The 57671-nt window shown below is 57.3% G+C and carries 52 protein-coding genes (2 of these 52 running past the window's edge); 14 read left to right on the top strand and 38 right to left on the bottom strand.

Going from position 1 to position 57671, the window contains the following annotated elements:
• From NQZ67_RS09860 to NQZ67_RS09815, 10 genes are all read right to left on the bottom strand, one after another.
• Positions 1-2306, bottom strand: partial view of an FdhF/YdeP family oxidoreductase gene (locus tag NQZ67_RS09860; RefSeq protein WP_257445017.1) — the 5' portion only. It extends 115 nt beyond the left edge of the window; only the first 2306 of its 2421 coding nucleotides appear in the window; its start codon is at positions 2304-2306; its stop codon lies beyond the left edge, outside the window.
• A 211-nt stretch (positions 2307-2517) separates the two neighbouring features.
• Positions 2518-3015, bottom strand: coding sequence for a translation initiation factor IF-3 (gene infC, locus NQZ67_RS09855; RefSeq protein WP_257445016.1), 498 nt, complete (start codon positions 3013-3015; stop codon positions 2518-2520).
• Positions 3016-3126: 111 nt separating this feature from the next.
• The gene (locus tag NQZ67_RS09850; protein WP_257445015.1) at positions 3127-6273 is read right to left on the bottom strand and encodes an NHL domain-containing protein; all 3147 of its coding nucleotides are present in this window, start codon (positions 6271-6273) and stop codon (positions 3127-3129) included.
• Between the two features lie 117 nt (positions 6274-6390).
• A complete protein-coding gene (locus NQZ67_RS09845; RefSeq protein WP_257445014.1) occupies positions 6391-7053 on the bottom strand; it encodes an HAD family hydrolase in 663 nt (220 codons plus the stop codon).
• Between the two features lie 177 nt (positions 7054-7230).
• A complete protein-coding gene (locus NQZ67_RS09840; RefSeq protein ID WP_257445013.1) occupies positions 7231-8433 on the bottom strand; it encodes an MFS transporter in 1203 nt (400 codons plus the stop codon).
• Between the two features lie 70 nt (positions 8434-8503).
• Complete coding sequence (locus NQZ67_RS09835; RefSeq protein WP_257445012.1) at positions 8504-8785, bottom strand: ArsR/SmtB family transcription factor; 282 nt, start codon at positions 8783-8785, stop codon at positions 8504-8506.
• A 141-nt stretch (positions 8786-8926) separates the two neighbouring features.
• A complete protein-coding gene (locus NQZ67_RS09830) occupies positions 8927-10396 on the bottom strand; it encodes an MDR family MFS transporter (RefSeq protein ID WP_371825285.1) in 1470 nt (489 codons plus the stop codon).
• A 100-nt stretch (positions 10397-10496) separates the two neighbouring features.
• Positions 10497-11168, bottom strand: a complete 672-nt coding sequence (locus NQZ67_RS09825; RefSeq protein WP_257445010.1) for a hypothetical protein — start codon at positions 11166-11168, stop codon at positions 10497-10499.
• Complete coding sequence (locus NQZ67_RS09820) at positions 11158-11886, bottom strand: hypothetical protein (RefSeq protein WP_257445009.1); 729 nt, start codon at positions 11884-11886, stop codon at positions 11158-11160. Before NQZ67_RS09820 ends, NQZ67_RS09825 begins: the two co-directional genes overlap by 11 nt.
• A 15-nt stretch (positions 11887-11901) precedes the next feature.
• The gene (locus NQZ67_RS09815; RefSeq protein WP_257445008.1) at positions 11902-12525 is read right to left on the bottom strand and encodes a YhbD family protein; all 624 of its coding nucleotides are present in this window, start codon (positions 12523-12525) and stop codon (positions 11902-11904) included.
• Between the two features lie 238 nt (positions 12526-12763).
• Here NQZ67_RS09815 and NQZ67_RS09810 point away from each other — a divergent pair, with 238 nt between their 5' ends.
• Entirely contained in the window at positions 12764-13021 is a 258-nt protein-coding gene (locus NQZ67_RS09810) for a hypothetical protein (protein WP_257445007.1), read from the top strand.
• Positions 13022-13094: 73 nt separating this feature from the next.
• Here the strand turns inward: NQZ67_RS09810 and NQZ67_RS09805 are convergent, their stop codons facing one another.
• The 6 genes from NQZ67_RS09805 to NQZ67_RS09780 form a co-directional block, all read right to left on the bottom strand.
• Positions 13095-14168, bottom strand: coding sequence for an ABC transporter substrate-binding protein (locus NQZ67_RS09805; RefSeq protein WP_257445006.1), 1074 nt, complete (start codon positions 14166-14168; stop codon positions 13095-13097).
• Positions 14165-14971, bottom strand: a complete 807-nt coding sequence (locus NQZ67_RS09800) for an ABC transporter permease (RefSeq protein WP_257445005.1) — start codon at positions 14969-14971, stop codon at positions 14165-14167. The genes NQZ67_RS09805 and NQZ67_RS09800 overlap by 4 nt, the downstream gene beginning before the upstream one ends.
• Entirely contained in the window at positions 14958-15776 is an 819-nt protein-coding gene (locus NQZ67_RS09795; protein WP_257445004.1) for an ABC transporter permease, read from the bottom strand. Before NQZ67_RS09795 ends, NQZ67_RS09800 begins: the two co-directional genes overlap by 14 nt.
• Positions 15766-16887, bottom strand: a complete 1122-nt coding sequence (locus NQZ67_RS09790) for an ABC transporter ATP-binding protein (protein WP_257445003.1) — start codon at positions 16885-16887, stop codon at positions 15766-15768. Before NQZ67_RS09790 ends, NQZ67_RS09795 begins: the two co-directional genes overlap by 11 nt.
• A 141-nt stretch (positions 16888-17028) precedes the next feature.
• Entirely contained in the window at positions 17029-19050 is a 2022-nt protein-coding gene (locus NQZ67_RS09785) for a YhgE/Pip domain-containing protein (protein ID WP_257445002.1), read from the bottom strand.
• A gap of 87 nt (positions 19051-19137) precedes the next feature.
• A complete protein-coding gene (locus NQZ67_RS09780) occupies positions 19138-19713 on the bottom strand; it encodes a TetR/AcrR family transcriptional regulator (protein ID WP_257445001.1) in 576 nt (191 codons plus the stop codon).
• Between the two features lie 190 nt (positions 19714-19903).
• On the opposite strand from NQZ67_RS09780, the gene ytxJ reads away from it, so the two are divergent.
• Together ytxJ and NQZ67_RS09770 are read left to right on the top strand one after the other, a co-directional pair.
• Entirely contained in the window at positions 19904-20242 is a 339-nt protein-coding gene (gene ytxJ / locus NQZ67_RS09775; protein ID WP_257445000.1) for a bacillithiol system redox-active protein YtxJ, read from the top strand.
• 633 nt (positions 20243-20875) lie between these two features.
• Positions 20876-22123 (top strand): S-layer homology domain-containing protein, encoded by a 1248-nt coding sequence (locus NQZ67_RS09770; protein ID WP_257444999.1) that lies wholly within the window; start codon positions 20876-20878, stop codon positions 22121-22123.
• Between the two features lie 77 nt (positions 22124-22200).
• Here the strand turns inward: NQZ67_RS09770 and NQZ67_RS09765 are convergent, their stop codons facing one another.
• Complete coding sequence (locus NQZ67_RS09765; protein WP_257444998.1) at positions 22201-23010, bottom strand: YheC/YheD family protein; 810 nt, start codon at positions 23008-23010, stop codon at positions 22201-22203.
• A gap of 225 nt (positions 23011-23235) precedes the next feature.
• Here NQZ67_RS09765 and NQZ67_RS09760 point away from each other — a divergent pair, with 225 nt between their 5' ends.
• The 5 genes from NQZ67_RS09760 to NQZ67_RS09740 all read left to right on the top strand — a co-directional run bounded on the left by NQZ67_RS09760 (position 23236) and on the right by NQZ67_RS09740 (position 27894).
• The gene (locus NQZ67_RS09760; RefSeq protein WP_257444996.1) at positions 23236-24474 is read left to right on the top strand and encodes a phenylacetate--CoA ligase family protein; all 1239 of its coding nucleotides are present in this window, start codon (positions 23236-23238) and stop codon (positions 24472-24474) included.
• 24 nt (positions 24475-24498) lie between these two features.
• On the top strand, positions 24499-25485 hold the full coding sequence (gene sbnA, locus NQZ67_RS09755) for a 2,3-diaminopropionate biosynthesis protein SbnA (RefSeq protein ID WP_257444995.1): 987 nt from the start codon (positions 24499-24501) through the stop codon (positions 25483-25485).
• Positions 25473-26459, top strand: coding sequence for a 2,3-diaminopropionate biosynthesis protein SbnB (locus NQZ67_RS09750; RefSeq protein ID WP_257444994.1), 987 nt, complete (start codon positions 25473-25475; stop codon positions 26457-26459). The genes sbnA and NQZ67_RS09750 overlap by 13 nt, the downstream gene beginning before the upstream one ends.
• Before the next feature lie 118 nt (positions 26460-26577).
• Positions 26578-27036 carry a MarR family winged helix-turn-helix transcriptional regulator gene (locus NQZ67_RS09745; protein ID WP_257444993.1) on the top strand — a complete coding sequence of 153 codons (459 nt, stop codon included), beginning with the start codon at positions 26578-26580 and terminating at the stop codon, positions 27034-27036.
• A gap of 129 nt (positions 27037-27165) precedes the next feature.
• Positions 27166-27894, top strand: a complete 729-nt coding sequence (locus NQZ67_RS09740) for a peptidylprolyl isomerase (protein WP_257444991.1) — start codon at positions 27166-27168, stop codon at positions 27892-27894.
• Positions 27895-28585: 691 nt separating this feature from the next.
• Here NQZ67_RS09740 and tgl read toward each other — a convergent pair.
• Positions 28586-29353 (bottom strand): spore coat transglutaminase TGL, encoded by a 768-nt coding sequence (gene tgl / locus NQZ67_RS09735; RefSeq protein ID WP_257444989.1) that lies wholly within the window; start codon positions 29351-29353, stop codon positions 28586-28588.
• Between the two features lie 88 nt (positions 29354-29441).
• The gene (locus tag NQZ67_RS09730) at positions 29442-30230 is read right to left on the bottom strand and encodes a Cof-type HAD-IIB family hydrolase (protein ID WP_257444987.1); all 789 of its coding nucleotides are present in this window, start codon (positions 30228-30230) and stop codon (positions 29442-29444) included.
• Positions 30231-30495: 265 nt separating this feature from the next.
• Here NQZ67_RS09730 and NQZ67_RS09725 point away from each other — a divergent pair, with 265 nt between their 5' ends.
• Positions 30496-31314 (top strand): hypothetical protein, encoded by an 819-nt coding sequence (locus NQZ67_RS09725; RefSeq protein WP_257444986.1) that lies wholly within the window; start codon positions 30496-30498, stop codon positions 31312-31314.
• A 59-nt stretch (positions 31315-31373) separates the two neighbouring features.
• Here the strand turns inward: NQZ67_RS09725 and NQZ67_RS09720 are convergent, their stop codons facing one another.
• On the bottom strand, positions 31374-31769 hold the full coding sequence (locus NQZ67_RS09720) for a hypothetical protein (protein ID WP_257444985.1): 396 nt from the start codon (positions 31767-31769) through the stop codon (positions 31374-31376).
• 104 nt (positions 31770-31873) lie between these two features.
• On the bottom strand, positions 31874-32149 hold the full coding sequence (locus tag NQZ67_RS09715) for a hypothetical protein (RefSeq protein WP_257444984.1): 276 nt from the start codon (positions 32147-32149) through the stop codon (positions 31874-31876).
• 329 nt (positions 32150-32478) lie between these two features.
• Between NQZ67_RS09715 and NQZ67_RS09710 the strand changes: the two genes are divergently transcribed.
• The gene (locus NQZ67_RS09710; protein ID WP_257444983.1) at positions 32479-34086 is read left to right on the top strand and encodes a bifunctional metallophosphatase/5'-nucleotidase; all 1608 of its coding nucleotides are present in this window, start codon (positions 32479-32481) and stop codon (positions 34084-34086) included.
• A gap of 457 nt (positions 34087-34543) precedes the next feature.
• Entirely contained in the window at positions 34544-35830 is a 1287-nt protein-coding gene (gene hflX, locus NQZ67_RS09705; protein WP_257444982.1) for a GTPase HflX, read from the top strand.
• A gap of 60 nt (positions 35831-35890) precedes the next feature.
• On the opposite strand, the gene NQZ67_RS09700 is transcribed toward hflX, so the two are convergent.
• The 12 genes from NQZ67_RS09700 to NQZ67_RS09645 all read right to left on the bottom strand — a co-directional run bounded on the left by NQZ67_RS09700 (position 35891) and on the right by NQZ67_RS09645 (position 51128).
• A complete protein-coding gene (locus NQZ67_RS09700) occupies positions 35891-36958 on the bottom strand; it encodes an RDD family protein (RefSeq protein WP_257444981.1) in 1068 nt (355 codons plus the stop codon).
• A gap of 3 nt (positions 36959-36961) precedes the next feature.
• The gene (locus NQZ67_RS09695; RefSeq protein WP_257444980.1) at positions 36962-37954 is read right to left on the bottom strand and encodes an ABC transporter permease; all 993 of its coding nucleotides are present in this window, start codon (positions 37952-37954) and stop codon (positions 36962-36964) included.
• On the bottom strand, positions 37951-39441 hold the full coding sequence (locus tag NQZ67_RS09690) for a sugar ABC transporter ATP-binding protein (RefSeq protein WP_257445090.1): 1491 nt from the start codon (positions 39439-39441) through the stop codon (positions 37951-37953). The genes NQZ67_RS09695 and NQZ67_RS09690 overlap by 4 nt, the downstream gene beginning before the upstream one ends.
• 150 nt (positions 39442-39591) lie before the next feature.
• A complete protein-coding gene (locus NQZ67_RS09685) occupies positions 39592-40722 on the bottom strand; it encodes a sugar ABC transporter substrate-binding protein (protein WP_257444979.1) in 1131 nt (376 codons plus the stop codon).
• A gap of 91 nt (positions 40723-40813) precedes the next feature.
• Positions 40814-42076, bottom strand: a complete 1263-nt coding sequence (locus NQZ67_RS09680) for an ATP-binding protein (protein ID WP_257444978.1) — start codon at positions 42074-42076, stop codon at positions 40814-40816.
• Between the two features lie 122 nt (positions 42077-42198).
• A complete protein-coding gene (locus tag NQZ67_RS09675) occupies positions 42199-43776 on the bottom strand; it encodes a sensor domain-containing diguanylate cyclase (protein ID WP_257444977.1) in 1578 nt (525 codons plus the stop codon).
• 196 nt (positions 43777-43972) lie between these two features.
• On the bottom strand, positions 43973-44971 hold the full coding sequence (locus NQZ67_RS09670) for a Rieske 2Fe-2S domain-containing protein (protein WP_257444976.1): 999 nt from the start codon (positions 44969-44971) through the stop codon (positions 43973-43975).
• 53 nt (positions 44972-45024) lie between these two features.
• On the bottom strand, positions 45025-46035 hold the full coding sequence (locus NQZ67_RS09665; protein WP_257444975.1) for a BMP family protein: 1011 nt from the start codon (positions 46033-46035) through the stop codon (positions 45025-45027).
• A gap of 24 nt (positions 46036-46059) precedes the next feature.
• On the bottom strand, positions 46060-47595 hold the full coding sequence (locus NQZ67_RS09660; protein ID WP_257444974.1) for an ABC transporter ATP-binding protein: 1536 nt from the start codon (positions 47593-47595) through the stop codon (positions 46060-46062).
• A 15-nt stretch (positions 47596-47610) separates the two neighbouring features.
• A complete protein-coding gene (locus NQZ67_RS09655) occupies positions 47611-48549 on the bottom strand; it encodes an ABC transporter permease (RefSeq protein ID WP_257444972.1) in 939 nt (312 codons plus the stop codon).
• Positions 48546-49715, bottom strand: a complete 1170-nt coding sequence (locus tag NQZ67_RS09650) for an ABC transporter permease (RefSeq protein WP_257444971.1) — start codon at positions 49713-49715, stop codon at positions 48546-48548. The genes NQZ67_RS09655 and NQZ67_RS09650 overlap by 4 nt, the downstream gene beginning before the upstream one ends.
• A 27-nt stretch (positions 49716-49742) precedes the next feature.
• The gene (locus tag NQZ67_RS09645) at positions 49743-51128 is read right to left on the bottom strand and encodes an amidohydrolase family protein (protein WP_257444969.1); all 1386 of its coding nucleotides are present in this window, start codon (positions 51126-51128) and stop codon (positions 49743-49745) included.
• A 300-nt stretch (positions 51129-51428) separates the two neighbouring features.
• On the opposite strand from NQZ67_RS09645, the gene NQZ67_RS09640 reads away from it, so the two are divergent.
• Complete coding sequence (locus tag NQZ67_RS09640) at positions 51429-51887, top strand: Lrp/AsnC family transcriptional regulator (protein WP_257444968.1); 459 nt, start codon at positions 51429-51431, stop codon at positions 51885-51887.
• Positions 51888-52032: 145 nt separating this feature from the next.
• Here NQZ67_RS09640 and NQZ67_RS09635 read toward each other — a convergent pair whose 3' ends face one another.
• Complete coding sequence (locus NQZ67_RS09635) at positions 52033-52947, bottom strand: aldo/keto reductase (protein ID WP_257444967.1); 915 nt, start codon at positions 52945-52947, stop codon at positions 52033-52035.
• Between the two features lie 44 nt (positions 52948-52991).
• Positions 52992-53849 (bottom strand): AraC family transcriptional regulator, encoded by an 858-nt coding sequence (locus NQZ67_RS09630; RefSeq protein ID WP_257444966.1) that lies wholly within the window; start codon positions 53847-53849, stop codon positions 52992-52994.
• Positions 53850-53974: 125 nt separating this feature from the next.
• Here NQZ67_RS09630 and NQZ67_RS09625 point away from each other — a divergent pair, with 125 nt between their 5' ends.
• Positions 53975-55318, top strand: a complete 1344-nt coding sequence (locus NQZ67_RS09625) for an alpha-L-fucosidase (protein WP_257444965.1) — start codon at positions 53975-53977, stop codon at positions 55316-55318.
• 302 nt (positions 55319-55620) lie between these two features.
• Positions 55621-56031, top strand: coding sequence for a CHRD domain-containing protein (locus tag NQZ67_RS09620; protein ID WP_371825282.1), 411 nt, complete (start codon positions 55621-55623; stop codon positions 56029-56031).
• Positions 56032-56322: 291 nt separating this feature from the next.
• On the opposite strand, the gene NQZ67_RS09615 is transcribed toward NQZ67_RS09620, so the two are convergent.
• From NQZ67_RS09615 to NQZ67_RS09605, 3 genes are all read right to left on the bottom strand, one after another.
• Positions 56323-57012 carry an AIM24 family protein gene (locus tag NQZ67_RS09615; RefSeq protein ID WP_257444964.1) on the bottom strand — a complete coding sequence of 230 codons (690 nt, stop codon included), beginning with the start codon at positions 57010-57012 and terminating at the stop codon, positions 56323-56325.
• Positions 57009-57473 carry a hypothetical protein gene (locus NQZ67_RS09610; protein WP_257444963.1) on the bottom strand — a complete coding sequence of 155 codons (465 nt, stop codon included), beginning with the start codon at positions 57471-57473 and terminating at the stop codon, positions 57009-57011. The genes NQZ67_RS09615 and NQZ67_RS09610 overlap by 4 nt, the downstream gene beginning before the upstream one ends.
• Before the next feature lie 120 nt (positions 57474-57593).
• Positions 57594-57671: the end of a glycerol-3-phosphate dehydrogenase/oxidase gene (locus NQZ67_RS09605; protein ID WP_257444962.1), read on the bottom strand. 1611 nt of this gene lie beyond the right edge of the window; the window shows 78 of its 1689 coding nt (coding positions 1612-1689); the start codon falls outside the window, past its right edge; its stop codon occupies positions 57594-57596.

Raw genomic sequence — 57671 nt, 5'->3', positions numbered from 1 at the left:
TATTCGGGAATCCCCGCGCTCGGCTCATAGACGCCCCGCTCGAACAGCACGTTGCCCTCGGGCCAGAACAGCTCGACGTTGCCTTGCGCCACGGGCGCCAGCTTCGCCCGGCCGTGGAACACGCCGTTGCGATTCCGAACGACAACGGCATCGCCGTCGCGAAGCCCCAGGCGTCCCGCATCCTCTTCACTCAGCAGCACGTCGAAGCGGTCCGCCCCGTTAAAGCTGTCTCGCTCGCCATATATCATGGAGTTGAACTGCTTGCCTCGGCGAGTGGTCGCGTACATCCGCCCTTCCGTCCTCCGAACGTCAGGCAGCGGAATCGGCAGCAGCCGTCCCTTTCCATCCGGCGTTGGACACTCTCCATCCTCGCACAGCCAAGCCCCTCCCCATTGGAACACGTCGCCCCGCTTGCCGAGCCGCTGGATGCCCTCATAATAAGGAGCGGCGGCCGCGATTTCCTGACGTATGGCATCAGCGCTGCCGAAGCGCGTCGTTACGGCTTTTAAACCGAACTTCCCATCATCGGACCGTTCGACGCGCTCGCCGTTTCTCCCGGGCCCTCCGGTGATCCGCTCCGCCAGCTCGCCGAAAATATCCCACTCCGGGCGCGCCTCCCCGACTCGGGGACCCGCAATCTCGGGCGAATAATACACCATCCGCTCCGTCGAGGTCGACGTCCCCCCGCCCGGCTGCTCGTACCGCGTCATCGCGGGCAATACAATGACCTCCTCCGCGGCGTCGGCTAGCATCGAAGAGTTCAGTATAATATCCTGATGCACGCGAAGCTCTACCGCCTCCAGGCATCTCCTCACATGCTCGGGATCCGGCATCGTCTCGAGGAAATTGCCGCCCGACGTGTAGAACAGCCGGAGCTTGCGCTCCTGGCCATCCGGCAGCAGCGCGTTCTGCAGGGAGACGCCCACGATATCGCCCTGCCATTCCGGCAGCCGGAAGCCCCATAGCTTCTCGATCCTCGCGCGATCGGCCACGCTTGCGAACTCCCCGCCCGGCAGGCTGAACGGGTCGGCTCCCATCTCGCCCGAGCCTTGCACGCCGCTATGGCCGCGGATCGGCATGAGCCCGCAGTGCTCCCGCCCAAGGAAGCCTCGCAGCAACGCTAGATTCGCCACCTGCGAAATATTGTCCGTCCCGAACCGATGCTGCGTGAGCCCCATGCTCCAGACGAAAACGCCGGAACGGGCGGCGGCGAGCAGCCTCGCCAGCTCCTCCATGCGCGCTTGGCTAATCCCCGAGGAACGCTCCAGCTCCGCCCACTCCAGCCGCTCGACATGCTCGCGAAGCTCTTCGAACCCGGTCGTATGCGCGGAGACGAACGCATGGTCAATAGCCGAGCCGGCGCGTTCCCTCTCCATCCCGAACCAGCACTTCATGATGCCGTGCATAAACGCGATGTCGCCGCCGATGTTAACCGGATGGAAATCGTCCGCGAGCTTCGTTCCGAATAAAGCGGACTCCGGAATCGAAGGAATCCAGTAGCCGTCCATCGCCGGCTCGCGGTAAGGGTTGATGACGATGATCCGCGTACCCTTGCGCTTCGCCGCGTACATGTATTTGGTCGAGACCGGCTGGTTGTTCGCGGCCACGCTCCCCCAGAACACCAGCACGTCGGTGCCGATCCAGTCCTTGTAGCTGCAGGTGGAGGCGCCCACGCCGATCGATCGCTTCAGCGCCGTCTTGGAAGGCGAGTGGCAGATGCGCGACGCGTTGTCGATATTGTTCGTCCCGATCTGCCGGGCCGCCTTGGCCGCGGCATAATACGTTTCGTTCGTGATCCCCCTGCCCGTCAAATAAAACGCGATGCCCTTCGGGTCGACCGCCGAGGCCTTGGCGGCGATACGCGTCATCGCGTCATCCCAGTTCAATCTTGAGAACCTTGTCTCGCCCTTCCTGCGAATCATTGGATACGGAATCCGCCCCAGCTCCCGAAGCTCGGCGCTGCTCAGCAGGCGCAGCTCCTTCAAATCAGCGAACAATACGTCGTCGGGAATAGCGGACATCGTGTTAAGCCGAAGCACGTTCAGTCGCGTCGTGCAAAGATGCGGGCCTTCGAGCGTCTGATCGCGCAAGCCGGAGACGCCGAGGGCGCAGCCGTCGCACACGCCTTGAGTCAAAATGCGATAAGCGTAAGGCAGGTTGTTCCGGTTGTCCCATACCGTTTTGAAGGTGTCTCTTATATGATGCGGCTTCACCAGCCCAAGCCCGAACGGGCGCTTGCTTACCCATAGGTCGGGCTCCCATCGTTTCGGCAGCTTCAATCTTCCGGTATGCTCGCTCTTCCCCATGCCCTTCCCCTCCATCCTTCGCTCCTATGCCAAAAAGACCGCCAAAGCGATGATCCTTCAGTAGTCTGCACTCCAAAGCCCATGCCCGCGGTCCGTTCATTTCCAGTTGTATCCTGCGCTCAGTTTATCAAGAAACCGATTTCATTACAATCGCCTTTGCGCCAAAAAAAATAGGATGCAAGGCTCGACGCCCACGCACCCTGTGTTGATTTTATAGCGGAAGCAGCTCGACGGCCGCTTGCTTGCCGCTCAGCTGAATGCCCGTCTTCTTCTTCCCGCTTCCCTTCAGATCGCCGGTCAGCCGCTCCAGAAGCGCCTTCGCGGCTTGCCCTTCCTTGCCGGAAATTTTCACGACGAGGAGGACGCCGTTGCCCCCTGCCAGAAGCTTCTCCGCCTGCCGGCACTTGGTGTCGTAATCATGCTCCTCGATCGTTGCGGTCAGCCGGATCTCTTTCACCTTAACCTGCCCGCTCGACTGCCTGTCCGCCTTGCCGGCCTGATCCTTCTCCCGCTTCGCCGCGCCTCTCGCGACAAGCCGGCATGGCGGCGGGCTGCTCATGAGCGAGTCGCACACGAGGTCCGCCTTCAGCTCCTTCGCCGTCGCGAGTGCTTTCTCCCGGGACACGACGCCTATGCGCTCTCCGTCCAGCCCCGTCAGCAGCACCTCGGACGCCTTGATCGCTTCGTTCATGATGAGTTTGGATGCCATTGATGGATTCTCCTTAAAAGGGCTGTCTCCTCCCCCGATCAGGAGGAGAGAACAGCTCTATCTTCAATTATTTACGCAAATCTCCCGATTGGCCTTCAAGCATCTCAACGTTTAGCTTGTAAGAATAACAGGCGCGACCGTAATCGTCCGAGTTCCTTGTCCCAAGGATACCAGACCGCCTTGCGTCACCTTCAGAAGCTCGAAGGTCATTTCATATTCTCCAGCTTCCGGGAAAATGATATAGAACGCAGCCGGGTTTGAATCCTTTTCCGTAAGCTCGGATAGCCTATAGTTTCCTTCGCTTGCGGCTAAAATATATTTGTCATCCGTCGGCGCGAGATCCTCTTCACCCTCACGGAACACCCTAACTTCTTCAGCCGTAGCCCCGTTCCTTTTAATCGTTACTCCAACCTTCACTTCCGTGTCCAAGCTGATGCCGGTAGTTTCAAAGCCATAAGAAACGAAGTGATTGCTGCCTGCATCGGCATCCGCCCTAAAGTCGTCGCTGTACTCAACGGCAACCGTCGGGCTTGGAGCCGGCGGAGGCGTGTAGCTGCTGACAGGCGGGTTATTCTTCGCTTCTTCCGCGGCTAGCTTCTGTTTGCGCTCGGCCTCGCGCTTTTTCATTTCTTGCTTCGCCTGCTCAGACTGGCTCAAGAAACGCTCTCTTTGCATGGCGGTTAATTGAGCCAATAGCTTTTCTAATGCCTGCTTGTTCTTCTCATCCAGAAGCCGCTGATTCGTCTTGTTTAACTCCTCCATACTCGATCGGATCTGCTCGATTAAGCTGACGTTATTTTGCTCAAGCTTTTCATTCTTCTCTTTCTCTTTGTTTTTCCGTTCTTCCGCCAACTGACGCTGCTTCTCTTCCAGCGCCTTTTTCTTCTGCTGCCCGGCGGGATCTACTCCGACGGTTGGATCTAGGGGCGGCACCTCTCGGCTCAGGTCATACTTTCGATCCGTGCCCGTGATGCTTTGATTCACTTCATTGATGAATTTTAACGCCTCTTCCTTCGTCAGCAGGCCTTGACTAACCGCATCCTTTAATAGACCTGGAAGCGAGTTAAGCACGTTTTGCTTATACTTCTCTAATTCGGCTTGCGTTTTGACATCGAGCATACCCTCGAGTATCAGCTGACCGCCGGCTAATTGCTCCTGCAGCTTACCCGCCTGCTCTTCATTTTCTTTGTCGATCTGCTGTTTGTTTATCAATATTTTTTTGATCACTTCCGGGTCGGCCTGCAGAATCAATTCGTTAAGGTCGACGTAATCGACCAACGGGTCGCCCGGCTCGCCGCTAGAATCAAGACTGATTTGCTGGGCCGGATAAACCGTATGAACATCGTTGTTGGTTTGGCCCTTCGGCTTTACGGTCACGACCCCCGAGAATACGGACTGGTTAAATATGCCCGTTATTGGATTGATGGACTGTACGAAATGCGTGCCTCGTACGGAGTTGATCGTCTCGCCGGCCTTCACCTCGAATCGATCCTTCGAATCGCTCAAGTTCGTCACGTCGTAGAACGCGTTACCGGTTATAAGCTCCAGCTTCGTCACCCTGGCGTCATCCGATTCGTGCAAATTCATGACATCCATAACCGAATGCTCGCCGATGGTGATAAAGTCCCCCGTATCCTCCGCATGCAGGACGGCACTGGAGAAATCCCCCGTCTCGATGCGGTCCCCCGGTCCAAGCTTCATGCCGGCGTAAGCATCCAGCTTCAAGAAGCCGCCTTGCGTAACCGTGACTACTCCTGTCAGCGAATCAATGGTAAGCGTCCTCTCGGCAGCAGGAGCTGCTGACACCATTTCCGCATTTGGGCCGCCAGCTTCGCGCACGACGATCAGCTTATCAGCCTCCAGCCATCGCACGTTCTGTCCCTCCGCTTCAGCTATGGACCGCAGCGGCACCCGGCCTGCCCCATCGGACTCTCCAGCCGAGATCTCATTGCCCAGCAGCTTGCCAAGCTCATCTGCTGAAATCCATGTTGTTCCTTTCTCGATGCGCAAGCCCGCTTCTTCCGCTCCAATCAGCTTGCCGTTCCAGTCGAGTTGAACAGCCGAGTCGGCACGGAAGCCTACAGGAAGACGATAGCTCTCCCATTCACGCAGAGAGTCGTTGCCTGCATCCGCGATCAGCAGCCCGCCCGAAGCAAGCTCCGTTACATCGGCTGGCGCTTGGAAGAACGCCTCGCTCTCGATGCCGTCTTGATTGCCGCCGCCCCCGTTCGATGCCCCGGCAAGCGTCGACACCTCTCCGTCTTTCAGCAGGCGAATCGCATTGTTGCCCGTATCGGCGATCACGAGTCCAAGCTCATCCGACCATTCCAGTCCGCGCGGAGAGTTGAATGCTGCCTCGTCAGCCTTGCCGTCCGTATAACCCGGCTTAGCATACAGCGCCTCCTCTAAATCCGCTTCCTCCGGAGTCAATCCAGCTGCGGTGGTTACTTGTTTCTTCTCAAAATCGATATAACGAATGGCGTTATTGCCCGAGTCGCTGACATAGAGATTTCCCTTATCATCAATCGCCAGCCCGGACGGCTCGTTAAATTCCGCTTCGCCGAAGCCGCCGTTCGCATAACCGCCCGCCATGACCGAAACCCCGTCCTGCCATAGCGCCGCTCTCTCCGGAACGGAGCCGATGGTCGTCACCTTGCCCGTCACGCCAATCCGCCGAATGACATGATTGAGCGTATCCGCTACATACAGAATCCCGCTCCTCGTAACGGCAACGTCCGTCGGGTAATAGAATCTCGCTTCTTCCGCGGAGCCGTCGGCATAGCCAAGCTCCGGCGAACCGGCAACGGTGGTCACCTTTCCGTCTGCGCCGATGCGGCGTATCGCATGATTCCCCGCATCGGCCACATAGACATTGCCCGCGCGGTCGACCGCAAGCCCTGCCGGGTCATGGAAAAAAGCCGTTCCTCCATCGCCGTCCCGCCAGGCGCCTTGCGGCAGGCCGTTCTCGGACTTCTCGAAGTCCAACGACGCGCCTGCCAAAATCGTCGTTTCCCCGTTGCGGATTCGCTTAATCACATGGTTGTCCGTATCCGATACGATAAGCGTTCCGTCGCTTAATGCGACCGCGCCCTGAGGAGACCTCAGTCCCTCTTCCGATCCCGCGAACGTCCTCACTTCGCCCATGAGGCGCTCCTTCGTCTTGGCCGGAGCTTGCGCAGACGAAGCCCCCGCGCTTAGCCCTCCGCAAGCCACAACGCCAATTAAAGCAAGCATGCCGATTTTTTTAAAAGGAAACAACCGAACCTCCCCTTCCCTCCTAAACTATGAGGACATTTTACCATAATCATGCATTAGTAATAGGCTAAGAAGCAAAAAAAGCCTAGGAACCGGCCGGGATTCCTAAGGCTTGTAACACTATAATCTCCTCGCAATCAAATCTTCGAAATCGATATGAGAGAGCGATTCGGCGTGGATATAACCCGCCTCCGGATCGAACGGCAGCAGGCGCGTCAGCTCGTTCGGCACGACGATGCAGCCCATGCCGGCCGCCGCCGCCGCTCTCGCGCCGTTCGGCGAATCCTCAATGGCGACCGCTTCCTCCGGCTTGACTCCGAGCGCGTCCAGCGCCTGCAGGTAAAGCTCCGGGTCGGGCTTCACGTTCTTGACATCGTCCGACGTCTTGATCGTCTCGAAATAGTGTCCGATCCCGAGCAGCTCCAGATGCGTGTGGATCCAATTCCGATCGGAGCTGGAGGCGAGGCCGATCCGAAGTCCCGCCGACCGGGCGCTATCTAAATAATGAATAATGCCTTCCCGGACGGCCTGCTTGCTCAGCAGCTCCATATGGTCTCGGTGAATGCGGGCCTTGAACGCTTCCTTGTCGATCGGAAGCCCCTTCTCCGTGATTAAGTAATCGTAAGGGTTAAAGGTACCGTTATGCGTCCCCACGCACTCCGCATACAGCTCAAGCGGAAGCTCCACGCCGTGCTCCCTGTACGCGTCCCGGAATACGTAATACCATGGCGTCTCCGTGTCGAGAATGGTCCCGTCGAAGTCAAAAATAATGGCCTTGATCACTGATCATCGCTCCTTTCGTTTCGCACTCCCGTTAGTTATGTTGACAAAACCGTAGCACGTTGGAAAAGGAGTCGTCAAGCTGGAGCTAGTTTCTTTCCGATGCATATGTAATCGCAAGCTGATGAACAAAGAAACCCGGCCTCCCCATTGAGGCCGGTTCCTTACACGGTTATGGAGTCAAGACGCGCTGCCCGCTCCCGGAGCAGCCGCCGGCTGGACTAACGCAGCCGTCTTTTTGCCCGTCAGGCGGAACGAAGCGACCGCCGTTAGCGCCGCAAGGGCAACGCCGACAGCTCCCAGCCAGCTGACCGAGGAAAGCGACGCGCTCTCCACGATGACGCCGCCGACGCCGGCTCCCGCCGCCATGCCGATCTGCAGCACGGACGAGTTAAGGCTGAGCATAATGCCCGACGCTCCCGGCGTCAGCGTCATGAGGTAATATTGCTGCGTCGGCCCGGAGGACCAAGCGGCGAACGCCCATAGCATCAGGATCGGGAGCACGAGAATGGCAGACTGCGCGAACAGCGTAAGCAGCAGCAGGGCGATGCCATGCAGCGCCATTCCGCCAAGCAGCGTCCGCTTAACGCCCCACTTGTCGGTTCCGAAGCCTCCAAGCTTGGAGCCGATCAAGCTGGCGATGCCGAAGGCGAACAGTCCCCCGCTGACCCATTGCTCGCTAAGTCCGGATATGGTAAGGAGGAACGGCGAGATATACGTATACGCGACCGAATAGCCCGCAATCCATAGAAACGTAACGGCCAGGCTGACGGCGATTCGAGGCTGTCTGAGCAGCGCCAGCTGCTCGCGAATCGGGACGGGCGGCTCGCCCTCGCTGCCCGGAATGAGCCGGTAGATCGCCGCCATGCCGATCAAGCCGAGAATACCGATCCCGGCGAAGTTCATCGTCCAATCGAACGCGGACGCCACCACCCGGCCGATCGGGACGCCTACGATCAGCGCGAAGCTGAAGCCCATGACCAGCGTCGCGATGGCGCTCGCCTGCTTGCCCGGCGCAGCCAGCTTCGCGGCGACCGTAAGCGACACCACGATGAAGACGCCCGTGCCAAGCGCCATGACGATCCGGGCTCCGAGGAGCGACAAGAAGTCCGATGCCAGAACGGCGACCAAGTTGCCGGCCACGAAGACGCCAAGCGAAGCCAGCAGCAATTTCTTGCGGTCCATCTTGGCGGTCAGCGCCATAATGATCGGCGTCCCGAACGCGAACGCGATCGAGAAGGCGGTGATCAGTTGCCCCGCTGCCGCCACCGTCACGCCAATGTCCGAAGCGACCTTATCCAAGATGCCCGCAATAAGAAACTCCGATGTCCCGACCAAAAAACTGACGACCGCGAGCATATAAATTTTCCACGAATCTTTCATACGATAGGCCACCTCTTCCTTTACAAATTTTCTATATTTCTAAAAATATCGAAATATAGATTAAAAAAAACTACGCTAACAAATACGGCGCATACTTCTCCGCCATGTCGCGGTCCACGCTGTAATAGAGATACGTTCCGTCCTTGCGCACCTTCAGCAGGCCGCATTCGGTCAGCTGCTTGAGATGATGGGACAGCGTCGATCCCGCGACGGATTCCAGCTTGCCTCCGATATCCGAACAGCACAGGTTATGTTCCTGGATGAGCAGCTTCGCAATGGCGAACCGGGTTGGCTCGCCAAGCGCTTTGTACACCTTGACGGCTTGCTGATGCTCTTCGTTGTTCGTGCTCATGACGGCTTCCCCTCCCTATTTCTATGTTTGTCGAAATAAGAATATCACATCCGTATTCCGCTGTAAACTCCCCCTCGCAGAAAAAAGCCCGAGGCATGCTTGCTCGCATGCTCCGGGCCGTTTCCGGATGAGACTTCCGTCTTAATGGCCGCCCGAGTATTCTCCGTCCATCTGGGAAGGATCCAGCTTGCTTCTTCCCATGAACAAGGAGACAAGCAGCGCTAACGCAGCCGGGATGATGGCCAGCGCGAACGTGAACGTAATCGACGAGGACAAAGCCGTCGTAATAATATCCAGAACCTCCGCCGGGAACGTCTCACGGGTCTCCGGCTTCAGCAGCTCGCGCGGATCGCCGAAGGACATGTCGCCTCCGCCCTGCATGCCGCTGGCGGCGAACGCGTCCGTCATTTTGCCCGTGAAGCTGTTGCTCTGCAGAATGCCGAACACGGTAATGCCGACGGTCATGCCGAGCGAGCGGATGAAGTTCAGCGTGGAGCTCGCCGTCCCGCGCTGGCGGGGACCGATACCGTGAATGGCGGCGTTGCTAAGCACCGAGAACGACGCGCCGATGCCAAGGCCGATCAGGATCATGTAGATCGTCACGATGAAGCGGCTGGAATCCGTTCCGAGCGTCGTGACGAGAATCGTGCCTCCGACTAGAAGCACTAAGGTCGGCACCATGATATTCCGATATGGAAGCTTCGTCATCAGGAAGCCGCCCATCGTCGCGGTGACGACGGAGCCGACCATCATCGGCAGCAGCACCAATCCGGAATTCGTTGCCGTTCCGCCAAGCACGCCTTGAATGAAGATCGGAATGTAGACGGAAGCCACGATAAATGCGGCGCCGCTGAAGAACGCGGTCAGAATGCTCGTCGTGTATACCCGGTTTTTGAACAGGCCGTACGTAATAATCGGTTCCTTCGCCTTCGTCTCCACGAAGAGGAAGATTGCGAGCAGCACCGCGCAGGATGCGAACAGTCCGATGATTTGCCAGGAGTCCCACGCATACGTTTTGCCGCCTAGCTCAAGCGCGAACATCAAGCTGACGACCGAGCCGATAAGCGTGACGGCGCCGAACCAATCGATCGGCTGCTTGGAATGCTCCATGGATTCTTTGTAGAAAAACGCGATCATGCAGAGCGCCACGATGCCGAGCGGCAGGTTAATGTAGAACACCCACTCCCAAGCGATGTGATCCGTAATGTAGGCGCCGAGCAGAGGGCCGAAGATGCTCGACATGCCGAACACGGCGCCGAATAGACCGCCAAGCTTGCCGCGCTGCTGGATTGGCACCGCGTCGAACATGATGGTGAACGAGGTCGGGATCATCGCGCCCGCGCCAATGCCCTGCAGCGCGCGGAACAGCGCCAGCTCCGTGATGTTCGAAGCGGTTCCGCACAGCGCCGAGCCGATCATGAACACGATGAGGCCGAATACGAAAAAGCGCTTCCGCCCGTACATGTCGGACAGCTTGCCGAAGATCGGCATGCCCGCCATCTCCGCCACCATGTAAGCGGAAGTGACCCAGACGAATTTGTCGAAGCCGCCAAGCTCTCCGACGATGTTGCCCATGGCTGTCGCAACGATGGTATTATCCATCGAGGCCATTAGAATCGCGAGCAGGAGACCTGCGATGACGATTCCAATCTTATTTTTTTGCTGTGCTACTGACAATGTGAACGCAACCTTTCTTAGTTAAAAATATGGATTAAATCCGGAGCTCCGCGTCTACCTTGCTCTTCGCGTGCTTCTCCAGCGTGCCTCTGTACTCCACCCTGCCGATATCGCAGCCCGGTCCCAGCTTAACGGAGGTTCCTCGCACCACTTGCGCGCGGGTATGCTCCAGATAGACGCGGTCTCCTTCGATCAGCTCCGCCGCCATGCCGCCGAGCTTGCCCGGCTGGAACAAGCCTTTGAGCATCATGCCCCTGCTTCTTCGGATCGATACCTGCTCCCCAACGACCTCCTTCGCGATCGAAGGGCCGTATAAGCGTATCGCGACTTCATCCGCGTTGACCATCGACTTGGCCGTTAATCCGCCCCGCAGGTCGATGCGGTCTGCCTCCACGGCGCCGCCGGCATCCAAATGGCCCGATATGCGCAGCGTCCCCGCCCGCAAATGACCGGCCACATGAAGCTCGCCAAGTCCGCGGATGCTGCCGCCGCGCAGCGAACTATGCACTTCGGCATTGCCGGTAAGCGTCATGTCCGAGAACGCAAGGCTCCCTTTGACGCGGACGGTTCCCGTTATGCTAAGCTTGTCGCAATCGACGTCTCCCACGAATGTGGCGTCTCCCGTAATCCGCAATCGTCCGAACTCGCCGCCCGCCGTCTCGGATTCTCCGACCAGTCTCAAATGACGCGTCAGTTCAGCAGCCATTCGTCTTCTCCTCCTTCAGCACCTCGGCGCTCGGATGCACGTGAAGCGCGTCGCGGTATTCGACCAGACCGATCTTGCAGCCCCTTCCAATCGTAACCCGGCTTCCCCGCACGATATCCGCATGCGTATATTCCAGCATGATTTCATCGCCTTCGATCAGGCACCCGTCAAGTCTCGGCTTACTCAGCGGCATCGCCCATTCCCACAGCCAGCTCCACTTGCTCCCGCTCAGCAGCCGGACCTTGACTTGCTCCGCGCCGATCTCTCCGATGCTGCTCGCCTTATGCGTCAAACCAAGCGCCAAGCTTCCCGCGTTCAGCAGGCCGGATACTTTCATCACGCCGCGAGCATCGATCGACTCGGCTTCCACGCTTCCTCCGGCGGACAAAATGCCATTCAAGTTCAGCTTCTCCGCTGAAATCGCGCCGCCGATCTTGGCAATGCCGTCCATTCGGACGGAACCCGCCGTTAGTCCGCCTTCCGCCGTCAACTTCCCGTCCATGTGAAGCTCCGGCGTAACGATTCGACCTTCTACATTCAGAACGCCGTTCGTTCGAAAGCCCTTCGCCGCGCTAATATCGCCGAATATGCGGCCGACGCCATCAACCTGAACGGTACCGTAACGGCCTCCCGCGGCCCGGATCACGCCGCTCATTCTCATATTCGGCAAAGCTTGCTTATACGCGGTCTTCGAATCTCCAAGAATCGCATTATGCATCCCCGTCACGCTCCTCTACGCCAGCTTTCCTGTCAGCTGCTCGATCAGTCCCGTCATCGCTACCCTCGCTGTCACTTTCACTTCCTCGTCGAACCGGATCTCGGCATTCGCCGAAATCAAACCAAAAGAAAGGGCACCGGAACGGCTCATGACGATCAGGTCGCACGCCTGATCCTTACAGCCCGGATAATGCTCTCGAAGCAGGGCAAGCAGCCTCTCCGCGTCCTTCAATCCGACCTTGCCCGTTCGCAGCAGCGTATCCGCCGCATAGAAGTACAGGAGCTCCCCGAACGCGTACACCCGCTCGTCTCCGCCCGGAACGATCCAGCGTTGGACAACGGAATTCGATAGAATCCCGCGTCTAATAAGCTGCTTCTTGGACAGCTCGACGTCGTTCATAGGTCCGGCCAGCTTATCCGCCAATTCGTCCAGCGACAGATCGTCTTTCATGTTCAATATTTTGTGAATTCGCGACAAGATCAGCTCCCGCGGGAAAAACGTTTCCTGTCCCGTGAAGGCGGACTTCCGGATAAACCACTCCTCGGGTATGAGCTGCTTCCGCTTCCACCGGTACAGCTGTCCGTAGGAGATGCCGGTCGCATCCAGAAGCTCTTTCTTCGAAATGAGCTTTGCATCCATCAATCGGCCTCCTTCCGCTGAACGTATCGTAACATAACATTGTTACGCGGTTCATCGGTCCCGAGGCTGAGGCGGGATGAATCGGTAACCTGAGCTGGGGGTGGTTGCGGGGACCCGCAAGAATGATGGTTGCCGCGAGCGTATTGACGATGAACCTCTCTGTGGAGGAATGGCAATGTGGTGGTGATGGAAAACGTTGCGGGGCGGTGATTGTGGCAGTAATCGTTGCTGGGGTGGGATGATGATGGTGGATGGCTGGAGAAATAACGGCGATAGTACCGCTATTTATCGGGCTACTTTTCAACATGACGAAATAGCGGCGATAGTACCGCTAATTTGCTTGATTTCTCGCTCCTCAGGTGAAATTGGTAAAAATAAAGGTAAAATGTCCGTTATTTCGAATCAGCAGCTGAAATTTTTAAAAATAGAGGTACTTTCGCCGTTATTCATGCTGAAGCGGACTTCCGAGGCCTGCCACGAGCGAATTGTGTTGTAAAACTGCCCCGCCGCCACGCTGCACCGCGCAGAAAAAAACATGCGCCCCCTGTCGGGAAGGCGCATGCCTGCTTCTACTTCCGATGCATCTTAAACTCCAAGAACAGCTCGTTGTAATGCGACAGCATGCGGGGACCGAGGTTGTCGTACACCTCGAGACGCTCCGTCAGCTCCTCGTCCGGGTAGAACCGCTCGTCGCCGGAGATGTCCTCCGGCAGCAGCGCGAGCGCCTCCTTGTTCGGCGTCGAATAGCCGACGTATTCGGCGTTCTGCGCGGCCACCTCCGGGTCCAGCATGAAGTTGATGAACTGATGGGCGCCCTCCAGGTTGCGCGCCGTCTTCGGAATGACCATGTTGTCGAACCACAGGTTCGAGCCTTCCTTCGGCACGACGTAGTCCAGCTCCTCGTTCTCGTACATGATCTCCGACGCGTCGCCGGACCAGACGAGGCCCGCGGCCGCTTCTTCGTTCGCGATCAGCATCTTGATCTCATCCCCGACGATCGCCTTCACGTTCGGCGTCAGCTCGGACAGCTTGGCGAGCGCCTCCTGCAGGTGATCCTCGCTCGTATCGTTCAGCGAGTAGCCGAGGCTGTTCAGCCCCATCCCCATCACCTCGCGCGCGCCGTCGAGCAGGAACACGTTGTTCTTCAAAGAAGGATCCCACAAGTCGTCCCAGCTCTCGAATGTCAGGTCGCCGACGAGATCGGGGTGGAACACGATCCCGACCGTACCCCAGAAGTACGGGACGGAATACGCGTTCTCGGGATCGAACGACAGATGCATGAATCGCTCGTCGATATGCTCTAGGTTCGAGAGCTTCGAATGATCGATTTCAAGCAGCAGGTCGTCTTCCTTCATTTTGCTGATCGCGTATTCGGAAGGAACGGCCACGTCGAACGTGGTGCCGCCCTGCTTGATCTTCGTCATCATCGCCTCGTTCGAATCGAACGTCTGGTAGATGACCTTGATGCCGGTCTCCTCCTCGAATTGCTCCAGCAGCTCGGGATCGATATAATCGCCCCAGTTGTAGACGGTCAGCGTGTTGTCGCCGGAATACCCTTCGCTTTTGTTCAGATACGCCGTAGCGTACATGAGACCGAACGCGACAACGAACACCAGAAGAAACATGCGGACGATCTGGCTCATGCGCGTCCCTCCTTCGCGACCGGGCGGTTGTTGCGGCGGTTAATGAAGTAGTAGCCGATGACCAGCAGCACCGTGAACAGGAAGATGAGCGTGGACAGCGCGTTAATCGACAGCGACACGCCTTGGCGCGCCCGCGAATAGATCTCGACCGACAGCGTCGAGAAGCCGTTGCCCGTCACGAAGAACGTCACCGCGAAGTCGTCGAGCGAATAGGTTAACGCCATAAAAAATCCCGCGAATATGCCCGGCTTAATATACGGCATGATAACCTTCGTCAGCACCTGCCAGGAGCTGGCGCCGAGATCCCGCGCGGCGTCGATCAGCGAGCCGCTCATCTCCTGCAGCTTCGGCAGCACCATGATGACGACGATCGGAATGCTGAAGGCGATATGCGACAGCAGCACGGACACGAAGCCGAGCTGGATGCCCGCGATCGTGAACAGGATCAGGAACGAAGCGCCGATGATGACGTCCGGACTGACGATCAGCACGTTATTCAGCGTCAGCAGCGTGCTCTTCGGGCGATTAGTGCGCATGTAATGAATCGCGATGGCGCCAAGTACCCCGATGATCGTCGATATCGCCGCGGACAGCAGCGCGATGACGAACGTATTCAGCACGATGATAAGCAGGCGCGTATCCTGGAACACCTCGCCGTAGAACTCCCACGTGAAGCCCTCGAAATCGCGCATCGAGCCCCCGCTGTTGAACGAATAGAACATCAGATAGAAGATCGGCGCATACAGGATGACGAACACCGCAATCAAGTAGAGGTTAGACAGCTTCCATTTACCGTTTGACAATGTCGATCAACCCTCGCTTTCGATTCCCGGTCAGGAGCATGATGAGCGCCATGGCGATAATAAGGAACACCGCGATGGTCGCGCCCATCCCCCAGTCCTGCGTCACGAGAAAATGCTGCTCGATCGCCGTGCCGAGCGTAATGACCCGGTTGCCCGCGATGAGCCGCGTAATCATGAACAGCGACAGCGCCGGGATGAATACCGCCATGCAGCCGGCCTTCACGCCGTCGATCGTAAGCGGGAACACGACGCGGCGGAAGGTCATCCACGGCGAAGCGCCGAGATCGCGCGCGGCGTCGATGAGCGTCGGGTTCATTTTCTCCAGGGCGTTGAAGATCGGCAGGATCATGAACGGGATAAAAATATAAACCGACACAAACACGAAGCTGAAGTCGGTGAACAAAATTTGCTTCGTTCCGATGCCCGTCAGCTCGAGCACCGCGTTCACGAAGCCGTACGTGCCGAACAGGCCGATGAACGCGTACGCCTTCAGCAGCAGGTTGATCCAGCTCGGCAGGATGATCAGCAGCAGCCACAGCCCTTTGTGCTTCGTCTTCGTCAGCAGATAAGCCGTCGGGTAAGCGACGAGCAGCGAGAACAGCGTAATAAGGAACGCGTACCAGAAGGAGCTGAGCGTCATCTTGAGATAAACCGGCGTAAAAAACTTCGCGTAGTTGTCCAGCGTGAACTGGCCCTCCACATTGAAGAAGGAATAATAGACGATCAGCAGAATCGGCGCCGCGACGAACAGCACGATCCATAGCACATAAGGAACCAGATACAGATTGCGAGCCCTAACGTCCATTGTGGCCCTCGCTGCCGCCGTCCTCGTAGGACTCGAGGCGCTTGTCGAATTCTTCCTCCGTCTCGCCGAGGCGCATGACGTGAATCGCTTCCGGCTCGAAGCTCAGCCCGATGCGTTCGCCCACTGCGGCTTTGCGCGTCGAGTGGACCAGCCATTCGTTGCCCGCGTCATCGTAGCAGCTGATCTCGTAATGCACGCCCCGGAACAGCTGCGTATCGACCTTCACTTCCAGCTTCCCGCTTCCCGCGGCCGTAATCTCGAGATCCTCCGGACGGATGACGATGTCGACCGTCTCGCCTTCGCTGAGGCCTTGGTCCACGCACTCGAATCGGCGTCCCGCGAACTCCACCTCGAAATCGCGGAGCATGCTGCCCTTCACGATGTTCGATTCCCCGATGAAGTCCGCCACGAACCGGTTGATCGGCTCGTCGTAAATATCCGTCGGCGTGCCGGACTGCTGGATCGTGCCTTCGTTCAGGACAAAAATTTCGTCCGACATCGCCAGCGCTTCCTCTTGATCATGAGTGACGAATATAAACGTGATGCCGAGCCTGCGCTGCAGCTCCCTTAATTCATACTGCATCTCCGTCCGCAGCTTCAGGTCAAGCGCCGACAACGGTTCGTCCAGCAGCAAAATTTCCGGCTCGTTCACGATCGCGCGGGCAATGGCGACACGCTGCCGCTGGCCGCCGGACATCTCCGTTATTTCTCGGCTCTCATAGCCGCTGAGATTCACGAAACGCAGCGCTTCCGTGACTTTCGCGGATATCGCGTCGTTCTTGAGCCCTTTGATGCGAAGGCCGAATGCCACGTTCTCGAACACGTTCAGATGCGGGAAGAGCGCGTAATCCTGGAACACCGTATTCACTTGGCGCTCGTTGGCCGGCACCTTATTGATGATTTTCCCATTGAAATAAATATTGCCGTGCGAAGGCTCCGTAAAGCCCGCAATCAATCTTAATATCGTCGTTTTGCCGCAGCCCGATGGCCCCAGCAGCGTATAGAATTTTCCCCGCTCGATTTCGAAGCTGACGTTCTTCAGCACTGCGGGGTCGCTCTCGTCGTATCGCTTCGTCACCTGCTCGAATCGTATGATCGTATTCTCGCGCATCCGGCATTCCTCCTCCGCCACAATTAAAGAAATCATAGTGATTATACAGCATTCGCCAGAAAGGGCAATAGAAAATTCGGGACTTAAGTCCGTATACGACAAGAAGCGCCGCGGATCGCGGCGCTTCAGTTCGTCTATTGGTTAAGCCACGACCATTTCGTCGCTCTCGCCGCCGCGCGCTTTCCGATGGCAGATGACGAAATACGTCAGCGATAGTGCCGCGAACGCAGCGCCATAAACGGCCAGCAGACCAACATCGGTCCACATCCGATCCACATCGCCGCTCGAGATGACGTCTTTCAGTCCCGCGACCGAATACGTCATCGGCAGCCATGGCGACACATGCTGCAGCCAGCCCGGGATAAGCTCTCGAGGGAACGTGCCCGCCGAGCTAGTCAGCTGCAGGATGAGCAGCATAACGGCCAAGAAACGGCCCGGGTTGCCCATCGACGCGACAAGGAAATGAATGATCATCATATACGTGATGCTCGTTACGACCGAGAACAGAATGAACAGTGGGATGTTCTGAATGTCCATCTTCAATAAGAAAATTAGTGCGGCATCCGCGATAAGCGCCTGGATCGTTCCGATCGCCATCAGCGTGAGCGCTTTGCTCCAGAACCAGCTCCAACCGTTCTCCGGCCGGACGGCCGGCTCCTTAACGGAATAAACAATGGTCAACAGCATTGCTCCGACGTACAGTCCGAGGGACAAGAAATACGGCGCAAGGCCCGTTCCATAGTTCTCGACATCCGTTACCGGAGCGACGTTCAGCTCGATCGGCTCGGCGAACATGCCGACCATATCATCCGTAAGCGACAGCTCGGAGGACTCCCCGGATGCGTCGCTCAGCTTGGACGACAGCTCCTGCGTGCCATCCTCCAGCTCAAGCAAGCCGCTGGTCATATCCGTCGCGCCCTGCTCCAGCTGCTTGGCTCCCGTCGTCATCGTCTGGACGGAAGAAGTCAGCTGATGAAGGCCGCCCGCAAGCTCGGCGGACCCGGCTGTCAGCTTATCCAAACCGCCGGACAGCGTATCGGCTCCCGATTTCGCGTCTTGCAGCTTCGATTCGAGCGTGACGGTGCCGGCGGACAGCTTCTCAAGCCCTCCCTCCAAGCTTTGGGCTCCGGCGAGCAGCTCTTGCTGCCCGGCTGCGGATTTCTCCAGCCCCGCCGCCAAGCCTTGACCGGCCGCAAGCAGCGCTTTGAACTGCGGATCTTCCAGCATGGCCGGATTTTGCGAAGCCATGGCTTCCAAACCAGCCGCCAGCTTCGCGGCTCCGTTCTTCAATTCCTCCGTGCCGGCCGCGGATGCATCCAAGCCGCCGGACAGCTTGGTTGCGCCGTCATAAGCACCGCTTGCTCCTTCCGTTAAGCCGCTACTCGCGTTAGCCAGCTGGCCGATGCCGGTTGCCAGCTTTTCCGCTCCGCTCTTCAGCTCGGCACTGCCGCTTTGAAGCTGTTCGCCCGCGGCATCGAGCTTCAATGCGCCATCCTGCAAGCTCGCGGTTCCGATCGCCAGCTTGCTTAAGTTTTGCTCCAGCAGCTCGGCGCCGTCTTTTGCTTTGGTCGCGCCATCTGCAATCTTACCGGCTCCGTCGCTAGCCTGCACGATGCCGTCCGCAGCCGTTTCTAGCTTCTCGAACACGGTGCGGGTGTACGCTTCGGTCACTTCTTGGTTCAGCAGGCTTTTCATCTGCTCAACAGCATTGTTCCCGATTTGGGAGGCCAGGAAGTTCGAGCTTTTGTTCGGCAGGAATTCCAGCGTCGCCTTCTCCGGATGCTCCGACGTGAGCGATGCCGTCTTCGCCGAGAAGTCCTCCGGAATTTCGATCGCCATATAATAGAGGTTATCCTTCATGCCTTGCTGCGCTTCTTGTTCCGTCACAAATGCGAAGTTAAACTTCGGATCTTCCTTTAGCTGTTCCACGAAATCCTGCCCGATATGCAGCGGCTCGCCTTGAAACTCCGTCCCCGCATCCGAATTGACGACAGCGACGGGCAGCTCCTCCAGCTTGCCGTACGGATCCCAGAACGCTCCCAGGAACATCGCCGAATACATGACGGGAATCGTCAGCACGCCGATGACCGGGATGAGCACCTTTTTGTTACGCGCAATAGCGGACAGCTCGCGCCCGAACTGCTTCATTCCTTTCAGCTTCATGATCATTCTCTCCTTCTAGATGCTAGTATGACGAACTGACCATTTCCTCCAAACGGTCATTCTCGTTCAAAAAAAAGGCATCCCGCTTTATGCCGGCGCCAGTCCTTGCTCCAAATAAATCCGCAGCTGCTTCGCCACCTGCTCCTTCTCGAGCGGCTCATGCGTCTTCGTCCAATCGACCGTCAGCGCCATGTAAAGCTTAAGCATTACGAAAGCCGTCATCTCCGGCTCGCATGGCTTAATCTCGCCCTTGTCGACCGCGCACTTCACCTGCACCGCGATATATCCGACGACCGCCCGCTCCAGCTGCTGCAGTCCCTCGAGCGCCATCGGCGTGCCGATCTCCCGCATCTCCTGCGACAGCTTCAGCGCCAGCTCGTGCTCCTCCCGGAAATCGAGCAGGAGCTCCAGCGCCGCGTACAAATTATCGAAGAACCGTCTATTCGGGTCGATGGCCCGCTCGGCCACCTTCTTCATTTCGCCGATCATCCGGTTCATGATTTCCTGGAAGAGCTCTTCTTTGTTCGTAAAAAACGTATAGATCGTTCCCTTGCCGACATTCGCGATTTTGGCGACGCCGTCCATCGTCGTTGCTTTATAGCCGAACAAAGAGAAGCTTTTGGCCGCCGCGTCGATGATTTGTTGTCTCCGGTCTATGGCCATGGAAGAACCTCCCTTATCTTTCGTGTTGACCAACTGACTAAATTTCATTTTCGGTCAATTCGTTTATGTAGCTATATTAACAGATATCCCGGCATGACGCAACAGCCTCATCGTTTTTCTTGTGAGATGACTTTGCCGGCCGACAAGCGGTATAATAAAACGTAACGAATCCGAGAAGGAGTGATCCCGCATGACATACAAAGAAATTACGACGATTGAGGAATGGGAAACGGCGTTCCAGCAATCCACCGAACGTCCCGTCGTTCTGTTCAAGCACAGCACGACCTGCCCCGTCAGCGCCAACGCCCATGGAGAATTCAACAACTACCTCGGCGGCAATCCGAAGGACAACGTCGATTATCTGCTCGTGAAGGTGATCGAATCCCGCCCTGTCTCGAACAAGATCGCGGAGGATACGGGCGTGAAGCACGAATCGCCGCAAATCATCTACATCGACAACAAAGCGAAGGTGTGGACAGCCTCCCATTGGTCGGTTACGAAAGCTCATATCAGCGCGGTTCTGGACTAGTCCGAGAGACAAGCCTGGTCGAGCGAGGAAGCCCCCGGCATAACCGGCGGCTATTGAGCTTGAATGAAGAAAAGGTGCAGCCCCATTAATGTGGAGGTTGTGCCTTTTTTCATTTATTAACTTACCCCAATGCCATCTCACGCCGCTAGCGGTACTGAGCGACCTTATCTCGGGTAAATTCTCATTTTTACAACGGGTAAGGGAACTGAGCGCCGTTATTCACCTATTTTAATGATCATTTTGTTCAAAATGAAGGGAATAAGAGCGCTCAGTTCCGCTAGTCACCCCCAATCCCCCATTCTCCGATGAATAACGTCGCTCCGTTCCGTAAGCTGCTTTTAATCCTGTTAAAAGACTGAAGTGTCTCTGCGCCAATCGCACCAATACCCCCACACGCTCTGCAACAACAACCGAGCTCTGCCTTGCATCCTTCAGCCTTTTGAATCACGCCTTCCCGCGCATGCATAGGGATTACCTCCCATCATTTTCCCTATTCAGAAGCTGCAACGCTCCCCCCCTTAGTTCTTTGTGCGTGTCCGAGGATGCGCCGTCCAGCCCATTCTCAATGGTGAGCGGATGTGGTTATCTAAAGAATGTCGGAAAATATCGTAAAATCGGGAGGATTTCCTATTCATGAGACGTTTGGCGCTACTTCTAACAGGATTTGTGATAACGCTTGCAACAATTCAGCCGCCGTCGGCGATCGAGCGCGCGGATGCGGCGGCAACGGTGTCCATTTTTAGCGATACGAAAAACCATTGGGCGGAGCCCACGATCAACGAAATGGTAGGACGCGGCATACTGGAGGGCTATTCGGATGGGACTTTCCGGCCGGAGGAGCCGGTGAAGGTCGACCAATTCGTCAAGATGCTTATTTTGTCCTATTCGGAACTGCATCCGAACGGGTCCCGCAGCTGGTACGCCGCCTTTGTGAGCTCGCTTAGCCTGGAGAACCAAGCGATTCTGAAGCAGGACTACCGCTACTTCACCTTCAAGCCCAGCGCCACCGGTTATTGGGCCAAGGAATTTATCGATATCGCCAGCGACCTCCACTTCCTGAACAAGGACCGTTACGTCGACTTTCAAGCCGACATGACGCGCGAGAACGTGGCGGAGGTCATCTATTACACGCTGCAGGAAACGGAATTTCTCGAGGACGGCAACTTCGGACAGAAGATGGCTCAGGCTTACGGCGACATTACGAGCGCGTCGGAACGCGAGCAGCGCTTCATCGCCGAGGCTCTTGTCAAAGGCATCATGGAAGGTCATCCGAATGGATTTTTTGGCGTGGGCCAGAAGGTCACTCGCGCGCAGGCCCTTATTATTCTAGAAAGACTGACCGATAAAACGAAGCGCAAAACGATCCTGGTATCCCCGGACAAGCTGGAGAGAATCGTCCCAACCGAAGGAGGCGGAACCAAAATCGTCGTCTTCCCCGACAAACGGATGTGGGACGCGTACGAGTCTCTCCTGATCGCGGCGGCCCTTCGCGGCACGAATCAAGATCTGTTCGGCACAACGCTGCGGCTCTACAAGGATCAAACGGAGAAAGAGAGTGTACGGAACCAAAAGGCGGGAATGACTGCAGTAAGCGAAGAGGCGTCCATCTGGCTCGACCCTGAGTACAATACATACGGCATTACGATGCGTCTGCGCGAAGGCTCGCTCGCCCGCAACAAAGAGGTTGTCGAGCAATTCGCCAACGGACTGTTCGGCTACAACGCGATCGCGTTCAAGCAGCTGTTCAGCGACGTATGCGCCAAAGTGGAGAAAGGCGAAGCCGTCACACAGACGTATGCGCTGATCGGCACCGATTCCGTCAGCATGCTGATCGACGAGAAGCAGAAGCAGGTTATTTTCTCGATTGCGGCCAAAAAATAATCCATCTAAAACGTAAAGGACGGAGCACCTTGCCTGTGGGCATGGAGCTCCGTCCTTCTCACTTGTATGACATAAACTTATAGCACGGTTCTCGCTTTGTTGCAGTTCAGAGTATACGTGCGGCCATAGCCTCTTCCGTAATGGATAATCCTGCGGATCATCGTCTGATCCTGCAGAATCGCGAACGGGCAATGATCCGGCGTCGTATTCACTTCGAGTATCCACGGCTTCAAGTTACGGTCGACCGCGATATCAAGCCCGATCTCGAGCATCTTCGGATAGCGCCGGCGAAGGCGCTTAATCGTCGCGACTCCGATCCCGTCCAGCTGCTTAAGCAGCCGATTTCTATTCATCGGGCTCATGTAGGGGGCAAGCACCTGCTCCGCCGTCAGAATCGTCCCTCCTTGGCTGCCGTTCGTTACGATTTTGCCGGGGGAGGCCACTCTCGCGACCGTGCCCGTCGCCTCGAAGCCCCCGTATGGCGCCCTCTGGACGACAAGCCGCAGATCGTAGGCTCTCCCCTCGTATTGGAGCGCATGGACGCCCTTTTGCACGAGATAGCTTTTACTCCGCTTATCCTTGACGATCGCCCGGTACAACGCGTCGAATCCGGCGAAGGACCTCCTCTTCCCCGCAAGCTGATAGCCGTACCCTCCTCCGTCTTCCTTCTCTACTCGCATCACGCCTTGGCCGAGCGAGCCGTGAGTAGGCTTCACGTAAACCATCCGGTAACGGTCCAGCATGCTGCGGAGCGTCGCTCGTCCGAACCTCTTCGTCTCCGGGATATGCGGCCGCAGTCCCGCGTCTCTTAACATGACTCTCGTTTTGGCCCATTTATCGGAAATCCGATAACCTTTCCTGCTAGCTTTCACCTCAAGCTTAGGCATCGTCCTTCACCGAACTCCCTTCTCGCCCCGCAGAATCCGGGCGGGAATAATCGTGTCCCTCAACCTATCGATAGACTCTTGTCTCTAACAAATTCGTTCTATTATTACTATACGAAAAAAACGGAATTTCGCCTTAGGCCTCTGTCGTCATCTCCGAACCAATGCCTCCCCGGAACATATGCTTAAGTAATGGAGCATTGGACGTTTAACGAGGGGGAATTCGTCATGAGGAAACCGGAAATCGCGGAGCTTCGGGAGCATGTTCAAACGATAGCCGGCCTTCATCCCTGGTATCGGCAGCTATTGACGGACGCGGGACTCCCTTGTGCCGAGCTCGCCGCTACTCCCGCCGATCCGCTGCCGCGTCTTCCGCTTCTAAGCGCGGAGCTGCTCGAGCGTCATTACTTCTCGCAGCCTCCTCGCGAAGGAAGCGGGCTGTCCGTCTATCGGACATCCGGCACGTCGACGGGCAGACGCAAAGCGATCTATTATTCCGAGGAAGACGACGCCGACTATATCGCCGCCAAGAAGAACAGCTATCTCGCCTGGCTCGGCGAGCGGCACGGCATCGGGCGGGCGATGGCCGATCTGGGGACGGGGCATGCGGCCTCCACGGCTCTCTCCATCTTCGCCGACATGGGCGCGCGGGGCGAGGCGATCCCATTCACGGCGCCCATCGAAGAGCATGTCGCGGGGCTCGCCTCGTTCAAGCCCGAGCTGCTGTACACGATGCCCTCGATCCTGGAGGCGATAGCGGACGCCGCTCCCGCCCCGCAGAAATTCGGCATACGGAAGATTATTTTAGTCGGAGAGCTGGCATCTCTGGAATGGCAGTCCCGTATGGCCGCGAGGTTCGGCCTCTCCGCAAGCGACATTCTGGATACGTACGGTTCCATCGAGGTCGGCGCCATCGCGGCCTATCATCACGGACTCGGCCGATACGTGCTCGCCGAAGGCCTTATCGGCGAATCGCTGCCCGCGGAACGCGTGGACGAACGATTCGAAGCTCTCGCTTCGGATGAAGGCGTGCTTGTCCTGACTTCGCTTAGACGCCGCCTCTTCCCCGTCATCCGATACGTAACGTACGATGTCGTGCGGGATTTTCGGGTGATCGAGCAGGACGGCAAGCGGCTTTACACCTTCCGCTGCTTGACAAAGCGCATCGGGCACGAGCTCAAGCATGGGGAGAAGATCAGCCTGTACGATATCGAGGAGGCTGTCTGCCGCCATGCTCCGGGAGTCTCGCTCCGCGTCGGCGTGCGCGAGAACAAGCTGACGCTTTATTTGTCCGGAGAAGGCTTGGATGCCGAGAAGCTGTCGGCGATTCGGGCGGAGGTAGAGGGCCGGATCGGGGATATCGGCATGATGATCCGGAACGGACTGCTGGCGGGCATCGAGGTAATCGACGTGGGTTCGCGGGACCTTCTGCCAACCGGCGGCGTGAAATCCAAGAAACTTTACTAAAAGACGAAAGGCGTTGTGGAGGTCATGATGAAAGGCTGGCTGAACCGAATCGGCAACACCCCTCTCGTACCGCTCGATAAGCTGTTCAAGAACGACCGAGACATAGCCGTATACGGCAAGATGGAGCTTATGAACCCCGGCGGCAGCGCCAAGGACCGGCCTGCCCTGCGCATGATCAAGTCGGCTTGGGAGAGCGGCTCGCTTCGGCCGGGATCGGTCGTCATCGAGTCCAGCTCCGGCAATATGGCGATCAGCCTGGCCGCGATCTGCTCGTATCTCGGCATGAAATTCATCAGCGTCATCGATCCCAGAACGACCGCGCAGAACACGGCCATCATGAAAGCGTTCGGAGCCGAGGTGTCGTACGTGGATACGCCCGACCCGGAGACGGGAGAATTTCTCCCCGCCCGGCTGGAACAGGTTCGCCGTCTGCTGAATGAGATCCCGGGCAGCTTCTGGCCCAACCAATACGGCAATCCGCATAACCCGCACGCTCATGCCGAAGGCACGATGCGGGAAATCGCAGAGGCGCTGGACCGCGTGGATTATGTCGTGGGAGGCGTCAGCACCTGCGGAACGATGCTCGGATGCCAGACCTTCATCAAGGAACGCGGGCTTCGCACGAAAGTAGTTGCGGTCGACGCGGCCGGCAGCGTCATCTTCGGCGGCGAGAAAGGCCCGAGGCGTTTCCCCGGGCTCGGCGCTGGAATCGTCCCCCCGTTCGGCGAACGCCGCTTCATGGATATCGCGATGAACGTGACGGATTGGGAGATGGCCACGGGCTGCAGAGAGCTGGCCGCGGCCGAATCCATATTGGCGGGGCCATCTTCAGGGGCATGCATAGCAGCGCTGCGCTCGCTCATGACCGATATTCCAGACGGTTCCGTATGCGTCGTCATCCTGCATGACCGGGGCGAACGTTACATGGACACCGTCTTCAACGATGACTGGCTTCGCAAGCAATTCGGCTCGTTGCCGCTCGAAGGAGGGAGAGGACGTTGCTCTATTTAGGAGAGTCCCATCTGCAGGAGATCGGGTTCGAGTGGAACGAGCTGACCGGCGTCATCCGCAGGGCAATCGAAACGATGGAGCAAGGAGCGTTCGCCCAGCCGCTTAAGCCCTATCTTCGTTACGGCGATCCGCGCAACCGGATTATCGCGATGCCCGCCTACATCGGCGGCAGCATCCGGACGGCGGGAATCAAATGGATCGCCAGCTTCCCCGGCAACGTGAACGCAGGGCTGCCGAGAGCGCACAGCATGACCATACTGAACGATGCCGATACCGGCGTGCCGGCCGCCGTTCTGAACGCGCCTTCCGTCAGCGCCGCAAGAACGGCGGCCGTGAGCGGACTCATGCTGCGGCACTGGCTGGCATGCCGGATTCCCGCCCCCCGCTCGCTCCGCGTCGGCATTATCGGATGGGGACCGATCGGCCGGTTCCATGCGGAGATGTGCGCCCAATTGTTCGAGCCCTCTATCGAACGGCTGTACCTCTATGATATTCGCGGTGTAGATGCAGGCGCCAGCCGCCTCGGCGAAAGCGCGCTATCCGATGGCCGGGTAATCATCGCCGCCAGCTGGGAAGAGCTGTATGCGGCGTGCGACGTCGTCATCACATGCACGGTCAGCGAATCGAGATACATCGACGCGGCGCCCGCACCTGGCACGCTGCTCCTTGACGTTTCCTTGCGGGACTACACACTTGGCGCCATCGCTTCCGTTCCGACCATCGTCGTCGACGACTGGGCGGAGGTTTGCAGAGAGAACACCGACATCGAGCTGCTTCACCGCGATGGAGGCTTGCGGCAAGAGGATACGATCTCGCTCGGCGATGTCGTCGTTCGCGAGAAATTACGGGGATTGGACGCGGCCGCGGGGTCCGTCCTTTTCTGCCCGATGGGCATGGCGGTCTTCGACGTAGCCGTCGCCGATTGGTTCGTCCGCAGGAGCTTGGAGACGGGCATCGGCTTGACACTTGAATAAGGCGCGGGGCTGCGGCTATGTCCGCGGTTCGGCTGGCTGGAGCTGCGCTGGTTGCGTTTCTATCGTTCGTCCTCTATATTTATATTTAATGCAATTTAATTGAACGATGGAGGATTACATGAATTCGAATGAAACGCTGAAGCTGGACAATCAAATTTGCTTCTCGCTCTATGCGGCATCCCGCGAGATTACGAAGCTGTATCGCCCGCTTCTCCAGGACCTCGGCCTGACCTACACCCAATACGTCACGATGCTTGCCCTGTGGGAGAAAGATGAGGTAACGGTAAGCGCGCTTGGCGCAAAGCTGTATCTGGACTCCGGCACGCTGACCCCGCTTCTGAAGAAGCTGGAATCGGCCGGGCTCATTACCCGCGCCCGCGCCAAGAACGACGAGCGAAGCGTGATCGTCGCCTTGACCGAGCAAGGGCGTTCTCTCCGCGAGAAGGCGGTCTGCATTCCCGAGAAGCTGGTCAGCCAGCTGAACGCGACGCCGGAAGAAGGCGCCCAGCTGCTTGCTCTCATGCACGAGCTCTTGAGCCGGATGAAGGACGCCGAGCGTAAGGAGGAAGAGAAGTAAACCGTGCTCCTGTGGATGGGGTTCGCGGACAGGTTAGATTTTCCTCCCGCGACTATGATAAGATGGATGCTGACAAATAAGCGTGCCGGACTCGGCGCGACTCCACATCTACATAGGGGGAATCCTTCTGTGCGAACCTTTCAAGCCAAAAAAACGTACGGCATCCTTGCGCTCCTGTTCGTCGTCATCGCGCTGATCGCTTCGGGCTGCGGCGTGGACCAAGGCAAAGGCGCCGCGAACAACGCGGGCCAAGAGCAAGGCGGCGGCGCCGCATCGCCTTCACCATCTCCGACGCCAACGGAGGAGGCTTCCGAAGAGCCGGAGCTGCTCGGCTCGGACAAGCATCCCGTCGTCACGATCGAGCTCAGCAACGATCAAGTCATCAAGGTGGAGCTGTATCCCGAGGTCGCTCCCAACACCGTGAACAACTTCATTTCGCTCGCCGAGCAAGGCTTCTATGACGGGCTCATCTTCCACCGCGTCATTCCGGGCTTCATGATCCAGGGCGGCGACCCGGACGGCAACGGAACGGGCGGCCCCGGCTACTCCATTCCGGGCGAATTCTCGCAGAACGGCTTCGAGAACAAGCTGAGCCACAAACGAGGCGTCATCTCCATGGCTCGGGCCAATGATCCGGATTCCGCCGGCTCTCAGTTCTTCATCGTCGTGGAAGACTCTCCGTTCCTGGACAAGCAATACGCCGGCTTCGGAGCGGTAATCGAGGGCATGGAAGCCGCCGACGTCGTCGTGAACCAGGAACGGGACGGCAGCGACAAGCCTCTCGAGCCGATCTCCATGAAGAAAGTGACCGTGGACAAAAAAGGCATGACGTTCGAAGCGCCGGAGAAGACGTCCTAATCGCGCTACAGCTAGCGCGGGGGCGTGTGAGGCTGCGCTGCAGGGGTGAAATCGCCCTTACGGCGCAGCCGAGCTCGCGCCGAACAAGACTAATCTCCACCGCCGCATAACGACCATAGAACTGAAATAGCGGACATTGTACCCTTATTTTTCAGCTAACTTCCCCTTTTTCATAAATAGCGGCGATTTTACCCTTATTGCAGACCCATATTACCCAATCGGCCATCCGTCCTCGAAATTAACGGTATTAATGCCGCTCTTCCCAGCCAACCGCCTACATCCATGAAAATAACTCCGGAAAATGCCGCTATTATCAAGCATGCAGAAAGCAACTCGTATGCCACATGCGGTTGAAGCCGACTAACTAGTTACTCCACCCCCCAGTTACTCCCCCTCCCGTCTGCCATGCCGCATGCTTCTTTCTCCACCGTCTCATAACGACCAGAGAATTGAATTAGCGGAGTAGTACATTTCTCCTTTTTTTCGTCGCTTAGAATTAACGCCACTTATTCTGCTATTCCACCCAAAGCTCCCCAAACGCCGACGCTTTTTTTACAGGACTTCGCTCAAACTATCCACGCTTCTTTCGCAATGCATAATTCCGTGCAATGAGAAAAACAGCAGCCTTGGAGAGAGAAGTGCATGCTCTCTAAGGCCGCTGTTTTTTGTCTGCTATGAAGTCCGCTTTCCCCTATACCGCGGCGCCCTCGCCTTCGTCCTCGCGCATCGTCAGCATGCGCACGGCCTCGAATTCCGGCAGCAGAATCAAATCCTGCAAGTACGCCGAGATCATGCTGCCCGGCCTTCTCGCCCTATTGAGCTGCGCGATAATATCCGCGCCGGAGCCGATCCCGATGCCATGTCCGAAGAACAGGTTATCGTCCAGCATGATGACGTTCTCCCCCTGCCATTCGGGCGTATCCGGGTCGTGGTCGGGGTTTTTGAAATACAGCACGTCGCCCGCGTACGTCTCGTTCAAATTATGGTGCGTAATCAGCCGCAGATCCCGATCGGTCTGCCAGTCCCGCAGGAAGAGGCGCTGGAAGTGACGGTTGAACGCATCGTCCCCTATCGTCTCCAGAACGGCTTTATACATCATAATAATGATCGCGCCCGCGCATTCGAACGCGTAAAGCCGTCCGTTCTCGAAAATATCGTTCACCGCGACGGCGGGCGGAACGCCCGGCCTGAGCAGAAAACCGCCGTCCGGCGTGCGAATCCAGAACCTGTCGTTCGCGCGGGAATTGCTGAAGGTCGCAAAGCTGACGCCGCTGGCGTACATCGCTTTGGCCGCCTCCACGATATTCGTCCGCATCTTCAATTCGAACAGAAGCGCCTCCAGATCGGGATAACGGTACACGACGGGACTGTTCATCTTCCGGCGCAGCGTCTTCTTCTCCAGCTCCGTCAGCATCCGCGGCGGGAACTGAACGGGGCTGCCATCCAAGATTACGATCACGTCTCATCCCCCAAGCATCATAAGATTACTAGGTTATTGTACGTGGGCAATCGTCGATTGGTGAGACGGAAAATAAAGCCGCGCCGGTTTAGGCCGAGTGGACCGGCAGCAAGCCCGCTTCGATCAGGCCGTTGCGGATGCCCCGCTCGTCTACATGAGTCGTGACGAAGTCCGCGTATGGCAGCAGCTCGGGATTGGAATTGCCCATCGCCACGCCGAAGCCGACGTAGGCCAGCATCTCCTTGTCATTGAGTCCGTCCCCGAACGCCGCGGCATCGGCCGCCGTTAAGCCGAGCTGATCGAGCAGCGCCGCGATCCCCTGCGCCTTCGAGCTGCCCGCCGGAAGCACGTCCATGGCTTGCGGATGCCAGCGAATTAGCGTGAAGTCGGTCTTCAAAGCTTCGTAGAGGTGCTCGTCATGGCTTTCGCAGTGCAGGAATACTTGAAAAATATCGTCGGTGCGCCAGTAGTCCGGGTTAAAGCCCGGCAGATCCACCTTCAACGACAGCACCGCGTCCGTAATAAAAGGATGATTCTCCCGGTCGCAGAAAAATTGATGCTCGCCTTCGAACACCAGCCCATGGTCGTGCTGGGCCGCCAAAGCAACTAGCGACTCCAGCGCCGGCTTCTCAATCGTCTTGCGATAGAGAGGCTTGCCTTTGTATACCACATATCCGCCGTTCAGGCAGACGAACGACTCGATGCCAAGACGCTCCGCCAGCGGCTTGATGAAATACGGCGCCCTTCCGGTCGCTATGACCGGTTCGACCCCGCTTGCCTTCAATTCCCGGATCGCTTCGATCGTATCCGCCGGAATCTCCTTTTCTTCGTTCACCAGCGTCCCGTCGATATCAAAAAATACGATTTTATAACTCATTCCGCCATTCTCCCATCCGTTTTTTCTTTTCCTACTAGTATAGAGAATAATGGCTCTCCCGCCTAGAACGCGGCGGCCGGGATAAGAAATCTTTATATTTCGGTTGACCGCGATCCCTCTGGTGGGGTATAGTAATGGAAACTGATGTTCGGTTCAAGCGGGAAGCACCCGCAAGGCTAGACGATTCTCGTCTCCCTTGCGGGTGCTTCTTTGCGTTGCCGGACCCATTCATCCATTCACCCATTCAAGAGGAGGTACAGCCCTTATGCAATCCCCATTCCTTTTCCGCGTCATCTGTTTAACCGTCGTCATGCTCGTTGCCGCCGCTACCACAGCCTTCGCCGCGCCCTTTGAATTTACCGCCACCGCCAAGACCGCTTTTGACCAGATGGTCGAGGAAGCGAATTCCAAGACGGCTAACGAGCTGGAACAAAGCTACGCGGAGCTCCAGGCTCTTCAGCAGCAGGAAATCGGACTCGATTCCCGGATCAGCGCCCTTCACTATCAGAACGAGGAACGGGACGCCTCCATCCGCAAACGGATTCGGACCATTGATTCGGCTAAGATTAGCGCGCTCGAGGCCGAGCTCAGCCAGACCGAGAAGAAATTCGAGCCGTTATTCGAGCTTTACAAATCGCACAAAGCGCAGCTTAGCATCGCGAAAGCCACGAAGAACAAGGATCTTATCGCCATTGCGAACGCGCAAGCCGAGATAACGAAATCTGCCGTGCAGGCGGCTAACGCCGTCATCGACGCCCAAGAAGCTTCGCTTAAGAAAGCGAAGTCGGACGCCTCCGCCAAGATGAAAACGATCCGCGGCATTCTCGAGACGGCCGACGCGCACGAGACCCGCATCAAATCGGCGAAGAGCACGGCAAGCAGCGTCAAAAAGCTGTTCACGACGGAGTCTAAGGTACTCGTCCAAAATGTCCGCAAGAAGGATGCCGCCGCAGCCTCACTGTCCCTTGCCCGCATGCTGATCTATGAGCGGCAAATTCTCATTCAGAAGGCCAATGCTCATTATTATGAACAGCAAATTTCTGCGGTTATAAGCAAGGCCGAGGAGAAGCTGCAACGATACTAAACTTATAACATGCAAAAAGGAGCCATGCTCCATGGCTCCCATTCTCCATACGAAACGCGCTAACCGCGTCTATTGCGATAATGCACAAGGGCCGCCGTGATCTCCGCGACGATGCCGACAACAATGCCGCCCGCCATCAGAACGAGGAATGACAGCATGCTCGCCAGATCCTCCCAGCCCGTGGCCCTCCCGGCATAGGCCGCCATCGAGACTAGTCCGGCGAATAGACCGGCATAGGAGAAGCCCCATAGCCATCTGGCTCCCAGCCATCCAACCAGATTGTATACGACCGATACCACGGCCGCGAGCAGCAGCATGCGAAGCGCATGCGTGCCTGTAAACGCCTGTCCCAGCATGCCGAAGCGGATCAGCCAAATGATCGCTCCTACCGCCACAGTCGAGATCCCCGAATATACCCACCACTTGCTGCTGTCTTTTTCCGGAATCCAACGCATTCTGTTCACTCTCCCGATGGTATGAATTCGCTTCATTATTCTAAACGCGCGAGACCATTCAATTGTTTCGCGTCCTCGCGGGATTCAGGCGCGTGACCTGCTCATCAGGCGCGGAATTGCTTCCTGCGATACTTCCGCTTCGGGAAAAACGTCTTATATATGGCTATCGTATGGAGCGCATCCTTGCCGCACGAGACAAGCTTCCCTTCCCGATCCACGATAATCAGAGAACGGGTAATTCTGTTGCGGTAAAGGAACAACCCCTCCTCCGTGCCCGCGAATACCAAGTATCCTAGTATCACGCGAAATTCCTCCGCATACTCCCGCTCCAGATATAACCGAATCGGAGTCAGCTCGTCTTCATATTCGAATTCCGCCACTATACTCATCCTCCTAAAGTTTTGTGGAACAAAGTGGAACAAAACCGCTTCGTAAGCATTTGCTTAGTTTTGTGGAACAAAGTGGAACAAAACCGCTTCGTAAGCATTTGCTTAGTTTTGTGGAACGCAGTGGAATAGCGGAAGCATTCGCGCTAAACGAACAAAGCACCGCGCGAGCAGACCAAGATCTGCAAGCGCGGTGCTTCCGCATTTTTCCTTATCTAGCTTCAATTTATCATATTATATTATTCTCGTAAATGCTTCACGTCGTAAAGGATTAACGCACGCTCTGTCGAAAAGCGATGTATCCGGCTGCAAAGGAGCTTCCCATGACCGCAACTCACTCTGCAACAGTTACCATATGGTCCACCAGCGATCTTCACGGCTTTAGATGTACGCCAAGCCAGCATCCGCTCATGACGAATGTTCATCGCATGAATGAACTCTCGCGGATGATTTTGCAAAGCAAACAATCGCTCGGCCGCCGCTTCTTCTGGTTCGATAACGGCGATGCCTATCAAGGCGCCCCGCTCACCGATTCTTTTATGAACGAGCTCAAGAAAGGCGAGGACCGCCGGCATCCCACGACCGAATGGTTCCGGCAAACGGGCTGCGACGCGTTTGTTCCCGGGAACCATGAGTTTAACTACGGGCGTGACGCCGCCCAGAAAATTGCCGGGCAATCCCCCATTCCCTGGCTGTCCGCGAATATCGTAGAAGCGCTGACAGGCGAGCCTCTATTTGGAACGCCCTATCGCGTCTGGACAACGGAGGAAGGCGTACGGGTCGCGCTTCTCGGCCTGACCACCGCCTTCATCCCCGCATGGGAACGGCCCGAGCATATCGAGGGGCTGCAATTTCTTTCGGCCGTCGAGACCGCAAAGCGATGGGTCCCGCTTCTCAGGGAGAAGCACGCGGCGGATATCGTGATCGTCTCTTATCACGGCGGCTTCGAAAGCAATCTGGAGGACGGCACCCCGGCCGAACCGTTTACAGGCGAAAACGAAGGCTATCGGCTCTGCACGGAGGTGCGCGGCATCGACGTGCTTCTAACCGGGCATCAGCACCGCTTGATCGGCGATGCGCGCGTTGACCGCACGTTGGTCGTGCAGCCCGGCTCCTACGGCACGCATGTCGGAGAAGCGACGCTCGAGCTCACGAAGAGAGAAGGCTCCGGCTGGACCGTAACGTCGGGAGCCACCCGGCTTGTTTCGGTAGAAGCCGCCGCTGTCTCTCCAAGCCCGGCGTGGCTGCAGCCTTACGAAGAGGAAGTGACCCGGCGTCTGAATCGTCCGTTAGGACAAATGACGGGAGACATGCGTATTCGCGACGCCGGTGAAGCCCGCCGCAAGAAGCACCCCTTCGTCCAATGGCTGAACGAAGCGCAAATGCAAGCGGCTGGCGTCGATGCATCCTTAACGGCGTTAATGGACGACAATGCCCCCGGCTTCGCTCCTGTCGTCACGGAGAGGGATATCGCCGCCAACTATCCCTATCCCAATACGCTTGCCGTGCTTCGGCTGACCGGTCGGCAAGTGAAGGACGCTCTTGAGCGAAGCGCCTCCTATTTCACGCTGGATGAATCGGGTGCGCTGACGGTTAGCGCCGAATTCCAAGCGCCAAAGTCCCAGCCCTACAATTACGACATGTGGGAAGGCATCGAATACGTCATGGATATCTCCCGGCCGCCCGGCTGTCGCGTGACGAAGCTAACCTACAAGGACCGGCCGCTTGAGCCGGAACAGAAGCTGGATGTGGTCATGAATCATTACCGCGCGGGCGGCGGAGGCGGCTACTCCATGTTTGAAGACGCCCCTATCGTCAAGCAGATCCATACGGAAGTGGCGGAAATATTAGCCGAATTCATGTGCGCCAAGCCGGAATGGCACGTCCAATTAACCGAGAACTGGAAGATAATCGGCGCTCGGAAAGATTGATTATAAGTAAATAATACGAGTCCCGGACAGCCTGATTCGGTTGAACCGGCCATTGCGATATGCTACACTGATGTCATTCCAAGGAAATGAACGGAGGGTTACGTGTGATAGATTTCATCCGAGTTAGGTCTTTGCGCGGCTAATTGAATAGCGCCGAAGCTCTGCCTGTGCGCAGAGGACTCAGGATTGGTCTGTCTACATGCGAACCTACATCGTAATCGTCCATTATCGTCATTGGAAGTCATCATGCCGACTGCCCGCGCGGGCTTAAGCATGATCCGTCCTTCTATGCCGACTTGGAGAGACCATGCTCCGTTGAATGCGGGGGCAGACTGTGCCCGTTCACGGAATCCGACACCCTCATGCGAATTGACGAACACAGGCGGACGCCTGTGTTTTTTTATATGCCAAGAATGGAAAAGATAAGTCTTTATATAGCCAAGGAGGCGACCCCTATATGCAAGAACTCAATGAACAAACCGTACAGAAAGCCGTTATCGTCGGCGTAGAGCTGCAGAAGGACAACGATTTCGCTTATTCCATGATGGAGCTGCGCAATCTGGCGGCCGCCCGTTATATCGACGTGGTTGGCGAGCTGAACCAAAAAGCGGAGAAGGTCAACTCCTCCCATTACATCGGAACGGGCAAAATCCAGGAGCTTCGAGCCATGCTCGCCGGTCTCGAGACCGACCTCGCCATCTTCAACGACGAGCTGTCTCCTTCCCAAATCCGCAATCTCGAAGCGGAGCTGGAGTGCGCGGTCATGGACCGCACGATGCTTATTCTGGACATCTTCGCGGAGCGCGCGAAGACGCGCGAGGCCCAGCTGCAGGTCGAAGTGGCGCGGCTGCAATACTCCCTCCCCCGTCTCGTCGGCTTGCGGGCGTCGCTCGGCAGACAAGGCGGCGGCTCCGGCCTAAGGAACAGAGGCGCCGGCGAAACGAAGCTGGAGCTGGACCGCAGGCGGATCGAAGAGCGGATTACCGCCCTTCAGACGGAGCTCGAGAAGCTGGTCGCCACGCGCCAGCAGCAGCGCCGGAAGCGCAAGAAAAACGAAATTCCGGTCGTTTGTTTAGTCGGCTATACGAACACCGGGAAATCCAGCTTGATGAACGCGCTGCTGGAAACGTACGATCCGGATACGACCAAACAAGTTTTCGCCGAGAACATGCTGTTCGCGACGCTCGAAACTTCCGTGAGAAGCATCGACCTGCCGGACAACAAATCGTTTCTGCTGACGGACACCGTCGGCTTCGTCAGTCAGCTGCCCCATCACTTGATCAAAGCGTTCCGCTCCACGCTGGAGGAAGTGACGGAAGCCGACCTGCTTGTCCATGTGGTGGATTACGCCCATGAGGACTACGAGCAGCTCGTGGCCGTGACGAACGAGACGCTGGCCGCGCTTGGCGCCGAAGGCATCCCGATGGTCTATGTCTACAACAAATGCGACCTGACCGACCATCCGTACCCCGAAGCCAGCGAGTCGAGCGTGTTCATGTCGGTCAAAGAGCGGAAAGGCATCTCGGAGCTGGTTGACGTCATTCGCGGCCATATCTTCGACGATTACGTGACGCGGGAAATCTTAATCCCATACGATCAAGGGCGGCTCGTCTCGTATTTCAACGAACACGCGAACGTCCTCTCCACCGAATACGAGGAAGGCGGCACCCGCATGAAGCTGGAGTGCAGCCTGGCCAACTATGAGCGTTACCGCGATCAGTTCACGGAGCTGGATCAGGAGTAAGTCAAAACGCAATAACTAAGGGCAGCCTACCGTCATCACGGCGGGGCTGCCCTTATTCTTTTATGCGGATTCGGTTGCCGCAGGCTGGAAGGAAGCAATGAGCTCCGTAAGCTCCTGCTTGAGCCTTTCATATTTCTCCGCCAGCGTCCAAACGATCACTTGATGATAATGCTCCTCCGTCTCGATCGACGTGACGAGATAGGTCACGGAATAGCCGTCCACGTTCTCCACGAACGTGAATTGCTCCGACTTGTACATACCGCCATCGAACGGATAAGGCACGATCGGCAGCGCTCTTCCTTCGGCGAAGCTGTTCACGACCTGCCCCGAAAAATCGTCAAGCGTGAAATCGGCGTCGAAATCGGATTTCGGCTGCGTCAGCACGACCATGTACTTCTCCGCGAACATGTTCCCGATCGACAAGTCGGCTTCATCATGGAGGTCGTCCTGGAGCGACCAGCTGTCATCCGCTGTCACTTGAAACTTGCCGTCCAGGCTCAAGAACGTCTCCGGCTGGGACGGTCCAATAATGCTTCCGGGTGTCTTGGCGGCTATGGCGATACTCGTGGCGGCTAGCGCGATTGAACCGACGATGGCCCCTACGGCGGCCAAGGTCAGGCCGACCGGAAACCTCTTGCCGTCCGGCAGCACATCCCGCGCGTTCAGGACATACGTATTCGCGGCCATATCGCCCAGCCGCTGCTTCTTCTTCGTCGCGAGCACGCATATGCCGGCCGGCAGCGCCCCCATCAGTAACGGATTCGTATCGACGATGCGAAGCGTCGCCCGAATGAGGCCTTTGACGAAGCCCGGCGCCCTCCCGTCCGCTCGAACCGCGCGGATGCGGAACAGCAGCTTGCCGACGGTATAACCCGTCAAGCCTTCGAGAAGCACGTAATAGAGCAGATAGAACAAGATATAGATGACGAGTCCGATGCCGAACAACGAGCTTGGCATAAGCAGCAAGGCGAGCCCGAGTCCGATCATGAACAAAAAATCGACGACCGTCGCACCCCACCGTTTAAAAAAAATGGAGCTTCCATAGTTACGCATTAAGCTCTCCATCGGATCCGCCGGCGGCGGAGGAGGCGGCGGATACGGATACGCATGCCCCATCTGATGTTCCATCGGTTACCTCCTGCTTCTGATATAAGTGATCGCCAGCGCTAAGGCCAGAACGGAGCCCTTCACGATGTCCATCGCGTAGTAAGGGACGGACATCATGACCAGACCGTTCGACAAAATGTTAATCAGGATGGCGCCGACTAACGTGCCCAGCGCGTTCGGCTTGCCTGCTCCAAGCACAGAGTAGCCGATGAACGCCGCCGCCACCGCATCCATCAGGTAAGGGCTGCCGGCGTTCACTTCCGCCATTTCCACCCTGGCGCCTAGAATGATGCCGCCGATTCCCGCAAGCACCGCGGAGATCAGGTACGCGGTCAGACGGTATTTGCTGACGGCGATGCCGGACAGCTTGGCCGCTTCGGCATTGCCGCCAATCATGTACATATACCGGCCATGCTTCGTATATGTCAGGAAGATATGCACAAGCAGCACGATAACGAGCATAATGATAATGATCCACGGCTCCTTGCCCAGCGAGCCGAACGCGTCCGGAATGGCGCCTGTCGCAAAGTCGCCGCTCGGCAGAATCATATTCTCCGAGATGCTCGCCCCTCGCGTATAGGTGAGGGCGATGCCCTGGAACACGAACATCGTGGCGAGCGTCATCAGCATGTCCTGAATTTTGAAATTAATGACCAGGAATGCGTTCACTAGGCCGACGACCAAGCAGAACAGAACCGTCACGAGCAATCCCACGCCGATGCTCTGGCCGTGCCAGACGAACAGGGATATGACAAGCGCGTTCGCGATCGACGCCGTCGATCCGACCGATAGGTCGAAGCCGCCTACGGCTAGAGACACGGTCAACCCAATCGCGATAATAGTGACGATGGAGCTTGAACGCAGAATGTTGATGATATTGGAATAGTTCAAGAAGTTATCGGTCATCGTGCCGAAAAAAACGATCAACAGCAGTATTGTAATCAACGTTCCATATTTGTATAGAAACTGAACCGCGCCCGCGTTTTTGCTAAGCCGCGTCGATTCGGCACCACTCATGACATTACGCCTCCCGTGCTGTATAACATTATCTCTTCCTCGCTAGTTCGAGCCGTCTCCAGCTCCTTCAGGATCGCCCCGTCGTACATCACGTAAATGCGGTCCGTAATGCCCATGATTTCCGGCATTTCGCTGGACGCGTACAGGATGCACTTCCCCCTCGAGGCGAGCTCCGCGATCAGGTTGTAAATATCGCGCTTCGCCCCGACGTCGACGCCTTTGGTCGGCTCGTCGAAGATATAGACGTCCGCGTCGGCAAGCAGCCACTTGCCGATTGCGATCTTCTGCTGGTTGCCGCCTGACAGATTGCGCACCTTGGCGTTCCCGTCCGGGGTCTTCACCCCGAGCTCCCGGATCATCTGATCCGATGCGAATCTCTCCAGCTTGCGCTTAATCCAAGAGCCGGCTCCCGAATATTTGGCTAGGCTGGCAGCCGTCATATTGAGCACGACGGACTCGTCCACGAATATGCCCTCGCGCCGCCTTTCCTCCGGAATGAGCGCCATTCCGCCTCGCGCCGCCTCGTGGGGGCTTCTCGCCCTAAGCCTCTTGCCGCCTAGGACAAGCTCGCTTCTCGCCGTCTCCGAAGCGCCGAACAACGCGCGGCAGAGCTCGGTTTTGCCCGCTCCCACGAGCCCGGCCAAGCCCACGATTTCGCCCTTGCGAACCGATAGGGATACGCCGTTCACCTTCCCCTCGTCGAAGACATTCCTTGCCTCGAAGCCGATCTCCCCGATTCGGCTTGTCCTGTGAGGGAATTGTCCCTCCAGCTTCGCTCCCAGCATATGCTCCACGACCGCTTGCTGCGGCAGGCGGGCGAGCTCCTCGCGAACAACCAGCCTTCCGTCGCGCATAATCGTAATGTCGTCGCATATTTCGTACAGCTCGGGCAGTCGATGCGAGATGAAGATGATGCCTACTCCTTGGGATTTCAGCAGCCTAACCAACTCGAACAACGCTTCCGTCTCGTTACGGCTGAGCGGCGCGGTCGGCTCGTCCAGCACCAGGAAACGGCAATCCAGAGAGACGGACCTGGCGATCAATACCATCTGCTTCTCGGCAAGCGTTAGTTCCTGGACCAGCTTCTTCGACGGCACCTTTACCTTCAAGCGGTCCAGAACGGCCTGCGCCTCGCGATGAATCGATCTCCAGTTCACGAATTGTTTGCCCTTCATCCCGTGAATGGTATGCTCTATCATGATATTTTCGCCGACGGTCAAATACGGAATAAGAGCGGTATCCACTTCCTGATAGACGATTTGTATGCCGTACGTCTTCGCATCCCTCGGACTGCGAATATTCGCGGGCTTGCCGTCGATCTCGATCTCTCCAGTATAATGGTCGTAAGCGCCGGAGAGCACCTTCATGAGCGTCGATTTGCCCGCGCCGTTCGCGCCGATCAGAGCGTGAGCCCGTCCGCTTTCCGTATGGAAATCGACATCGGAAAGCGCCTGCACCCCCGGAAAGGCGATCGATATTCCCTTCATCGTAAGCCTGCTTCTGTCGTGATTCGCCAAGAGGCGCACCTTCCTCCCCAGACAATATCGAGCGCCCTCATCCGATAGACGAGGGCGCCAGCATGATAGAACTTATTATACCATCTAAATCAATCCATTTGACGCTTAAACTCTCGATTTTTACTTGGCGTTCGCTTCTTTCAAAGCTTTGATCCAATCCTCTTCGAAGGCGTCCGTCGTGCCCCATCCCGGAATGATGTCGGCAAGCGTAGCCACGTTGACGGCCTCGCTCGATTTCTTCAAATCTTCCTGCGTAATAAGCGCCGCGTCCAGATCGTAAGTCTTAGGCGTCTCTTCGCCGGCCAGCTTCTTCGCGGCTAACCGAATATTGACCGCACCGACCATCTTCGCGTCGACCGCCGCCGTCGCCGCCCATGGGCTGTCCTCTTCCTGCATCGCCTGCAGGTCGGCGTTCGAGACGTCGATGCCGTAAATCTTCACTTCGGTACGACCTGCTTCGACTAAAGCGCGGGTTGCGCCGATTGCGAAGGCATCCCATGTCGCGAAAATCGCGTCGATTTCGCCCTTCGGATGCTCCGCCAGCATCGCCGCGACGGCATTCTGCGTATCGACCGACGTGTTGTCGGAAGCGACGCCAAACCGGCCTACTTCCTTGATGCCCGGATTTTGGGCCAGGACGTCCTGGTACACCGCGTTGCGGCGAACCATCGGCGGGAAGCCGTCTACCCACAAATAAACAATTTTCGCTTCGGTGCCATGCTGCTTCACCAGCTCGTCAAGCGCGTATTGCGCCAGCGCTTCGTCCTTCTGGGAAGTTAGCGTTACGCCTTCTACCTCGCCAATGCTTGCCAAAGAGTCGAACGCGACGACCTCGATGCCTTTGTCTCTCAGCTTCTGCACCGCATCGACCGCGCCTTCCACGTCCGCGTGCGACAGCACGACCGCGTCGACGCCGCTCTCCGCAGCTTGTTCGATCGCGTCGAGGAATTTCGCCGTGTCGCCGTTCGCCGAGAACGTGTCTACCTTGAAGCCTAGCGCTTCGCCTTCTTGCTTCGCTCCCGCCAGGAATTGCGCCGTATGGTCGTCCCCGCCGATTTTGCGGATAACTTTAATGGAAATGTCGCCTTTCTCTTTCAACGCGGCCGGCAGGTTCTCCACCTCTGCTGCCGCTCCTCCGCCGTTGCTGCCGCTATTGCTACCGGATTTGCCGGTATTTGCGCCGCAGCCCGTAGCCGCGATAACGATCGCGAGCATGAATACGAGCAGGGTGCTGATTTTCTTTTTGTTCATGGTCTCTCTCCCCTTCTGACTGTTTGTATGTAGGCAGTCCCTTTAATACAAGTAATCCTATCGGATTTAAATAAATCCGTCAATCCTTTTTTCATTCCGCCTTGGCCTCAGGCAGTACAAGCGTAAACTTCGTCCCTTTCCCTTCCTCGCTCTTCACCTCGATCTTGCCCTCCATCTTCTTGATAATGCTGAACGAAATCATCGTGCCGAGGCCCGTTCCCTTCTCCTTCGTGGAATAGAACGGCGTCCCGAGACGACTCACCTGAGCCGGCGTCATGCCGCAGCCCGTGTCAGTAATGTGCAGCACCGCTTTATTAAAGCGTCTTTCCGCGCGAAGCTCCAACGTTCCGCCGTCCGGCATCGCTTCGATCGCGTTTTTGCCTATATTGATTAAGGCCTGCCTGAATTTGATTCGATCCCCTCTCGTATGCAGGGGTGCCGAATCAGGCAGCTCGGCAAGCAGCTTGATATTATTCAGATTGGCGTACGTCAGCAAAATATTGGTCAAATAATTGACCTCGGCGTTGACGTCTATCGTCTCGACCGTCTCCGGGTCCGTTCGCGCGAGCGATAAGTAGTCCGAAATAATAAGCTCCGCGCGTTCCAGCTCCGTGAAGCAAATATCCCTGTAAAATATCCGTTTCTCCTCGTTGACTCCGGGAGCGCCGAGCAGGTGGATGAATCCTCTTACCGCCGTCAGGGGATTTCGGATCTCGTGGGCGACCGAAGCGGCCATTTCGCTGACAAGCCGCATCTTCTCACTTCTGACAACCTCCTCCTGCATCTGGTAGTAGTTGTTCAGAAATTCAATCATATATACGAATAGACCGGCCAGCACGCCTTGAAAAAGATACAAAAACATCATCGCAAGCGGATCGCCGAATACATTAAGGGGGCTGTCCGTAAAGGCGTAATACAGAGGAAGCGTAATCAGCTTAATCAGCGAGCACATAATAAACGCGATTCCTATCTTCCACCTTACGGATGTTGTTCTGAAGCATCGAATCGCCAGCAAGGCGCAGCAATACGTCGGAATCATGGCGAGCAGATACCAGCCCGTGTCCGGGAACCCGAGCAGCTCCCGCCCGAGCACGAGCGTCCCGAATAACGCCAGCGCTACCCAGCCTCCGCCGTATAAAGAGCCTACCGCGAGCGGAACGGAGCGCAGATCGTAATTGATGCCGTTCAAGCCAACCGGAAAACACATGGTCACAATAATAGATACGGCAAATAGGATAGCAAGCAGCGTGCGATAGACCATCCGCCTCTCTTTGAGCCGGTAGAGATAAGGATAGAGTATAAACGGCAACGAAACGATAAGCACATTCAGCAGAAAATCCTTGACGATCTGCACCTTTTCCCTCCCGCGATGTTCCCGTCCTGTTGGCGAACACAACATGTACAATATAGCATAAATGCTAGTTTTGTATGAGGAAAATCGATGAAAAAACAAAAAGACGCCCGAAGGCGTCTCGCTTAGGAGCGAACCGGTTTGACCGGGTCGGTGAACGTCATTCTATTCTTGCCTTTGCTCTTCGATTCGTATAACGCTTCGTCGGCCAGCCTGAGCAGCAGCTCCGGATCTCTGCCGTGATCGGGCCACATCGCCCCTCCTATGCTGCAGCCGATGCTCGCGCCTCCTCCCTCCAGCTCGTAGGCTTTGCGCAGGCTCGCGAGCAGCCGGCTCGCGATTTCTTTGGCCTCCAGCAGCGCCCCTCTGGCCGGAAGCGACAGGATGACGACAAATTCATCGCCTCCCATCCGGAATACGAGATCATGTCCGCGAACGCCATCCGTAAGCCGCTGCGCAACCTGACGGAGAAGCTCGTCCCCGGCTGCATGACCGAGCGTGTCGTTGACTCCCTTAAACCCGTCCAAATCCAGATAGAGAAAAGCCAGCCCTCCGTCGTTCTCCTCCGCTTGCTGGATCGCCTTCGCGACGCTCGACTCGAGCGATACGCGGTTGAGCAGCCCCGTCAGCTTGTCCCGATGCGCCTGGTCTTCCATCCGTTCCAGCTCGGACTCCGTTTCGGTCAGCGCGACGACCAGCCCCCGAAGCGAGCTCGAGAGCACCTCGATATCCTTGATGCCTTTGGCCAGCGGAATCTCCGTCTTCTCGCCGAATCTCAAGCGATCGGCCGCCGCGGAAATGCGGGATAAAGGACCGGACACCCGGCCCGCAAGGATCCAGCCTAGAGCCGCGAATACTACGGTCAGCAGAACGCCGAGCAGCGCAATGTCCACAACCAAGCTGTCGACCGAAGCGAACGCGACCCCGGCCGGCTGCCTGACGACGACCTTCCAGCCTAATCCCGGATAATTCTGATAGCCCGAACCAAGCGCGAAGCCCGTTAAATAGGAGCTGCCGTCCGGCCACTCCTGCACCGTCCAATCTCCCGCCGCGCTTCGTTCCTCGCCCCCTTCCAGCTGAAGCTGCTTGCCGATCCACTCCTCCGGACCGAGCAGCACCGTGTTATCCTTCGCGCTGATCACGAACGCTTCGATGGCGTGAGCATCGTTTCCTTGCAGCGATTGGAATACGGTATCGCGAATCTCCTTCGACCATTGCCAGCTGAGATGCGCGGCCAGCACGCCCGTGAAATTCCCGGCATCATCATAGAGAGGGGCGCTTATATCCACGAATTTCAACGGCTCGCCGGTCGGGTTGGGCAGCAGCTTAGCAAGCAGCACCGCATCGTGCACGTCCCCGATGAACGGCTTTTCAAGCGCTTCCATAAACACGGGTCGTTCGGCGATGCTCGTTCCGACCAGTATCTCCCCCGTCGACGCCTTTACGCTCCCCGCCCCGTCCGTCAAGCCTACCCACGAGAACGACGGAATGTCTTCGCTAAGCTCGTTCAACAGCTTCTGCGCCTCACCCACGCGCCCGGGATCGCGGAATGCTTCCAAGCCGCTGAGCAGCAAGATTTCGTTATAGCGGGACCACATATAGTGATCCAACTTATCTGACAACTGGAAGGCAAGGCCCGCCAGATTGCCCCCGATCTCCTTCTTCAGCTCGGAGCTTGTCCGCTGGCTGATCAGGACGCCCATCGAAGCGATGACGATAATAATTAATCCGGCAAACGATAGTGAAAAAAATGTCCGTAGCTTGATAGCCCTAATCCTCCTAAAAGCCCCAGTTGTCGACTCCTGTCGAAGCAATACAATTCAGCAGTATTATAGTTGATTTATAGGGCAATTGGAAGATGTAAAAAAGAACGCGGAGCTGCTCCGCGTTCCCAATCGTTCAAGTTGTGCCCGTCTTCACGCCCAGCTCGATAAGCCAGCGCCTGTACGCCACGGACAAAATATCGGCCTTGTGATTCAACTCCAGCTGCAGATCAAGCGGCAGCAGCTCCGGCTTCAGCGTCTCGATAATCCATGCATCCTGCTCGAACACGGTATTTTGGAACGCAATGAACTGTTCGTCCGGCACATCGAAGCCGTAATTTCGCGAGACAGCCATGTAGACGATACATTCCTTCTCCGCTACCGGCAGTACGGTCAGAAGAATCCACAACGTCTGCCCCGTAGCCGCATCCCTCTTCGACAGCCGAGCGGCCAACGGACGAAACACTTCCTTCACGTACACGTACGTCGTACCCTCTCTCGCCTCCGATCCCGAGTGGGCAACCGGCTGGAAGATCGGAACGTCGCTCGTGTAGACGCGATCTTTCTCCTTGAATACTTTGAAGTCGGGCAGCTCCGCGTAGTCGGGATGCCCCAGCAGCCCGCCGTGAACGAACATCAGATGGGCGAAATCGGTGAAGTTCTCGATGACGCGCGTCCCGGCCGCTCGCACCGTATAGGGACCGCATGGCAGCGGACGGAATGCCGGGTTCTCGAACTCCTCGAAATCGGGGAGCTCGGAGGCTGGCTCGCCGATGCACACCCAAACAAGGCCGTATTTCTCGACGCAATGATACTTGACCGCCCTTGCCCGAAGCGGAATCTTATCGGTCTTCGCTTGTGCCGGGATGCAGACGCAGGCGCCGCTACCGTCATATTTCCACCCGTGATACGGACAGACCAGCGTCTCACCCTCCACATGGCCTTTGGACAACATCGCGCCGCGATGGACGCACAGATCCCGCAAGGCGTTCACGCTGCCTTTCGCGGTGCGGAATACCGCCACCCTCTCGCCCAGTATGGTAACCGAGGCGGGCTTATCCTTCAGCTCGCTTGCGATATACACGGGATGCCATTCGTTCTCGAGCACGGCATCCTTCAGCGCTTCTGTCGACATTGCTTCCACTCTCCTTCGGTATCGATTGCGGGTCGGACGCGATCGACCCGTAGCTATTCGTTGCTGATCACTTTCACGCCATCCATCAGCGAAGCGACGATCGCTTCGATCTTGTCTTTTGTCTCCTGTGGGATCTTGTCCTCGAATCCGTGGAACGGAGCCAAATAAATCGCGCCTTCCTTGACGCCAAGCAGCTGCGACTCCGCCTTCATTTCCCCCTTCGAGATCCGTTCGACGACGACCTTCATCGCCTGCGGATAGTCCTGGATGACGCTTGTTACGACCGTATCCGGCGCATTCGGGTTCTGATCCTGGTTGGAGCCGATCGCAAGCACGCCTTTCTGCTTCGCTGCCTCGATTCCGCCAAGTCCCGCCTGGTTCGCGTTCGTCATCACCACGTCCGCGCCTTCTTCGATGAAGGAAATCGCCGTTTCCTTGGCCTTCGCCACGTCGCTGTCTCCTCCTAGCATCGTTGTCAGCACTTCAATGGAAGGCACCGTTTCCTTCGCACCCAGCTCGAACCCTTGAACCGATTTCGTAATCGGCGGAATTTCGGAGCCGCCGATCGCCGCCACCTTGCCCGTCTGGGACATGAGCGCCGCAATCGAACCCATCAAATAGCCTTGCTCGCTGTTGTTGAGGCTTAGGGAAGCGAGATTCGGCTCCTGCGATAACGTCGAGCTGTTGACCAGGAACCACGTGTCCTCGAAGTCGGGCGCGATTTCCTTCATGACGTCGCCGTATTCGAAGCCATGTCCGATAATGACGTCGTACCCGTCCTCCGCATAGCCGCGAATGAATTCGGCCGCGTCCGAATTGCCGACCTTCTCCGAATACGCCGTTTCGGCGCCGAGCTCTTCCTGGATGAGCGTAAGCCCCGCGTATGCCGTCGCGTTCCAGCCGTTGTCGTTAATCGGCCCCGGAGTCAGCAGAGCGACCTTCAGCGGTTCCGCCGCATCGCCGCCGGAATCGGCCCCGCCCGCATTGGCGCACGCGGCCGCCATACTGAGAGCCATACCCATGCATAGAACCGCCAAACCTTTGACTACCTGAACTTTCCTCATCCTAAACCCTCCTATTATTTATATTTAATGAATAATAGCTTCAGCGGCATTCGGAAGAGCGCCGGCCATGAGCATGCCGATCCGGTCCAGCTCCGCTTCCTCCCGGTCCATCGTATCCAGCAGCTCGCCCTTGTACAACACCGCAATGCGATCGGAGAGCGTCATGATTTCTTCCAGCTCGGTAGAGATGAGCAGCACGGAGCAACCTCTATCGCGGGCTTCCAGCATTCTTCGGTGCACGTTTTCCGCCGCCCCGACGTCCATCCCTCTCGTCGGCTGCATGGCGATCATGACGCCGGGATTCAGCATGAGCTCCCTCGCAAGAATGACCTTCTGCTGATTGCCCCCCGACAAGCGTCCTACAGGCGCGCCCGGCCCTGGCGCCTTCACCGAAAACTTGCGGATCTGCTCTTCCGCGTTCAGCTTCACCTTGCGTTTGTTCACGATGCCCCCTCTGCTGAACGGAGCGCTTCGGTACTCCTTGGCGATCAAATTCTCTTCGATGCTCATCTGCAGAACGAGCCCATCCTTCTGCCGGTCTTCCGGGATATAGGCGACGCCTAGCGCCGTCATCCTCCGGGGATGACGGCGGCCGAGCTCCTCCCCGTCCAGCAGGACTGAGCCCGCCTGCATCGGCAACAATCCGAGAAGCGCTTCGCTCAGCTCCCGCTGGCCGTTGCCGTCCACACCCGCAATTCCGAGAATTTCTCCTTCCCGGATTCCGAAGGAAATGTTTTTCAGCAGCCGGACTCCATTCTCCGAAGCGTGAAGCCCTCTCGCCTCGAAACGAACCCTCCCGCCGGACTCTCTAGTCCGCCTAATCGGCGCTTGAATGTCTCGACCGATCATCATTCTCGCCAGATCGGCGGAAGTCGTATCCGCCTGGTCGGTTGTCCCGATCAGCTTGCCGAGTCTCAGCACGGATACGCGATCGCATATCTCCCTTATTTCCTTGAGCTTATGGCTGATAAAGACAATCGTCTTCCCGTTTTCCTTCAGCGTCCGAAGCACCCGGAACAGCTCCTTTACCTCCGGCGGCGTAAGCACCGCGGTGGGCTCGTCGAGAATAATGAAATCCGCCCCTCTGAACAGCGTCTTCATAATTTCTACCCGCTGCTGCTGTCCGACGGACAGGCTGCTCACTCGTTTCTCCGGATCGACGTCGAGACCGAACCGGTCGGACAGCTCCCTTATGGCCGCGCACGCCCTCTTATACCCGAAGAACGGGCTCCGTCCCTGCTTCATGCCGAGAGCGACATTCTCCGCCACCGTAAGCGCGGGAATCAGCATGAAGTGCTGATGCACCATCCCGATCCCCTCCCGCGCCGCCTCCCGAGGAGAAGCGAACGCAACGGGCCGCCCGCGGAATAAGATTTGCCCCTCATCGGGCGACAGCATGCCGGATAGCATGTTCATCAGCGTGCTTTTGCCCGCGCCGTTCTCGCCGAGCAGGGCATGAATTTCCCCTTTGCGGAAGGCGAGGCTCAGCCGGTCATTGGCCGTGAAGCTGCCGAAGCGTTTCACCAATTCGAGCGTCTCCAGAATAATCTCCGTTTCCATAGCATTCCCTCCCGTTTATTCGCTTCTATTCGATAAGCTCTTGTACGGAACAGCCGTAGCGGCAGGCTGTTTGCCCTTGCCCGAGAACCAGGCCAGCGCGATCATCGTCAGGAGATAAGGAAACATGAGCATGAACTGATAGGGGATCTGTATGCCGAACGATTGGAAGCGGAGCTGCAAGGCGTCGGCTCCTCCGAAGAGCAGCGATGCGGCCATCGTCCCGCCTGGCGTCCATTTGCCGAAGATAACCGCGGATAACGCGATGAACCCCCTGCCTGCCGCCATGTTCTCCGTAAACTGATTCAGGATGCCGAGCGACAGCGAGCAGCCCGCTATTCCCGCCAGCATGCCGCCGATGACGCAGCAGGCGTACCTCGTCTTGTGCACCCGGATTCCAAGCGTATCCGCCGCCAGCGGATGCTCCCCGACGGCTCTGACCTGCAGTCCCCAGTTCGTCTTGTAAAATAAAAGGGCAGCCGCAGGCACTAGCAGAAATGAAGCGTAGGCAAGCAAATTTTGATGAAACAACGCTTCCCCTACGTACGGGATGTCGGCCAGAATCGGAATCGGAATAACCGGAATGCCCTCTGCTTGCACCGCTTCCTGCCCCATGCCGAGCAGGCTTCTGCCGAATACGGTCGTCAGGCCGAGCCCGAGCAGATTAATCGCCGTGCCGATGACGACCTGGTCGGCGCCCGTCGTCACAACAAGAAAGGCGAAGACAAGGCCGATGAATGCCCCCGCGAGAACCGATGCCAGCAGACCGGCTTCCATGCTCCCGTAATAATGCGCGCCGACGACTCCCGCAAGCGCCCCCATCAGCACCATGCCTTCCATGCCGATATTCAGAATTCCGCTTCGCGACATAAACAGAATGCCGATTCCCGCGAGGAGCAGCGGAACCGAGAGGCGGATGGCCGCCGCCAGGAAGCTGACCACGACTTCTTCGTTCATGACCGTCCCTCCCTCTCGCCGATGCCGAGCACGACCGCGACGTTCTCCTCCGGCCGCGCGTCGCTCCGCCGCCCGACCACCCTGGCCGTCAGGCTCGCGATGATGCGCTTCTTCAAGCCTCCGAACCAATAACGGTTGCACACGACCAATATAATAATGGTGGCTTGAATGACGTAAACAAGCGAAGTTGACGTTCCCGTCATCCTCTGCATGGCGTTAGCCCCGCTTCGCAAGCCGCCGAACAGGATAGCGGAGCCGATATTTCCGAGAGGATGGGCTCCCCCGACCAGCGCGACCGCGATTCCGTCGTAACCGAAGCCAGGCGAGAAGTTTTGGAACAGCCGGTTCTGTACGCCCGCGATTTCCGCGTAGCCCCCGATCCCCGCGATTGCCCCGCTCAGCATCATGACCAGCAGGACGTTTCGGTTCACCGGTATGCCCATAACCTTCGCCGCTTGCTTATTCAGCCCTACGGCACGAATTTCGTATCCCCATACGGTACGGTGAAGGATGAAATACAGAAGAATCGCCGCCGCGACGGCGAGCAGAAATCCGTAATGCAGCCTGGAATCGAACAGCTTGCCGAGCAAGGCCGAATCCGGCAGGCGCGCCGTCTGGGGCAGCGTGCCGCCCGGCTCCTTCATCGGCCCCGTTACCATGTAGCTAACCAAGTAAATAGCGACGTAGTTGAGCATGATCGTGTTGATGATTTCACTGGCTCCCCTGCCTACCTTAAGGAAACCGGCTATGCCCGCCCAAATCGCTCCGCCCGCGCATCCGGCAAGGATGCAGACCGGCAGGTGAACATACCATGGCAGTCCGGGTACATACAGGGCCGCCACCGTCCCCGCCAAAGCGCCGACGTACAGCTGTCCTTCCGCGCCGATGTTGAACAGGCCGCATCGATAGGCGAACGTGTAGCATAGACCCGCGAATAGCAGCGGCGTCGCTTTGACGAGCGTTTCTTTGAACCCGTTCGCATCCCCGACGGCTCCGTCCCATATCAGCTTGTAGGCCTCGATCGGCGATACGCCCGCTACCAGCATGACAAGCCCCCCGGCAAGCAAAGCAATCGCGACGGATCCGGCATAGAATACGATATCCGTCAAAACATTTAATTTGCGCTCCAGCGATTCATGGATTGTCGCGCGCATCTCTTGAGCCATACGTCCATCCTCCTTTCCCGCCGCGATTTATTCCACCGCGCCGAATGCGGGATACGCCGCCGAAAGCTTGCTCCGCAGCGCATCCACCCTTGACTGCGCCCTTCTGATCGTCTCTTCCTCGTCAACCAGCGTGCACTTGCCCTGCCGCACGACCGCGCGCCCGTCGACCAGCACCGTATCAACGTCGTTGCCATTGGCATTGTACACAATGGCCGAGCTCACCCGATGCACGGGTGCGATATGCGGCTTCTGCAGATCGACTATGACGACGTCCGCTTTTTTCCCGGGCTCCAGACTGCCCAGATCATGGCCGCGCCCCATCGCCTGCGCCCCGCCTCTCGTCCCCATCCGGATGACTTCCATCGGAGAAAGGAGAGTGGCATCCAGTTGATTGACTTTGTGCAGGCAGGCCGTGAATTTAAGCACCTCCAGATTGTCTTGGCAGTTATTGCTCCCTGGGCCGTCCGTCCCCAGCGCCACGTTAATGCCCCTCTCCAGCATTTCCGGAACCCTGGCGATGCCGGAGGCGAGATACATGTTCGATACGGGACAATGGACAACTGTCGCTCCGGACCGTTTAATGAGCTCCAGCTCGTCGTCGCTTAGCCAGACGCCGTGAACGATTTGCGTCATAGGGCCGAGGAGGCCGACGGCTTCCACCAGCTCCAAATTGCGCAGACCGAACCGCTGCAGCGTGTTATCGATCTGCTCTCTGGTCTCCGCTACATGAATGTGCGTAATAAGGCCGTTCTTCTCGCTGTACTTCGCCGACAGCTTCAAGAAAGGCTCCGAGCAGCCGTATAGGTTCAGCGGCCCCATCGCGATGCCGATCCGCCCTTCCGCGGCCCCTTGCCATTGATCGAGAAGACGATCCGTGTTCGCGAATATGCGAGGAATGGATTCGCTGAGCCTCGGCTCGTAGCTGAGATCCACTCCGCCCCTTGCCATAACGCCCCGAATGCCGCATTCCGCCATAGCGCGAAGCACACCGTCATCGTTCCCCGGATGGGTATGAACGTAGTGGTGATCCATGATGAAGGTAGCGCCGGACTTCAAGTTCTCGATGCAGCCGATCATTGCCGCCAAGTAGAAATCCTCCTCTTCCATCGCGAGTGAAGCCGGCCAAATGATTTGCCTCAGCCACTGCGCGAGCGGAAGATCGTCCGAGACGCCCCGGATGAACGTCTGGAACAGATGCGTATGCCCGTTAATCAATCCAGGAATAACGGCTTTGCCCCGCGCGTCGATGACGTCATCCGCTTCGGATAAGAGCCTCTCCCCCGCTTCGCCTGCCGGCCATTCGCCCACCTCCGCGATCCGATCGCCGGCAATGAATACGTATCCGCCAGGAATTACCTGCATGGCATCGTTCATCGTAACTACCGTGCCGTTGTAAATAAGCGTCTTCGCCACTCCGCTCTCACCCCGAATGTAAGATTATTGTAATAATTTTCTCGAAATCGATGTCCAAGCAACCAATAAGCTTTACTTATGTTACTTTTGTTGACATGATTATAGAGTGGATTTTCCGAAGCGTCAATCCATATGTAAAGCAATAATCATAACTTTCGGATCAATATACTTCATATATAGACGATTCCAGTTACGAATGATATGATTTATTGGTATTTTCAAGATAATTCGAAACCTATAGCTCACATGAAGTCCAAGTAATATATCGTTGCGAAATTTCGGTAAAAGGAGCGCGGTCTTATGTTTTTGCCCCATATGGACGAAACGGATCAGGAAATTATTCGCTTGCTGCACGACAACGGGAGAATGTCTTACGCGAAGATCGGCGAACAGCTGAATTTATCGCGCGTCGCGATCCAGAAGCGGGTTGATGCCATGCTGGAGAACGGCATTATCGAGAACTTCACCGTCCGTCTGAATTCGACGAAGCTGGGAAAATACATTTCGGCGTTTTTCGAAGTGGAAGTGGAGCCAAGGTTCGTGGAGCAAGCCGGCAATCTGTTGTCGGAAGAGCCTGAGGTTATTAGTATTTATCAGATGACGGGGCCGAGCACGCTGCATATGCATGCTCTGTTGAAGGACGAGGATGCGCTGGAGCATTTCCTGTTCAAAAAAATTTACGTGCTCGAAGGAATCGTGAACGTCAACACGCACATGGTGATCAAACGCTTCAAGCAAGGCACGGGGCTGGAGTTGTAGCGCAGGGCGCTCAACGCCTTAGCATCGATCTGCTAACGATCCCCCGAATAACAAGAGGCGCCCTGTGCAGGGCGCCTCTTAATATGATATAGCGAGCTTGAATCATGAGGCCGCGTTATCGGCAGCTCGCCCCCTCATCCGCCTCCTACACGTCCTGCGGATGAGGCTCCACGACAAGCTCCGCAGCCCGGGCGTTAGCCTCGACCTGAGCGGGATCCTTGCAGCCCGGAATGACCGTCGTGACGGCCGGATGCTTCAGGCACCAAGCCAGCGCCCAGCTCGCCATGTCCACGCCCGCCGGCACTTCCTCCCGCGCGATGCGCTCGACTTCTTCGAGCTTCAGGCGGGTCGCCTCCGCATCGTGGCGATGGCGCACGTCATTGCCCGCGAATACCGCTCCCGGCTTATATTTCCCGCTTAAGTACCCGCTCGCCAGCGGAACGCGCGCCAGCACGCCTAAATTTTGCTCCTCGCAGGAAGGGAATACCCTCTCCTCCGGCTGACGTTCCAGCCTATTATAGACGACCTGGATCGCGCGCGAACCGACCTTCGTCGACGCCTCGGTCTGGTGCAAATTATCGTTGCTGCCGATCGACGTGCCGAGGAAGCGGATTTTACCCGCCTGCACCTGCTTGTCAAGCGTCGTCCACAGCTCGTCGTTATCGAACGCTGCATCCGGTCCGGAGTGGAATTGATACAGGTCTATGTAGTCCGTCTTCAGCGCCTTCAAGGAAGCGTCGAGCTGGGCGACCACGCCCGCGGCGTCGAACGAGTCCGTGCGCGTGAACAAGTCGTGGAAGCGATGGCCGAACTTCGTCGCTACGACCCAATCCTCGCGGCTTCTGCGGCTGAGGTAATCGCCGATAAGCCTCTCCGACAAGTGATCGCCGTAGCATTCCGCCGTGTCGATGAGATTGATGCCGAGCTCGTACCCCTTATCCAGAATCGCGTCGGCCTCCGCCTGCGTGTATTCCCTGCCCCATTCGCCGCCGAACTGCCAGGTGCCGATGCCGACAACCGATACGTCCAGCCCCGTACTGCCCAATCTTCTATACTTCATAACCTGCTCCCCTTCCTGTCCGGTAATGTGCTGCATGCCTCCCATTATATACCTTTTGTCCGCTGCACGCCCACTCTATATTCCGTTGGACTGTATCCGACTTCCCGGCGGAACGTCTTGGAGAAATAATTGGCCTCCTCGAAGCCGGTCGCGATCGCGATTTCCTTGACGCTTTGGTTCGTCGTCTTCAGAAGCAGCTTGGCCCGGTCCATCTTCTTGCGGCTGACGTATTTCAGAGGGGGCATGCCGAAGTGCTTTTTGAAATATTTGCTGAAATAATTCGGATGCAGATGCGCCACGTCCGCCATCTCCTCCAGCGTCAGGTCTTTATGAAGATGACGATCCACGAACTGCTGAATCAGCGTCAGCCTCTCCATCTCGTGCGACTGTCCTTTCTGCGCCTGCAGCGGGAGTCCTTCCAGCATATCGGAGAGCAGATGCAGCAGCAGCGACTGCTCCTTCAGCCTGGAGGCGAACGTAGCGCTCCGGTGCGCGTCTACCATTTGGCCGAACAGCCGCTCCACGTCGGGACGCGGTAATCCGTCGTAGCAGTACGGCACGTCCAGCCATTGGAAGATGTCGCTCCCTCCGGCGACGGCTCTGAAGTGGCACCAATATTTGAGAAACGGCTGCTTATCCGGAAGCGCCGAATACGATTGCGTGACGTGGGCCGGCATAAGAATGAGCTGCCCGGGCACGGGGTATAGCTCAAGATCTCCGATCTTCAGCCAGCCTTCCCCTTCCAATACGAAATACAGCTTGTTATACGACGGGCAATAATCGATGTCCCGCCAATCGGAACGCACTTGCGTGAGATGCGCTTCTTCGATCTGCACCTGCATGGTCAAGAGCATATCCTGAAGCGTTGTATGGGTATCGTTCCGTTCATCGATCCGGTTCATGGCTTCCGAACAGCTCCCGAAAAGTTAATTTTGTACCCGCGCTGGTTACGCGGTTGTCTGTTTATTCTACCATAACCCTGCTAGACTGAAGCTGAAAATACAGAAGTGACGAGGAGGCTCGCGATATGAAAACCGGGCAAGAACTTATCCGCGAAAGAACGGAGCGCACGGCATGGTTTCTGGATGCAAGGTTCGGCATGTTCATTCACTGGGGGCTGTACGCCATTCCCGCTAGAGGCGAATGGGTGCGCAGCTTCGAGAAGATTTCGGCGAAGGATTATCAGAAGTACTTCGACGAATTCGATCCCGTCGATTACGACCCTCGGTCTTGGGCCAAGGCCGCCAAGGAAGCCGGCATGAAATACGCGGTGCTCACGGCTAAGCATCACGACGGCTTCTGCCTGTTCGACAGCAAGCTGACGGGATACAAGGCTACGAACACGAAGGCGGGACGCGATCTTGTCGCGGAGTTTCTCGAAGCCTTCCGCGCGGAGGGACTGAAGGTCGGCCTCTATTATTCGCTTATCGATTGGCATCACGACGACTATCCCGCGTACGGCGACCCTTATCATCCGATGCGGGACAACGAAGCGTTCCGGCGAGATCCCGCCGCGTTCGACCGTTATTTAGCCTACATGCATGGCCAGATCCGGGAGCTGCTCACGAATTACGGCATGCTCGACATCATGTGGTTCGATTTCTCGTACGGGGAGATGAGCGGCGAGAAGTGGAAAGCGACGGAGCTGATGGGGATGATCCGCTCGCTGCAGCCTCACATCATCATCGATAACCGGCTAGAGGGAGGCGGCTCGCACTCCGGCAGTATTTTCCTGGACAACCCGTCGGTTTACTCGGGCGACTTCGCTTCGCCCGAACAGATTATTCCACCGGCAGGCGTTACGGACAACGGCGGCAGGCCCATCCCGTGGGAAGCGTGCGTTACGCTGAATAATAACTGGGGTTATGCCGCCTCCGACCGCAATTATAAGAGCCCGACGACCATCATTAGGAAGCTGGCGGAGTGCGTCAGCAAAAACGGCAATCTCCTGCTGAACGTCGGACCGGACGCGAAGGGCCGCATACCGAAGGAGTCTCTCGATATTCTGGCCGAGGTTGGCGGCTGGATGCGCGAGAACGGCGCCAGCATCTATGGCTGCCAAGCGGCGCCTCTTCCCAAGCCGGACTGGGGACGCTTTACTTGGAATGGCCGCCAGCTGTACGCTCACGTCCACGAAGCGTGCATCGGCCCCATCTCCTTGATTGGCCTTAGCGGGAAGATCAAGTCGGCCAGACTGCTTGCCGACGGTTCGGAGCTGCCGACGGATCGTCCTTGGAACGCGACGGAATTCGTGTCGGACGCATTCGTCAATTTTGCCAAGCCTGAGCATCACTCCTACCCTCTGCCCGATCCGCGCGGGACCGTCATCGAGCTGGTGCTGGCTCCGGACGCGCTGAACGATGAAGGTTAACATCGCAAATCGTTAGCCTGGTTAAGGTGGGTGGATTATTGCTTTGCCGGAGCGTGGCCGAGCTGGAGTGGACCATTATAAATCGTTAGCTTGAGTAGGGCCGGCCCGATTATTTACCGGAACTCCCAAGCTCACCGTTACCGCAGCGCGTTCTGTGGGATGGAATTTCCACCGTTGCCGGGGGACAAGCGAACAAGCTCCCTCTTCCGCGAGGAATACGATGTGGTATTACCTCGAAGGAGTGATGTTCAATCGCAACGTTTCGCGCTTTCTTAAGGGGGAGCAACGAGGTTCCTCCCGTCATGACGAATGCCTCCGGTACGGCCGTTTTTCGCGAAGTCCGCTTAGGTCCTCCCTTCTTCGGCAACGAACAATCCGAAGAAATGAACGGCCGCGGCTGGAGACGGAGACTCGGGCTCCGGTTCCGTCTCCGCCTCTTCAACATTAGACGGGTGACGGAGGCTCATATTCATCTGGGCCGTCCCGGCCAGAACGGCCCCGTCGTCGCCACCTTGTTCGGTCCCAACCGCGAGGGCGTAACGTTCCGCAACGGCACCATCACCGGCACGCTGCGGGGCAGGGACCTGGAAGGTCCGCTCGCTGGCAGCACGATCGCCCGTCTCGTCCGCGAGATCGAGCGCGGCAACGCGTACGTCAACGTGCATACGCGCCGCAATCCTGATGGCGAGATCCGCGGGCAGATTCACGACTAGCATTCTTTTGAGCTGCGTGCAGGCTCGCCGGCTTCAAATCGCGTCTAGTACGTGCAAAGCATGCGCTGTCAGCCCCCTTTGGAGGCGGACAGCGCTTTTGCGCTTTTGAATGTTCGTACAGAACGGAGAGTCGTCTATTTGTGCTGAAGAGGCAGGTCTGAAGCAATTAGTGGTGCCACAAACGTCTATTTGTGTTAGATGGCGGCCCTCCAAGCCGGCGGGAGCCTGCTAAAAAAGAAGCCGCCCCGCCAGCCGCAAGAACGCAAACCACGCGGCAAAAGGACAGCTTCGTTATTTAATGTACACGCTGCCGAACGGCAGCACTTCGCGCAGGATTCGCTTGAACCAGCCGTCGCCGGACAGCTTGTCCTCCAGTCCCGTATCTCTGGAGCCGGTCTGCACGAGCACCGGGCCTCTCCCTCTCAGCTCCCACTGGACGTTCATATGCTGGCTGGCGAGCGTGTTCCCGTATACGGACAGCCGAATCTCCGCATCCTCGGGGTAAGCGACCAGCGCGTTCTTATCTACGAAGAGCGGCTGCTCCGGATGAAGCTGAATCGTGGCCAAGTCGCCCGCACTCAGCACGCCAAGCGTCCCCGGTCCGCTGAATTTGATCCGGACGAGCTCTCTCGTAATCCAGGCTGTTTTCCATTTTAGAACCTTTGCCCTGTAGCTCATGCCGTCCGTGAACAGCGCGACGTGGCGGAAGTCGAACAGCAGGTTGCTGTCCGCCGGAATCTCGATCGCTTCAAGCGAATAACCCGCCGGCAGACCCATCACGAATCGCGAAGGCCCTTGCAGCCTCGAGCGAATCCATTTCTTCTTCCGCATGGCTCCGCCAACGTCCAGGAACCGATCCTCCCGGCTTCGCGGAGCGCCTTGATAGGCCGTGATCGCTTTCGGATGCAGCACGTGCAGCACGTCGGCGTCTTCCAGCTCGACTTGAACGTGGCCGGCTGGCGGCGGAGTCGTCAGCTTCATAGATGCATGGCTCCGTGGCTATCCCGCCCCTGCCTTCTCCATACCATGTACCGCCAGACGCGCACGGACGCCGCATAGACGGCAATCGCCGCAAGCACCGTGCCGGCGATCGCTCCCGCCTTGGCGTAGAGCGACTTGCGCTGCGCTTCGGCCTGCTCCATCTCCGCGAGCAAAGCTTCATTCTCGGCAGCGAGCTCCTCGTTCTGCCGGCGGTAGGCTTCATTGCTTTGCTGCAGCTGCTCCTGCCTCGACAACAGCTCCTCCGCCTGCTTGCGGGCTTCCTCCAGCCGCGCCTGCTGCTCTTGCAGCTGCGACTGCATATCCTCCAGACGCTCCGGCGCTTCGTAGATGTCCTGAATTCGGTCGAACATGCCAGCCTCCGCGGTCAGCGCGGCGAACGGGAATAAGAATAAAAAGAAAATAGCGGTCACGACCCGTCGAACCAGCTCTCGCGATAACATAAGGAATCACCTCTTCCAGCAATAATAGGCAAATGCCCATATGCAAGAGTTATTCCTCTTATTCTATCATATTTGTCGGTTGCTGTCGGCAGGTAGAAGAAGACTTCGAGGGATGCGACTTTAGCCGACAGGCGTTGTCGATTCGTCCAGCATCCGCTCCAGCTCTTCGGCGAACGCTTCGCGCTGCTCCCCGCTCCA

The organism is Paenibacillus soyae, from assembly GCF_024623455.1.
Lineage (GTDB): Bacteria > Bacillota > Bacilli > Paenibacillales > Paenibacillaceae > Pristimantibacillus > Pristimantibacillus soyae.
Note: the sequence above shows the minus strand (reverse complement) of the source record. Positions and strands in the feature narration are given on the sequence as shown.

What these genes read in the sequence shown, in the direction of transcription:
- infC (WP_257445016.1), bottom strand. Translation starts at nt 3,015, where the DNA reads ATGGCATCCAAACTCATCATGAACGAAGCGATCAAGGCGTCCGAGGTG.
- NQZ67_RS09840 (WP_257445013.1), bottom strand. Translation starts at nt 8,433, where the DNA reads ATGAAAGATTCGTGGAAAATTTATATGCTCGCGGTCGTCAGTTTTTTG.
- NQZ67_RS09835 (WP_257445012.1), bottom strand. Translation starts at nt 8,785, where the DNA reads ATGAGCACGAACAACGAAGAGCATCAGCAAGCCGTCAAGGTGTACAAA.
- NQZ67_RS09830 (WP_371825285.1), bottom strand. Translation starts at nt 10,396, where the DNA reads ATGGCCTCGATGGATAATACCATCGTTGCGACAGCCATGGGCAACATC.
- NQZ67_RS09825 (WP_257445010.1), bottom strand. Translation starts at nt 11,168, where the DNA reads ATGGCTGCTGAACTGACGCGTCATTTGAGACTGGTCGGAGAATCCGAG.
- NQZ67_RS09820 (WP_257445009.1), bottom strand. Translation starts at nt 11,886, where the DNA reads ATGCATAATGCGATTCTTGGAGATTCGAAGACCGCGTATAAGCAAGCT.
- NQZ67_RS09815 (WP_257445008.1), bottom strand. Translation starts at nt 12,525, where the DNA reads ATGGATGCAAAGCTCATTTCGAAGAAAGAGCTTCTGGATGCGACCGGC.
- NQZ67_RS09810 (WP_257445007.1), top strand. Translation starts at nt 12,764, where the DNA reads ATGATGATGGTGGATGGCTGGAGAAATAACGGCGATAGTACCGCTATT.
- NQZ67_RS09805 (WP_257445006.1), bottom strand. Translation starts at nt 14,168, where the DNA reads ATGAGCCAGATCGTCCGCATGTTTCTTCTGGTGTTCGTTGTCGCGTTC.
- NQZ67_RS09795 (WP_257445004.1), bottom strand. Translation starts at nt 15,776, where the DNA reads ATGGACGTTAGGGCTCGCAATCTGTATCTGGTTCCTTATGTGCTATGG.
- NQZ67_RS09790 (WP_257445003.1), bottom strand. Translation starts at nt 16,887, where the DNA reads ATGCGCGAGAATACGATCATACGATTCGAGCAGGTGACGAAGCGATAC.
- NQZ67_RS09785 (WP_257445002.1), bottom strand. Translation starts at nt 19,050, where the DNA reads ATGAAGCTGAAAGGAATGAAGCAGTTCGGGCGCGAGCTGTCCGCTATT.
- NQZ67_RS09780 (WP_257445001.1), bottom strand. Translation starts at nt 19,713, where the DNA reads ATGGCCATAGACCGGAGACAACAAATCATCGACGCGGCGGCCAAAAGC.
- ytxJ (WP_257445000.1), top strand. Translation starts at nt 19,904, where the DNA reads ATGACATACAAAGAAATTACGACGATTGAGGAATGGGAAACGGCGTTC.
- NQZ67_RS09770 (WP_257444999.1), top strand. Translation starts at nt 20,876, where the DNA reads ATGAGACGTTTGGCGCTACTTCTAACAGGATTTGTGATAACGCTTGCA.
- NQZ67_RS09765 (WP_257444998.1), bottom strand. Translation starts at nt 23,010, where the DNA reads ATGCCTAAGCTTGAGGTGAAAGCTAGCAGGAAAGGTTATCGGATTTCC.
- NQZ67_RS09760 (WP_257444996.1), top strand. Translation starts at nt 23,236, where the DNA reads ATGAGGAAACCGGAAATCGCGGAGCTTCGGGAGCATGTTCAAACGATA.
- sbnA (WP_257444995.1), top strand. Translation starts at nt 24,499, where the DNA reads ATGATGAAAGGCTGGCTGAACCGAATCGGCAACACCCCTCTCGTACCG.
- NQZ67_RS09745 (WP_257444993.1), top strand. Translation starts at nt 26,578, where the DNA reads ATGAATTCGAATGAAACGCTGAAGCTGGACAATCAAATTTGCTTCTCG.
- NQZ67_RS09730 (WP_257444987.1), bottom strand. Translation starts at nt 30,230, where the DNA reads ATGAGTTATAAAATCGTATTTTTTGATATCGACGGGACGCTGGTGAAC.
- NQZ67_RS09725 (WP_257444986.1), top strand. Translation starts at nt 30,496, where the DNA reads ATGCAATCCCCATTCCTTTTCCGCGTCATCTGTTTAACCGTCGTCATG.
- NQZ67_RS09720 (WP_257444985.1), bottom strand. Translation starts at nt 31,769, where the DNA reads ATGCGTTGGATTCCGGAAAAAGACAGCAGCAAGTGGTGGGTATATTCG.
- NQZ67_RS09710 (WP_257444983.1), top strand. Translation starts at nt 32,479, where the DNA reads ATGACCGCAACTCACTCTGCAACAGTTACCATATGGTCCACCAGCGAT.
- hflX (WP_257444982.1), top strand. Translation starts at nt 34,544, where the DNA reads ATGCAAGAACTCAATGAACAAACCGTACAGAAAGCCGTTATCGTCGGC.
- NQZ67_RS09700 (WP_257444981.1), bottom strand. Translation starts at nt 36,958, where the DNA reads ATGGAACATCAGATGGGGCATGCGTATCCGTATCCGCCGCCTCCTCCG.
- NQZ67_RS09695 (WP_257444980.1), bottom strand. Translation starts at nt 37,954, where the DNA reads ATGAGTGGTGCCGAATCGACGCGGCTTAGCAAAAACGCGGGCGCGGTT.
- NQZ67_RS09690 (WP_257445090.1), bottom strand. Translation starts at nt 39,441, where the DNA reads ATGAAGGGAATATCGATCGCCTTTCCGGGGGTGCAGGCGCTTTCCGAT.
- NQZ67_RS09685 (WP_257444979.1), bottom strand. Translation starts at nt 40,722, where the DNA reads ATGAACAAAAAGAAAATCAGCACCCTGCTCGTATTCATGCTCGCGATC.
- NQZ67_RS09675 (WP_257444977.1), bottom strand. Translation starts at nt 43,776, where the DNA reads ATGGGCGTCCTGATCAGCCAGCGGACAAGCTCCGAGCTGAAGAAGGAG.
- NQZ67_RS09670 (WP_257444976.1), bottom strand. Translation starts at nt 44,971, where the DNA reads ATGTCGACAGAAGCGCTGAAGGATGCCGTGCTCGAGAACGAATGGCAT.
- NQZ67_RS09665 (WP_257444975.1), bottom strand. Translation starts at nt 46,035, where the DNA reads ATGAGGAAAGTTCAGGTAGTCAAAGGTTTGGCGGTTCTATGCATGGGT.
- NQZ67_RS09660 (WP_257444974.1), bottom strand. Translation starts at nt 47,595, where the DNA reads ATGGAAACGGAGATTATTCTGGAGACGCTCGAATTGGTGAAACGCTTC.
- NQZ67_RS09655 (WP_257444972.1), bottom strand. Translation starts at nt 48,549, where the DNA reads ATGAACGAAGAAGTCGTGGTCAGCTTCCTGGCGGCGGCCATCCGCCTC.
- NQZ67_RS09650 (WP_257444971.1), bottom strand. Translation starts at nt 49,715, where the DNA reads ATGGCTCAAGAGATGCGCGCGACAATCCATGAATCGCTGGAGCGCAAA.
- NQZ67_RS09640 (WP_257444968.1), top strand. Translation starts at nt 51,429, where the DNA reads ATGTTTTTGCCCCATATGGACGAAACGGATCAGGAAATTATTCGCTTG.
- NQZ67_RS09635 (WP_257444967.1), bottom strand. Translation starts at nt 52,947, where the DNA reads ATGAAGTATAGAAGATTGGGCAGTACGGGGCTGGACGTATCGGTTGTC.
- NQZ67_RS09630 (WP_257444966.1), bottom strand. Translation starts at nt 53,849, where the DNA reads ATGAACCGGATCGATGAACGGAACGATACCCATACAACGCTTCAGGAT.
- NQZ67_RS09625 (WP_257444965.1), top strand. Translation starts at nt 53,975, where the DNA reads ATGAAAACCGGGCAAGAACTTATCCGCGAAAGAACGGAGCGCACGGCA.
- NQZ67_RS09620 (WP_371825282.1), top strand. Translation starts at nt 55,621, where the DNA reads ATGACGAATGCCTCCGGTACGGCCGTTTTTCGCGAAGTCCGCTTAGGT.
- NQZ67_RS09615 (WP_257444964.1), bottom strand. Translation starts at nt 57,012, where the DNA reads ATGAAGCTGACGACTCCGCCGCCAGCCGGCCACGTTCAAGTCGAGCTG.
- NQZ67_RS09610 (WP_257444963.1), bottom strand. Translation starts at nt 57,473, where the DNA reads ATGTTATCGCGAGAGCTGGTTCGACGGGTCGTGACCGCTATTTTCTTT.